The following is a 57,671-nucleotide window of genomic DNA, read 5'->3' on the forward strand; positions in this document are numbered from 1 at the left end:
CTGTATAAACTTTAGAATGCCTAATAGATTTTTCTCTAAATTCCGATACTTTTTCTGTACGCGAATTCAAGCATTCTGAATACCGCTTTGCAAAGAATCTTGTTACTATCTTAGAATATACGCGCCATACAACTTCAGCAATGCCCATTTTTACCAGTTTCTGCATTTTCGTCTGTTGCGGCGGCAGATATAACGGCTTTATATTCTCTCTTTTATAAGAGATTAGTTCACTATCATATCCCAATTCACTAATATACTTATCCAAAGCATAGGCTTGCAATAAGCCACCATAGTTTTTACTATTATAATAAAGTGAAATTATACCTACTTTTTTCATCTGACCTTAATAATCCTCTCACTTACTATCTATGAACAGCATTCAAAAAACCATCATAAAGAGTAACCAATGTTATTTTGCTTGAATCAATGTTATAACCTGCTTCGTTTATTTCATCCAAGTGTGATGTTCTTGTTTTTTCCCAATTTACTTTTTCATTCATCATCCTTTGTGCCCATTCAAGCGGAGTTTCATTTAAAGAATAATACCTGATATTTTCTGTAAGTTTTGTGTCTTCTGGAACTCGATCTGAAGCAAAACAAAATAATCCAGACGTCTGTGCCTCAACCGCAACCATTCCTAATCCCTCCATTTTAGAAGGAAAAAGAAGTATATCCATTGCAGAATACCATTTTTCAACATCACCCACACTTCCCATAAACAGGCATTTATCCGCTATCTCAAGCTCTTTTGCTAACTCTCTAACCGGTTCATCCAGTTCTCCCGCTCCTAGCCATAATAGCCTGGCATCAGGCACTAATTTCTGGAATTCAGCAAATACTCTTACTGAAAAAAACGGATTCTTTAAATAACTCAATCGTCCGACTACTCCAACTACAACAGCATTTGCCAGCCCAAGAGATTCTCGAATTTGATTTCTATTCTCCTTGTTGAACACATATTTTTCGGCATGGATTCCATTGGGGAGGATCTTAAAATTTCCTATTCCAAAGATTTCGTTGCCTGCTGCTGTAGAACAAGCTAAATGTGCATTAGACAATGTTGAACACAAATTATCAAAAACAAAAGATTTGATTTTATTTTTGTAAGTATCTGCCAGCTTCTGAGCATGGCTATGATACACTCTAACCGGAACTTTGTTTTTGTAAGCAGACAATAGAACGGCCGCTCCATTATGATTCGGCACATTTACATGAACAACATCATACCGTTGCCCCATAATTTCATCCAAAAATTTCATCTTCTTTTTGCTAATATAAGAATCTGCTTTTGGTATTAAATACAATTTACTTCCATTTCTAATAGCTTTTTTTTCGTTAGCTGTATCAACATTTTTTAGCACTAAAAAATCAACACACTTTGAACTTTTAATCAGTTCATCGTAATTATTCATGATACTATTCGTTACTCCATTATTTTGAGTAAAACTGCTAACCATAATAAGTATTTTTTTATCTTTCATATTTTCGCACTCTCACATAAATTGATATGGTACTACTCCATAGAATTCTGCTGCCTTAGTTATCGTCAGCCAAACAAAGTAAAAGCCGAACATGAAATATATGAACGCTCTAACAATTGGTACATTGGATTTCAACTTCATTGAGCTGATTGCATAAGGACAAAGAATCAAAATAAAAGGTGTAAAGTATAATGAAAATCTATTCAGAATATTCATGCGGAAAATCAATAAGTTAAATGTCGACGCTATCAAAGCCATATAAAGTAAAAAGCTTTCATTTTTCGCTAGGCAGTACATACTTTCATCATCTTTCAAAAAATGATTTTCTGTTTTCTTTTCCCACACCAAAACATAATAGCCAAGTAAAAATGGTACAAATGCAAGAATAAAATTATAAATCGTCTGGAGATTTATATGTCCAACACCTTCCGAAGCACTTGTCAAATATCGTTCATAATTGTTTCCTGTTCCAAAGAAATTGAGTGCAGCAGTATAGAAATTCATATAAAACAAGTAAAAAACTACCATTACTCCTACACCAATGATTATTTGTTTCTTTGTGAACCTTAGCCGATCAAATAGAATCATCAGTATACACAAAATAGCCGAGCTGTGAAAGGTTGATGCCAGCAAAATCAACAATGCAAATTTTATATAATCTTTTATTCTTCTTTCGCTATTATTCAACAATGTATAGGCAACCAATATGATTGAAATCGCCAATCCCTGCCTCATCATTGTCATAAATCGATAATAAAAACAGCTGAACAGCATAAGTTCCGTACTTAGTATAACATCCGTTGACTCCTTATAGATAAAATATCCAAATGCTGCGCACATTAGAAAAGAAGTCACAAAAATGAAAAACTGTACATCATTTGAAAAAAGATGTAAGAATCTAGTAAAATAGCAATATCCAATTTCGTAGCCAATCGTAGTTGAAAATGTAGGAATCTGCGACCAGCTATAATCTCCAATCATATTAAAACGTTTTGCATAGTGCCCCGCTAAATCCGTTCCAACACTTGGATCTCTTAAACTTGCCACCAAAATCAAAACACCAAATGTAACAATCAGATATATTTTTCTGCGTCTATTTGAACTGTTTGCTCGATACAAGTTTCCGTATATATATATAAATACAGCTAATACAAAATATATTGCCATTGCTATTCTCTCCTCTTTAACCTTTTTCCACCAGCTCTTTCAGCTTCTTTTTTAGTCCAATCGGAATTGATGCTTTTAAAGTCAGCATCACTCTTTTTATTCCAAGACTCTTTTTAAATTCTTCATCGACTGCATCATACCCCTTCGCATGATACAGTTTCATAATTTTCTCTCGTTCCTCGCTATAATGGGATGGTTTTCTCAGTTGTCCATTATTTGCCGAAATTCGTGTATAGTTGGATGCGACTAATTCCAACGAAGCTGTATCTGCTATTAGCTCCATACCTTTCTCTGTATTAGCCAAAACGCAAGAAATGCCATCATATACTCTGTCTTTCCACTTTTTATCTCTAAAAAGTTCCGGATGTTCATGTTCGATGCCCCAATAATCTCCGATAGTAATATCGCTATACCGCATTTCAGACGCATATTTACAGCTATAACAATTCTCGCGATAAGTCTCACCCTGGAGAAAATACTCGTAAAATGAAGAAACTCGACAATGAATATGCCTTGACTTTTTATTTATACCATATTTGATATAAAAATCCTTCCAGCCTTTTTTCTTATCCCTAAATTCAAAAGTCTCTACGCTATCTGAAAGCGTGTGGATGTAATCATTCAATAGTTTCTGACTAGGAACACCATGACAGATTATATCAACCGTAATGAGATTGTCATATTTCTTTTTTAAGTAACCCTTCAGAGCATCCACCTGACATGGTGTACCAGAAAAAAGAACTTTCTTGCCTGATTCAAGGTCCTTTTTAATACATGGCAAAACATCAAAAATATAGCTCTGCACATATTTGGAACCCTGAACTTTTGGAAGTTCCTCAATCGTATCAATTCTTATGTGCCTCAGCGTATAGTTTCCATCTTTCATCTCATAGGCTGCGCCGTATACAACACCGCCATTCTGAAGCATTTCTGTCGCAAATGCGCTGAATGCACCTCCGGAAGATGATTTCATTAACTGATCGTGATTTGTATTTGTTGCAGCATATCCCACAATCGGTTTAAATGCCTCATGGTTCTTTTGATAATTACATACTATCTTGCATAAACCACATTGCACACACTTGTCTCTATCAATCTGGGGATAAATAAATCCGTCTTGATCTTCTGTCATTTTTATTGCGTTTTTCGGGCATATGCTGTAACACGCACCGCATCCGCAGCAATTTCTCTTTTCATGAAAAAGCTCTATGTTATTCATCCGATTCACTTCTCCCCTTTCTGATCCTCATTCAAAAATTCTTCTGGATAAATGTTGTTGCTTTTACTCTTTCTCGTTCAAGCACATCATTGACTTTTGCAAAATCAATTGGTTCGTATTTCTTCTTATTATTCATTACACGATGTTCTGTTCCCGTAAGTTCCAGCACACTCTGCAATCTGGAATTATATTTACCAGGATAAAAAATGAAAAATTCTTTGTTGAAATTTAAAGAGAAGGCTGTACAATGGAACGAATCTGTAATCACATAATCAGCATAGTTGATCAACGACAAAAATTGATTCACTGTCGGTGTGTAGATCATTTTTCCCTGTTCTTTTAAGTGGTTCAGATAATAGCTCATTCTAACAATCCTACAGCCCGTTTTTTCAGAAAGTTCTTTAGCGAACTGTTCCATCTCTGAATTTGGATTTAAACGGTAAATAATAATGTATTTTTCCCGAATCATTCGAGGGGCAATCATGTCACTCCACTCCTCTTTATTCAGCACAAGCGTCGGGTCAAGGATGTGTTCAACATTTTTATATCCAAGTTCTTCCAAAAGTTCTTTAGCTTTATTTTCACGCACCGAAATTGCGCTGTACTTGTGTACATAATTACTCATTTCGGCACGTTCATTTTCCTTAATTGAGTTCATACCAATGCTGACCGCATAACCAACTCGTTTTTTTCCATCAGGAGCAAATTCCAAATAGTATGCTGGAAGTATTCCACCATTGTATTCGCTATTCCAAGTCTGATCGCTTCCAGTGCAATACACATCGGCTACCGGTGGATTCTTTTTTAAATCATCATAGTCCTTATATCTTCTTGTCAGTGATACATTTTGTGCTAAAAAATTCACACAGACCTTATTTCTCTTTATATTTTCTATTTTTTTCAATGCGACATACGCTACTGACTTCAATACATTTTTTCCAAAATGCTTGCTCTCAAGCCCATCTTTGAGCATAGCATCTTCTTCCGCATTCGGTCTAACATAGTCAATAATCTCAACCTTATGCCCCATCAACTCCAGCTTTTTTTGTGTTGCATAGGTCTGGAGCACAGAGCCATAATTTCTAATATAATGTAAAGTTATTACTGCAACCTTTGACATATTTTCTCCTTATTATCCAACTAGCTTTTTCTTCATAACCTTCATATACAGTGCTGGGCTAACAATAAACAGCAACATCTGAACTTTCTTTACTGCATGAAGTTCTGATGTCATAATTTCCCGTATATTACTCTTTAAATCTTTCTTCACGAGCTTCACAGCCTCTGAATCCAGTTTTCCTGCACGAACCATCGCATTTGCAATAGAAAGATCACCATTTACGCATTTATATCCTATAGCCAGATTTTTCATAGAGGCACAATTCTGTGCAGTTTCATCCATAATGGAGGTAATGTTGCTGTTCTGTTCCAAATACCATGCGATGCTGTGATCAGCATGAAATGTTGCCGCACCCTCACGTTGCGCATAATACGCATAGAGCGCATACGGTACATAAACAACCGTTCTGCTTTTAAATAAGGCGCGCATCAAAAATTCCAAATCCTCTGCCATTCTTTTACTGGTATCAAAACGCAGATTCTGGATAAGTTCCCGTTTGAAAAGTTTATTCCACACTGTCACTTGAACTGGTCGGCTAAAATCTGCTATGAGCTCAAATGCTTTCTTATTGTCAAATTTCAGCACATTGAAGTCATCACCCGAAGACCTGTGTACAAGTTGATCAGTCGCACCATCAGTAATTGCAAATTGGCACATAGCCATCTCTGCATCAGCCAAGACTGCTTGCCGATACATATCCTCAAACATCGTAGCAGCAACGTAATCATCACTATCCACAAATCCTACGAATTCACCTGATGCCACTTCAAGTCCACTATTTCTTGCTGCTGATACCCCAGCATTCTTTTTGTGGATTACGATAACTCGCTTATCCTTGGCAGCATACTCATCGCAGATATTTCCGCAATTGTCAGGCGATCCATCATCCACGAGTATAATCTCAATTTCCTTAAGTGTCTGTCCTAGCACAGAATCCAGACATCTAGTGAGGAATTTCTCCACTTTATATACAGGGATGATAATAGAAACTTTAGGTTTCATTGTATCCCCCCCATTAATTCTTCCTTGTGTTTAATAACAGATCCTGCTGGTACATCCTTATAAATCAAACAGTTTGCACCGATCACGCAATTATCACCTATGTGCACTCCTGCAAGAATTGTTACATTACTTGCTATCCAGCAGTTATTTCCTATAGAAACTTCCTTGCTTGTGAATCCCTGTGAATGAATCGAAATTCCAGCATTCTTCTCACTGTACTTATGGTTATGGTCGTATATCTTAACACCCTCGCCAAAAATGCAATCATTTCCAATCTTAATTTTCTTTATTGACGTCGCTGAAAAATAATTATTCACAAAACAATTATCGCCAAATTCAACACGACCTGTAGGTTCAATATACAGTTTAAAATTACCTCTGAATTTAAAATGCTGTCCGTATACAAATCTATCTCTGTATACGAAACGATAATATGCAGTTATCACTATCCGTCTGGCATTTATTAAAACTCTATGAACAAAAAACATGACCCTTACTCCTCACTAAGCATTCGTTCATAGCACTCCATCAGTTTTATAACGTGATGTTCCGAAGAATACTTTTCTCTATTAAAATCTTTTTCAATGTTGGACTGCAGTTTGGTTACAAGCGCATCACTTTCCATACTACAGATAGCCTTATAAAGAGCATTTACTTTTTTCCCTGAATAAATCAGTCCATTATATTCATGCTGAATGTAATCTTTACCGGCTGAGCAATCTGAAACAATACACGGCAGACAATATCCTCCCATTACCTCCGGGATAGTTAACGGAGCACCTTCATACCATACCGATGGGAAAACAAGTGCACGTGCCTGAAGGATATACTCCTTCATTTCCGCCTGTTGTTTCCATCCAACAAACTCTATCATGGGGTATTTTTTTTTCAGATCATCCAGTCTATCTCCAGAGCCAATTACCAGTCCACTCACTCCGGCTTTAGTGATTCCCTCACAGAAAAAATCTATGCCTTTCTCATACGACAAGCGGCCAATATACAAATATTTTTTATTTTTGCTGGCAGGAACAATTGACCGCAGTTCAACATTGATTGGATTCGTAATCACCATCTTTTTATAGCGAAAAGGAATTCGTTTCTCAGAAACATTCTCATTGAATTTTGAGATAAATGCCACATATAAGTCTGTTCCTTTAACCAGCTTGTGCATGCCAATCTGCCGGATAATTCTATACAGTTTATATATGTAACTTCTCTTGTCACAGTTACACGTCACACAATCAACGCTCAGTGCTTCTCTTTCACATATCTCTTTCTTTTGAAAGTCATAGCAACAGCCGTTTGGACATTGTAGAAAGTAGTCATGCATTGTCACAAGAACTTTAAATCCCATCCTCTTAATTGGAATAAAAATGGATGAACTCAGTACCTTTGACCAGCCGTGCATATGGATAACCGTATCTTTAGGATCATACTCTTTTAACAACTTCTCCATCTCCTGCCGTGCAGAACGATTGTAAATTCCTCTGATGATTCCACGCAACCTGTTGCTGTCTTTTATTGCTTCCTCTTGATTCAGGCATATAACATGTACGTTGCTATTTTTTAGCTCATCACATACCGAACCTTTTCCTGTAAACATGACAACATTGCTGTCTGTTTCTGCAAGTGAAACAGCACTTGTAACAGCTACTCTCTCAGCACCACCAGTTATATTTGCAAAATCACAAACAACAATAATATTTTTAACCTTCATGTCTACACTCTTCCCACCTGATTATTCTATCAACAGTTCTTCAAATTTTTTTCTTGCAACATTCCAAGTGAAATTATCCTTAATAAAGTCACTTCCATTTTTTCCAATTAAGCATCTATTGGCTTCATCTGTAAGCAGATCAGTGACCCAATCTGCAAACTCCGAATTATCGTCTGCAACAATCCAATCTTTACCGTTCACAGCATTTATATTTTCGGCTCCAATGCTTGTCGTTACAATGGGTAGTCCCATCGCCATTGCTTCAAGATTTTTGGTTTTTATTCCACTTCCAAATGTCATTGGGCAAACAAAAACCTTACACCGCTCCAGATAATCTCGGACGTCTTCTACACGTCCAGTAAAATACACGTGTTCTGATTCAAGCTTACGCAATTCCTCCGATACACCACCACCAATAACCATGAACACTGTATCCGGAACCTTTTGCAAAACAATTGGTAGGATTTCTGAAATAAAATGTCGGACTGCATTTTCATTGTGTGCTACACTCATTGCTCCCAAAAAGCCGACTATGTTTTTTGTTGCCTTAGGTTCGCGGTAATAGAAATAATCCACATCCACACCTATCGGAACTGCAACCGCTTTGTCTTGTTTTAATTCCTGATTAAATTCATAGGCCTCTTTTTCTGCGACAAATACTGTTTTTTCACATATCTGTCCAATTTCTTTTTCATATTTTTCCAACAAAGCAACCTCATTCTTCATTACTGCCAATTTCAAAGGTTTGACCAGCATTATTGCTCGGAGAACTTTCGGCACAGTATAAAGAAATGCCCCGTATGGATTTATTCCATCAATGTCATTGTCTAACTGTCTTTTGTAGCGCAACGAAATTCTATCATCCAGATCTGCAATTCTAAAAGAATCTATGTCTCTTATGTATTCAGTACTGCGAACCATGTCTCCAATTACGTATTTTGGATGTTCTTTTTCAACAAGTTCATCTACCATCTTTTTTGCTTCAGGACTCCAGTACAATGCTACCTGCATCGGTTTTTCATGCAAGATAATAGAATCTTTTACAATTCCCAATATGCGGCTTTTTGCAGACGCTTTTGGTAGGACGATTAATTTATCAATAAATTCCGGTTTTTGTGTAGGATCATCACTGCTCTCCAAAAATGCAGCGACAACCAATCGATAACCCAATTCTTCTGATAAAATTCTGCAATAATGATATAAAGATGTCTTTCTGCCAGAAGATGCCGGAAATGGAAGTCTTGGCATTATAAATAATATTGTTTTTTCTTTACTCATCCTTAATTTCTCCAAAAAATTCATTCTCTAGCATCAGACACAGACAATGGTAAACAGGAAGATGCAATTCCTGAATCATATATGTCTCAGTCTGTGGAACTTTGATACACACATCACTCATCTGCGCTAACTTACTGTCCTTTGCACCGGTCAGGCCAATCACCTTCATTCCTTTGGCATGAGCAGTCGTCGCTGCATACAAAACATTTTTACTGTTTCCACTTGTCGAAATGCCAAGAAACACATCCCCGGTCTTGCCATAGCCATTTACCTGCTGTGCAAAACACAGAAGCGGTTCGCAATCATTCATGTACGCAGTAGATAACGCCGGATGTCCATCCAGTGCAATAGCAGGAAGCGCACCTTGCAGGTTTTCTACAAGAACAGTTCCAAGCTCCTTATTTTCCTTAACAAGTTTATCTGCGAAATCTGCGTCTGGTTTTCGAGGGAGTTTGAAGCCTTTCATTAATTCGCCAACAATGTGTTCCGCATCTGCAGCTGATCCACCATTGCCAGCAATCAGTAGCTTTCCACCGCAACCATAGCAATCTCTAAGAACTTTATATGCCTTCAAAATATCATCTTTTGCCACTAAAAGTTCAGGATATCTTTTTACAAGTATCTCAATCTCATTCATTCGATTTCTCCTTAATTATTCTGGAAGGATTACCAGCAACAACGACATTTGAAGGAACGTCATGTGTCACTACGGCGTTAGCACCAATAACCGCATTGTCACCGATTGTCACATTGCCTAATACACATGCACCAGCTCCTATCATCACATGATTTCCAATTACAGGTGCACCACCCTCATTAATTCCTCCTGACCACTTGCTACCTAATGTTACATGTTGAAAAATAGTACATTTTTCGCCAATTATGCATTTGGGATGCACAACACAACCAAGTCCTCTATGGTAAAAATAGGTTCCTGCACCTATTGAAGCTTTAGCACTGATTGAATTTGCAAAGAGTATGTGTTCTAGAATATCTAAGAATCTTCCTATCTTCTGTAGCACTCCTCCATCTCGATTAATGAGAGCATGTGCCCACTTCCACAATATGTTCATTTCTCTCCTCACTTCATACCTGAATTTACAAATGAAGATAGCGATTTAACCGTAACCATCTGACCATAGTTTTCATCAACTTCGCTTAAAAGCACAGTCTTGCATCCAGCATTGATGCCAGCTTTAACATCGTTTTCCCCATCGCCAATCATCCACGACTGTGACAAATCAATGTTATAATCTTCTGCTGCTTTCAACAGCATTCCTGGCTTCGGTTTACGACAGTCACATTCAATCTTCAGTTCCGGGCACTCACCTTCATATCCCTTATGAGGGTGATGCGGGCAATAATAAATGGCATCCAAATATGCGCCTTCTTTTCCAAGGAGTGTTTCCATCTTATTGTGGATTTCTTCAAGTTCATCAAAAGACACTTCTCCACGGGCAATAACCGGCTGATTTGTCACAACAATTGCTAGATAACCAGATTCATTAATCTTACGGATTGCCGTCGCAACGCCATCAATCAATTCAAAATCATCTATCTTTCTAAGAAACCCAACATATTTATTGATAGTACCGTCTCGGTCAAGAAATACCGCCTTTTGTTTGTTTTTCAGATTTTTTCCAGAGACTCTGCCCTCTTTATAATCTGCACATACAGAGTAATACCTCTCTGGAGTGCCCATGTCTTTGACATACTCTGGACTGTCATAACAGAACATCTTTCCTGTCCCCGCTAATGGTTTCAATAACTGACGATCCAAATCGACTTTTACCGGTTTACCATTTGCGCCATTTTTACCTATTAAATCTGCATCAATACCGGAAAACTCCAGTACTTTAGGATTAATAACATGTAAACCTGCATTCACACGATTTTTGTAGTACTGTGGCCGTGCATCTTCCTTGGTCAACCACTTTTCGACTGTGCCATTTTTATCCGCGACAATTAGTCCGCTATCATAGGGATGACTATTCGGATGCGTAAAAAGTGTAACCAATCCGCCACGTTTCCGGTGAAAAGCAACAAAGCGGTTAAAATCCACATCAAACATCGCATCTGCATTTAGGAGCAAAAAATCAGATGTCAGCTTATCTTTTATTTTGAACAGCGCACCTGCATTGCCGAGTGGCTCTTTTTCAAAATAGTACTCAATATGTACACCAAACGGCTTTCCTGTTGCCGGAGAGTTTCCAGAACCGTCACCAAAGTAATCCATAATAATATTTCCCAAGTGACTTACCGTCATAATAATGTCATCAAATCCCTGATCTTTCAGACATTTGATTTCTCGTTCCAATACCGGAATGCCTTCAATTTTTATCATCGGCTTAGGAATATCACTCGTTACAGAGGAAATACGAGTGCCTTTCCCGCCTGCCATAATCACTACTTTCATGTCTCTAATCCTTCGGTGTATAGTCTTCCGGTGTATAATGGATTATACGCGTTCCACTATCTTCAAATTTGAACGGAATATAGAGTAGGTCGCGCATCGCCCAACGAACAGCATCCTGTCGTTCCGGCTGTACATAGAATACAAGGAATCCACCACCGCCGGCACCAAGAAGTTTTCCGCCCAAAGCACCAGCAGCCATTCCTTTTGCATAAAGTTCATCAATGCTATTTGTGGACACCGCTGATCCCGTTTGACGTTTCAACTTCCATGTGTGATCCAACAACCTACCGAAATCATCAAGATTCTTTTCCTTATCTGTCAGAACTCTCTCTGCATCGTCAACTAAAGACAGCATTTCTTTTAACTGTCCTGTTTTATCAACCTTACCTGAGGCATTTACTTTCTGAACGTCAGAAGAAAAGCGAGTAAAACCAGTAAAGAACATCATTAAATTTTGATTTAGCTGCTTCTTTCTCTCAGGTGAAATGATCATAGGTAGGACTTCATATCCATCCGCATTAAAGTTGATACGATTAAATCCACCAAATGATGCTGCAATCTGATCCTGCCAGCCACCTGCTTCCTGACACAGATTTCGCTCCAGATAAATTGCTTCATCTGCCAATTTTTTCTTATCAGCATATTTTCCTTTTAGCGCATAAAAGGCATTCAGCATTCCTACTGCAAAAGAACTTGATGTTCCTAACCCGGAACGTGCTGGGAGATCAGCTTCATATGTAAGACGAATTTCGTGCATGTCTAGCATCTTCATCGCATTGCGAATTGCAGGATGTTGAATGTCATCGATATTTGTCACACGCTCAGTTTTTGAATAAGATAACTCAGTAGAGTAATCAAAGAAACGTGGCAGGTGTCTAACGTTCACGTAACAATATTTATCAAATGTGGTAGACAAAACGGCACCGCCATATTCTTTAAAAAAGCTTTCCATATCTGTTCCGCCGCCAAAAAAAGACATACGGAAAGGTGTCTGTGTAATAATCATTTATTTACTCCTCTGGTTCTTCTCGAACCAATCCCTTAAAAGTACCTTCATATCTATGTACACATCTGCTCTTCACAGATAGTATTTCTTTTTCCTTTTGCTGCTCCTAGTCAGCTAAGTTTTCCCTTAAAATTTCATTATATCCAAACCAATATCACATCGATCCTTCACCCTTCAACACAACACCCACTGTCTTGAACAGTATCTTGATGTCGTTTACAAGACTCCATTCATCGATATACTTACGGTCTAATCTTACAACCTCATCGAAATCCGTGATATTACTTCTTCCGCTGACCTGCCAGAGTCCTGTGATACCCGGTTTGATCGCCATACGTCCTCTATGATGGGCGGAATACTTCTCCCATTCGTCCTCTGTTGGCGGTCTGGTTCCGATCAGACTCATATCACCCTTTAACACATTGAAGAACTGCGGGAATTCATCGAGTGACCAGTCACGGATCCGGTTTCCGATGCCCTTCTTGATCGTACCATCCGGCAGCTTCTTGCAGCCAATGATTCGCGGATCATATTCCATCTTGAACATCATGCCATCCTTAACCTGATTCTGCTCCATCAGCTCTGCTTTTCGTGCTTCCGCATCCATATACATGCTTCGGAATTTATAGATCTTGAACTTCTTACCATTCTTACCGATACGGTACTGCGAGAAGAAGATCGGTCCCGGTGATGCAATATAGATACATGGTGCAAGGATGATCGTAAGAATGCCTGTAAAGATACATCCCACAATTCCACCAAGGATATCGATTGCCCGCTTCACAAAAGCCTGATACATCGTTATATATGTAGTGCTGACGGTCAGTACATGATGACCAAGCTGTTTATCGAATACATACTGATAATTAGAAAGCTCTGCCGGAACACGCACCCGCACATGAACCGTGATTCCCATATCTGCAAGCTGTCCCAGAAGATTCTCCGGAATATGCTTCTCAAATGGTATATTCACATAGACCTCATCTACCCAGCCATGCATGATCTGTTCCAGAACTTCGTCTGAATATGTATATATACTAAGCTCCAAATCTGCATATTCTGTATTGTAGCTTTCTGCCTCATCCTCAGTTGCATCTAATAATACAACACCTGCAACCCGATACAGATTATAGTATTCTGTATCCATTTCTGCAAGTAACGCATTCAGATATTCTTTGACTGTCACGATCACAATAGATTTCTTTGCCACACGATGTCTTCGTATATATTCCTTCCAGAGAAGTGTAACCACATAACCCATAACCAGATAAATCATGCCAAACAAAGCCATAACCTTTCTGGAATAGGCCGCACCCATCTTCATCATGAACAGAACAAATACTGCCAGAAGTACAACCAGTACAGACTGCTTCACGGATGCGATTGCTTCACGAAAACGTCCTCGTTGCAATACGCCTTTATATATATGACATACTATGGTAACCAATAATTGAAATAATGTCAGAAGTACGGCTATTGTCCGATATAACTTACTATGATACGGATTCTCTGTTCCCATCCGTATAAAATACGCCATACAATAAGATGCATGCAGTGCTATCAGATTCAGCACTGTAAAATCCAGATGTTTTAACCAGCCCTGCGGTCCTTTTCTATACATTGTATTCCCTCATTTCCCTCATAAATGTGTTCATCATGTATCTTTATCAAGTCAAGCTATATAAATATAGTTGTTAATGGCTTAGAAATCCTTAACGCTTCTTAGCCACTAACAACTATAATTCAATTCTTATTAAAAGTCAATTTTCTACGTTTAAGTTGAGTGTAGAAATTTCCGGAAATAATACTGTTATTTTAGGCAAATTTTCCAAAGTATTCGACGCAGTTCTACAACTTATATCCATTCTTCTTTAACAGCGCTCTCGCTGTCTCCGGTGAATCCACACCTTCTGCATTCTTGATCGGGGCGAATTCATAGTCTCTGACAACCTCGAATGGCAGACAGTCATTCATGAACTGAAGCATATCAAGAGCAAGTGTCTCGAACTTATAGCCGTTCGGCTCCGCAGGCTTTACCAACTCTTTTTTCTCATTCATATATGGAATAACCTTCTTCGCAGCATGAAGCGGCATATTCTCGTTTAAGAGCACCTTCAACTGATCAACCGGGAAGATATAATTTAAGATCACCCCATAGTTATAGGCATAGTCACCGTTTGCATTTTTCTCAAACCGCATATCATCTGTTAATTCATAATATTCTACGATATGTGGCTTTCCATCCAGATTACAAAGGACGCCTACCCGTTCATATGGATCTGCTTTCTTTACGACTTTTGCTGCCGACTGGTAATCCTCCATCATCATTGCTCCAAGGAATACCGGGTCTGCGATCTTCTGTAAGACATTGTCTACAGCGAATACATTGATATACCGGATGCCTTCTTTATCAAGCTGTTCTACCAGTCCTGCCCGTTTCATGGATGAGAACCAGCCACCATTTCCATTTGGTGACAGGCAGATCTTTGATGGTGCTTCCATCAATATCTTTCCATTAAAATCAACGGATGGTACCAGCTCCTGTTTGAAGAAATGCAGATACTCCTCCTTATATTCAAAATTCTTATGCTCTGCAAAGAAGGATGTCGTTGCTTCGTAGTTCTTATCACTGGTCATGATATAGAGATGGATCCATCGTCCAAGTGTCCTCACAACAGTCAGGATCGTCTTCACCTGACATTCGAAGATATAGAGATCTCTCGTCAGTCCGATATTGTATGTGCCCTTCGGCCCATCAAATCCAAGTCTGGTTCCCTGACCTCCGGCAAGCATAACAAGAGCGAGCTGTCCTTTCTGGATCGCCGTCTCGCCAAGTACCTTGTAAGCGAATTCGTATTCTTTGATCGTATCAAGCGTTAATGCCGCTGTCGGTGTGATCGAGCCGGTCTTTCCGGCTGTGCCTTTTTCTTTTAACACATCAAACATCGAGAAGTCTATCTCGCCGATCTGTAACAGCAGGCTCTGCTTCTCTTCATCGTTTAGTTCATCATAATAGGCGAGCACATGCTCCTGCCCGTACTTTTTCAAAATTTCCAAAGCGTTTTCATATGTCATATATTTTCCCTCACATTTCTATGTCGCCACTATGTATGAGGTTAACTATACTATTATTCCGCAAAACGCTTCCGCTCTATCTTCGACGTAGCGGTACATAAGGCTGCAAAGGACGCAGCCTAAGTACCGACGCTCAGATAGGTTTGCTTCATAATATATAGCAAAACCTCATACTCGTGGCATTTACGTTATCTTGTTTTACACTGTCAGTTAATAACTATAGATACATTGTATGCAACAAACCGCGCTTTGCGGAATACAATATCTGCTTTACATAGCCAGTTAATGACTGCGGATATATTGTATGTAGCAAACCTCTCTTTGCGTCGGTACTTAGGCTGCGTATTTTGCAGCCTTATGTACCGCTACGTCAAAGATAGAGCGGAAGCGTTTTGCGGAATACAATATATCCGCAGTCATTAACGTCCGTTATTCAATGCATAACACGTTTTCTCACTTCTAACGTCTCTTTAAAGACCTTTGCTACATCCTTTAATCCAATCCTTCTTCCGCCCCTGCTGTCATCCCGGCTGTAGTTCAGCTCAATCGGAGCTTCGCAGATCTTTCTGCCATCTTTTGCTGCCATGGCAAGGATCTCAATATCAAATGCATATCCTTCTGCCTGCATCTGGCTGACGATTGGTTTGATCACTTCTTTTTTGAATAACTTGATACCGGTCTGTGTATCGTGGGTGTTCAGATGGAACATCATCTTTAACATCAGATAATATCCATAGCTCATAATCTTACGCAGCATCGGATAATGGAGCTTCGATTCCGGATGCAACTTGGAACCGATCACGATATCGGCGTTCTGCTCCTTCATATCTTTTAAGAATCGTTTCAGCAGGATCGGTGGCAGTTCCAGATCGGAATCCAGAAATGCGATGTATCGTCCCTCTGCTGCTGCGATCCCTGTCCGGATGGCATGTCCTTTTCCACCATTCGGCTGATACGAGATCCCCCTGATATGGGTATCCTGCATTTCAGCCCGGTGGATACACTCTGCGGTATTATCTGCACTTCCGTCATCAACTGCTATGATCTCATACCGTTTGACGAAACCGGACAACACCCTGCTGGTTTCAAGCAGATTATCTGCTATATGTGTTCCTTCATTATAGGCGGGCATGACGACAGATAGGGTCATATCCCCTTCCTTATTTGTTTCCATGGTCAATGTTCTCCTGTCTGACAGTCTTATTCTTCTATGTTCGCCTGTTTTACGATACCGTAGACTGCCTCTCTGACGATTTCCGACATGGATACACCTTTTTGCTTTGCATACTTTGAAAGCAGTTCATGTGTATCTGTGTCGATTCTTAGTCTCAGAATTGTGTCTTTCCGTTTATCGGTCGGTCTTCCCGGACCTCTCTTGATTTCCTCTGCCATCTCCCTGCTCCGTTTCTTTTTATTTAAAGAAAATACTTCTTTACTCCATGTATCGCATATCCTGCAAAATATCCAAGTGACTTCACTGTTCCAAATCCCATCTTCCGGTATACCTGATACGTCATCTTTGCAGAATGTAATTTGGAACCTGATTTACTGTTCTTCACCATCCGGTAAAGCAGTAACGGTTCATTGATGCCTGCTGCCTCCCCGTATTTCTTAAGGATCTGCAGCCAGCAGATATAATCCTCGTGAGCATCATCATCCCCCATCGGGAACTCTGCTGCCACCTCACGCTTCATCACTACGGATGAGCAGTTGATCACATTTCCATATAACATACCTTTATAAGTGATCTTCTCCGGTACCGGCAAGATCCGCCCGGTATGGGTTCCGTCCTCTTCCATCAGTTCTCTGGCAGTTGAGGATAATACCACTCCGGTCTTCTTCATAACAGCAAGCTGCTTTGAGAGCTTTCCCGGCCGCCAGATATCATCGGAATCTAAGAATGCTACATATTCGCCCTCTGCAAGCTGCACACCTTTATTTCTCGTTGCTGCTACGCCAAGATTGGTTTCATTCTTATATAGTCTAACCTGTGGATTGCTTTTATATTCTGCCAAGCACTCCGTCGGATCCTCCGGTGAACAGTCGTCGATCACGATGATCTCTGATATCACATCCTGACAAAGTGCGGAATCGATTGCCTGTTTAATTGTTCTACTGCAATTATATGCCGGAATGATCACGGATACTTCTGGTTTCATTTACTTCTTTTCCTCTACACTATAGAAGGCATCCTCGGCTTCATCATGCGGATGCTTGATGCCTGTTTTCTTTGTCTTGTCTTCACGGATCGCTGTCGTCTGATTTGCATCGATTCCTTCCGTGTTCTCCTTCTGGAATAAGATCTTGAAGGTCAGCAGGATCAGCTTCAGATCCAGCCATAAGGAATACTGCTCATAATATGTCAGATCAAGCTTCACCTTATCTCTCGGTGTGGTGTTATATTTACCGTAGACCTGCGCATATCCGGTAAGTCCGGCTTTCATCTTCAGACGATAATCGAATTCCGGGAAGGTCTCCCTGTACTGCGCTGCGATCTCCGGACGCTCCGGTCTAGGACCTACGACTGACATATCACCCTTTAAGATATTAAAGAGCTGTGGCAGCTCGTCTAAGTGTGTGGCACGGATCACACGGCCAACCGGTGTGATTCTGTCATCATGCTTTCTTGCAAGCTGTGCGCCATGTTCCTCGGAGTCCATCCGCATACTTCTGAATTTCATGATCTTGAATACCCTGCCATTTAGGGTCAGACGATCCTGTTTATAGAATACAGGGCCTCTGTCATAGAGCTTGATCGCAAGTGCGATCAGGATCATAAACGGTGAAAAGATAATGATCATGATCAGAGATACGATAATATCCATCAGACGCTTGAAGATCATATCTTCTCCTGTCAGTCCCTGGTTTCTGGATAATAATAACGGTGTATCAAACAAATGGATCGGTTCTGCTCCTAAGATAATGATATCCGATAACTTCGGTACCACATACGAACGGATTGAATGCTCGAAGCAGTATTTTACCAGTTCGTTTCTGATATATGCCTTTGTCTCACAAAGGATAACGCCATCGTACTGTAAGATTTTTTCTTTTAATGCTTTCTCACCTTCACTGACATGAATACGGTCAGCAATGATATATTTATCTTTTCTGGCATTGATCTTATCAATGAATTCGGTCGGTGTCTTATATCCGTAGACAAGCAGTAAATGTCTCGGTGGATAGAACTTGCGGTACATCATCCTGCAGACAAATACCCATATAAATATAACTATGATCTCTAAGAATGTAAGCTCGATCATGTTCAGTGCCGGCAGATAATTACGGGCAATGATACACAGCTCGATATAACCTACGATATTTGCACAGACCAATGATAATATTTGTGAAAAGAGAACATCCATCACCCGGAGGAAGCCTACTTTATAACCACCATACAGCTTCGTAAACAGATAAATGATAATCGCATACATACCGATTACCGCCCAGTTACCTTTGTTCCAGAACGGAATCTGGATAGCCTGAGTATTATCTGCATATTCGGTATACCACATTCTCGCAAACAGCAGTACTTCCGCAGCTAACAGAAGCACGCCTTCCGAAAATGTAATAATACGTTTGTAAATGTCTCTCTTTCTCACATGTCTGGTTTCTTCCATATCAATCTCCATCCCACCATGAGAGGTGGTCATCAGGTGGATATGCCACCTGCTTTCTCTTCATTTTTTTCTATTGGTATCGATTATTTTAACAGCTCACGGAGCATCTGGTTTACGGATGCCGGATCTGCCTTGCCCTTCATTGCTTTCATGGTCTGTCCGACCAATGCGCCAAGTGCTTTTTCTTTTCCGCCACGGAAGTCTTCGATCGCCTTTGGATTATTGGCAATTACTTCTTCTACAACCTTACGGAGTGCACCCTCATCATTTACGGTGGCAAGTCCATGTTCTTTTACATAGCTTTCCGGTTCGATATCATCTGTAAATATCTTCTCGAATACTTCCTTTGCGACATTGCTGTTGATGGCTTTCGCATCTACCATCTGTATCAGCTTTGCAAGGTGCTCTGCGCTGAATGACAACTCATCTGCATCGATGGAATGTTCTTTCATCAAACGCATGGTCTCTCCCATCAGCCAGTTGGATACCTTCTTCGGATTTGCTCCGAGAGCGATCGTCTCCTCGAAAAGGTCTGCCATCTTCTTTGTATTTGTAATGATATCTATATCATAGTCTGGGATATCATACTCTTCTTTATACCGGATCTTCTTCTCATCCCGGAATTCCGGCTGACGGCTTCGGATCTCCTCCATCCACTCGTCACTGATCTGTACCGGTACAAGATCCGGATCAGGGAAATAACGATAATCCTGTGCATCCTCTTTGGAACGCATTGGATATGAATATTCCTTGGTATCATCCCATCTTCTGGTCTCCTGTACAACCTTTTCACCTGCCTCGATCAGGTCGATCTGACGTTCTCTCTCGTTCTCGATCGCATGGGCGATAGCCTTGAATGAGTTCAGGTTCTTTGTCTCTGTTCTTGTTCCGAATTCTTCTGCTCCGACTTCACGAACAGACAGGTTGACATCGGCACGCATCGAGCCTTCATTTAACTTACAGTCTGATGCTCCGAGATACTGGATGATCAGACGTAATTTCTCAAGATAAGCAATTACTTCTTCCGCAGAACGCATATCCGGCTCAGATACGATCTCGATCAGAGGCACACCGGAACGATTGAAATCCACCAGTGAACTGTCTGTATATGGATCATGTACCAGTTTACCTGCATCCTCTTCCATGTGGATCTCATGGATCCTTACGAATTTCTTCTTGCCCTCTACTTCGATCTCTACCTTTCCGTTTCTGCAGATTGGGTAGTACAGCTGAGAGATCTGATAGTTCTGTGGATTATCCGGATAGAAATAATTCTTACGGTCAAATTTACAGTTCTGTGTGATCGTACAGTTGGTTGCAAGACCGACAGCAACTGCTTTTTCTACTACCCCTTTATTCAGTACCGGAAGGGAACCCGGCATACCGGTACATACCGGACATGTATGCGTATTCGGTGCACCACCAAATGCGGTACTGCAGCCGCAGAATATCTTCGTCTTTGTCGCAAGCTCTACATGAACCTCCAGACCGATCACGGTTTCGTATACTTTACTCATCTTACAGACCCCTTTCTGCTACAGCGGCAGGCTGCTTGTACTCTCTTGTCTGCTCAAATGCATATGCCGCCTGAATGATTGCTTTCTCGTTAAATGCATCTCCTACCATCTGGACACCGATCGGCATGCCGTCTTTGTCGTATCCGCATGGAAGGGAAATACCCGGAAGTCCTGCAAGGTTGACCGGAACGGTGTATACATCGCCCAGATACATCTTGATCGGATCGGATAAGGATTCACCCATGGTCAGTGCAGTTGTAGGTGCAACCGGACCGAGGATGATATCGTATTTTGCAAATGCTTTATCATAAGCCTGTTTGATCAGGGCTTTTACCTTAAGTGCTTTTACATAGTATGCATCATAGTAACCGGATGACAGGGTAAAGGAACCTAACATGATACGTCTCTTTACTTCTGCGCCAAAGCCTTCGGAACGTGTCTTCTTATACATGTTGTGAAGGTCTGTGTACTCTGCTGTACGATAGCCGTATTTTACGCCGTCGAAACGTTCCAGATTCGAGCTTGCCTCTGCGGATGCAATGATATAATATGCAGGAATTGCATATTCTACCATACCAAGGTCAAATTCTTCCACGATCGCACCTTTTTCTTTTAATACTTCAGCTACATGGTACACAGCATCCTTGATCTCAGGATCCAGTCCTTCTGTGAAATAGTCCTTTGGAAGTCCGATGCGCATACCTTTTACATCGTCCTTTAATGCGCTTGTAAAATCATTATCCGTACGTTCTACAGATGTAGAATCTTTCTTATCATACCGGGAAATGATCTCTAATATCGTTGCACAGTCTGTTACATCCTTTGCAAGTGGTCCGATCTGGTCAAGAGATGAACCATATGCAACCAGACCGTATCTGGATACTCTGCCGTAAGTTGGCTTGATTCCTGTTACACCACAGAATGCTGCCGGCTGACGGATCGATCCACCGGTATCGGAACCGAGTGCACACGGTACTTCTTCTGCTGCAACAGCGGCTGCTGATCCACCGGAAGAACCACCCGGAACTTTATTTGTATCCCATGGATTCTTTGTCTCGCCATAATAAGAAGTCTCGGTTGTACTTCCCATTGCGAACTCATCCATATTTGTCTTGCCTACGATCACGGCTCCTGCTTCCATTAATTTCACAACAGCATCTGATGTATAGGTCGGTACGAAGTTTGATAAGATCTTGGATGCGCAGGTGGTAAGTACACCGTTCTGACACATATTATCCTTGATCGCGATCGGTACACCTGCCAACGGGCTTGTCAGCTCGCCGCTGTTGATCTTCTTCTGTATTTCTTCTGCCTGTTTGAATGCACCTTCTTCATCTACGGTGATAAAACAGTTATATTCTTTGTCGTATGTCTTTATATTCTCGATGCAGGCTTTGGTTGCTTCCATAACGGAGATCTCTCCGGCCTTGATCTTCTTTCCAAGCTCTACTGCTGTCATACTCATCATATCCAATGTCCGTTACCTCCTAATCAAATGTTCTTGGCACCTTATAGCAGCCATCTTTCTGCTCCGGTGCATTTGACAGCATATTCTCTCTGTCGTCGCCATTTGTTACTTCATCTTCACGGAATACATTATTATAAGAAAATGTATGGCTCATTGCTTCTACATTCTCAGTGTCCAGTTCGTTTAACTTACTTACATAGTCAAGCATATCTGACATATCTTTCTTTGCCTGCTCCTTCTCCTCATCGGAAAGCTCAAGCTTCGCCAGAATACCTACATAATCGATTGTTTCGTCTGTAATAACCATGGTATGTCTCCTTGTCTGGTTTTTATTAGGCAATTGCCTACTATTATTTATAGTACCACAAAATTAGTTAGAGTGTACCACATAACTCCGTTGTTTGCAAGTCTATGTCCAAATGAAGTCGTCCTGCTGTTCAGCAACAATTGTCCATTCAAAATATTTCATTTATGACAAAAAATGGAAGAATGAATTACTATTATGAAGCAAGCCTGTCCACTCTGTGTAACTTCGAACTAATCTCGACAAAACCTCGATAAGATCTCAGTTATTCATGTCGGTACTTAGTGAACTGCTGAATGCAGTGAACTTAGAACCGCTACATGAAGATAGAGCGAAAGCGTCTTGCGTAATAATATGTAATCATTCTTCCATTTTTATGTCATCATTTATTAAATGGACAATTGTTGCGTCCTTTTATAACATGCCCTCTAAGGTCTCACGAATTGCCTTGATGAAGTTCTCGCTGTTTAATACAGTTGGATTCTCAAGGGTTGTGATAAGTGCAAGATCCTTTGTCATCTTTCCGGATTCGATCGTTGCGATCGTTGCTTTCTCAAGCTTGTTTGCGAAATCAACCAGAGCGTCGATGCCATCCAGTTCACCACGTTTTCTAAGTGCGCCTGTCCATGCAAAGATTGTTGCAACAGAGTTTGTGGATGTTTCTTCACCCTTTAAGTGCTTGTAGTAGTGTCTCTGAACTGTTCCGTGTGCAGCTTCGTACTCATACTTTCCATCTGGGGAAACCAGTACAGATGTCATCATGGCCAGTGAACCAAATGCAGATGAGATCATATCACTCATTACGTCACCATCGTAGTTCTTGCATGCCCAGATGAATCCACCCTCGGATTTCATAACTCTTGCTACAGCATCGTCGATCAGTGTATAGAAATATTCAATACCTGCTGCATCGAATTTCTCTTTGTATTCTTTATCAAAGATCTCCTGGAAGATATCTTTGAATGTATGGTCGTATTTCTTTGAGATCGTATCCTTGGTTGCAAACCAGATTGTCTGCTTGATATCCAGCGCATAGTTGAAGCAGCATCTTGCAAAGCTTTCGATTGACTTGTTGATGTTGTGCTGTCCCTGGATCACACCCGGTCCGTCGAATTCATGGATCGTCTCTTTGATCACTGTGCCATCTGCACCTGTGAATACCAACTCAGCCTTACCGGCACCCGGAACCTTGATCTCTACGTTCTTATATACATCACCATATGCATGTCTTGCGATTGTGATAGGAGCCTTCCAGTTCTTTACACATGGCTCAATGCCCTTTACGATGATCGGCGTACGGAATACTGTTCCGTCGAGGATCGCACGGATCGTTCCATTTGGGCTCTTCCACATTTCCTTCAGATCATACTCTGTCATACGTGCAGCATTTGGTGTGATCGTTGCACATTTAACAGCAACGCCATACTTCTGTGTTGCATATGCGGAATCAAATGTTACCTGATCATTTGTCTCATTTCTATATTCAAGTCCCAGATCGTAATACTCGGATTTCAGATCGATAAATGGATAGATCAGTTCATCCTTGATCATTTTCCAGAGAATTCTGGTCATCTCGTCTCCATCCATCTCTACTAAAGGGGTAGTCATTTGAATTTTTTCCATCTTGCTCGTTCCTCCATGTTCTTTTATTATAGTTCTAATTACTTACCTGTTTTTATACACGCCTAGAATTATACATGAAAAATGCTGCTATTTCCAGTTTTTTGAAAGTTTTTTACACATATCCGTAAATTCCGCGCACGGACACTTCCCCAGATATAATGATCGACTCCTGTCCATCTTTATCCTTCACACGAAGTCCTCCATTTGGTGCAAGTCCGAGGGCTGTGTATTCTGTCCGGTTATATCCTTCGATCACATAGACCTGTTCATCCTTGTTCACAAGGATGGAATTATATTCATCCAGCATGAACTGAAGATCCTGGCATTTGACAAATGCGTCATACAACTCTTCAAAATGATTTGCCACACTAGCGACCAGTTTGCTTCTGTCACAGCCGGTTCCGTTTTCCAGCTTGATCGACGTCGCCTTGTCTGCCAGTTCTTCCGGAAATTCCATCATGGATACATTGATGCCGATACCTACAACTGCATATTTGATATCCATACCTTCCGAACTCATCTCTGTAAGAATGCCACAGATCTTCTTGCCGCCGACTACAACATCATTCGGCCATTTGATCTGTGCCTGCAAGCCCGCTGTATCTGCAAGAGCACGCGCCGTTGCGAGTGCCGACAGGATCGTAAGTCTGGATACATTCTCGATCGGCACATCCGGACGGAGCAGAAATGTCATGGCTATGCTGGTTCCCTTCGGAGTGCTCCATGCCCTTCCTCTTCTTCCTCGTCCTGCATTCTGTTCATTTGCAACAAACAACGCTCCGTGTGTTCCATCTGTCTCTCCTGCAAGCTTTGCCCGTATATTTGTGGAATCCGTCTCATCATAATAATACAGTTCTCTTCCGATCACCGATGTCGTGAGTGCTGCCTCTATCTTCTCTTTCGTAACGACATCCGGCTCTCCGACCAGACGATAGCCTTTATTATTTACTGCATCTATAATGTAGCCTTCTGCCTTTAAGGCATTGATATTTTTCCAGACAGCGGTTCTCGAGACACCTAATTTCTCACAGATTGCCTGACCGGATATATAATCACTGCTCGTTCGAAGCAGCGCAAGGATTTTTTCTTTCATGATTTACCTTCTTTCTGTCTCACTTTCCTGATAAATTCCCATCTTCTTTAACAAATGATAATAGATTGCATCGCACTTCTCACGTTTACCGCTGAACGGCAGTACGAATTGCTCTTTTCCTATATCTATCTTTAATATGTAATATGGCATATGTGGATCAGGGATGACCAGATTCACATTTGTAATCTTATCGTATGGTGTATGATAGGATTTCCTTCCCTTTTCTATTACCAGTTCATCGTCTTCAAAACGATAGGTCAGATCAAATGCCGATTTGCGAAATGAAGATTTCACAAGCATCAATCCATATGCCGCAAGTGCAAGTCCAAATGCCAGCTTGAATATCCGTCCGCCGGCACTGCCATGTGTTTTGATCATTAACAGAATAAATGCTGCTCCGATAGCAACAAAAAAGACACCCACCATCCGGTATGCAATTCTGGTTGCTCTGTTTTTCTTTACGGTATGCTGCATGTGTTTTCCTCGTTCTTTCTGTATATTTTCTGTTCTCTATTATATTTTCTACAGTCATAAAAAGCAAGCCAGAGTAAACATGACATTTTGCACTAAAACCCCCGACAAAAAACATGATTTTTACCAGATTGATTTTTCTTATAAAAAGAAGTAATATCCAGTATGCATTTAGAATATGGAAGTCGTTGCGGGCAGTTTATTTAATAGAATCATACAACTTGCCAATACAGGGACATTTGAGTCCGCCGGTACTCACATTTTGCACTTAGTGAGTGCTCGCACGAACTTAGAGCAAAAGCGCACCCTTGTGGTGCGATGGCGCATAAGCGGCATCTTAGTACCGCTGCAGGACTCAACGAGCGGAAGCGTTTCCTGTTGGCAATGTCAGTATGATTCGTAAATAAACTGTTCGCAACGACTAAACTAACACAAGGAGGTAAAATCATTGAAAAACTTACTGAAAAAAATTAACGGTTCCAAGGATCTGACTGAAGGCAATCCTATGAAACTGATCTTGAACTTTGGACTGCCATTATTATTTGGGCTTTTATTCCAGCAATTTTATAACATGGTCGATACGATCATCGTTGGTAAATTTCTGGGTGTCGATGCACTTGCAGCCGTCGGCTCAACCGGATCGATCAACTTTATGATACTCGGTTTCTGCATCGGTATCTGCAATGGTTTTGCCATCCCGGTTGCTCAGGCCTTTGGAGCAAAGGACACTGATAATATGAAGAAGTACATTACAAACTGTGTCTGGGCTTCGATCTTCTTCGCTGCCGTTATGACAGTTGCAGTCGGAATTCTTACCAGAAATATTCTGATCTGGATGAAGACACCGGACAGCATCCTGGATCAGGCATTTATCTACATATTTATTATATTTATGGGAATACCTGCAACCTTCCTTTATAATATGGTTTCCGGTATCCTGCGTTCTCTCGGCGACAGTGTAACCCCTGTTGTCTGTCTGATCGCATCCTCCCTGTTAAATATCGTACTGGATATCCTGTTAGTTCGTCCGATGGGTGTCGCCGGTGCTGCTGTTGCAACCGTTGTTGCACAGGCAATCTCCGGTGTCGGCTGTCTGATCTATATGTGTAAGAAGCTCGGATATCTTCATTTTACAAAACAGGACTGGGCATTTAGTATGCGCCACTGTCTGACCTTATGCGGTATGGGTGTTCCGATGGGGCTTCAGTATTCGATCACAGCGATCGGCAGTGTTATTCTTCAGGCTGCAGTTAATTCGATGGGTGAATCCGTTATCGCTGCCGTATCCGCCGGAACAAAGATTTCCATGTTCCTCTGCTGTCCGTTTGATGCCATGGGATCGACAATGGCAACCTACGGCGGACAAAATGTCGGTGCTAAGAAAATGGATCGTGTGGATGCCGGCTTAAAGGCATGTATCAAACTCGGTATTGTCTATGCGATTCTTGCATTTGTATTTATCCTGTTATTCGGCAAGAATCTGGCACTGCTTTTCCTGGATGCAGAAGAAACAGAGATCATCAAGCTTGTATATTATTTCCTGCTTGGCAACTCAGGAGCTTACATCCTGCTTGCCCTTGTAAATATCGTCCGGTTTATGATTCAGGGACTCGGCTACTCCGCATTTGCCGTTATCGCAGGTATCTGTGAAATGGTTGCCCGTACGATCGCAGGCTTTATCCTGGTACCAAAATTCGGTTATGTCTTTGTAGCACTCGGCAGTCCGCTCGCATGGATATTTGCAGATATCTTCCTGATTCCTGCCTATATCTATGTTGTAAAACGTCTTCGCCGCAAGTTCGGTCAGGAGACCCCGGCGATGCTGAAGCGTTGTCAAAAGAACCTTGCATAATATATTCTAATACAGCTTTTTCCATATAATCAAAAAACCATACCGGCAGCATATATATTTTTTATGTGATTTACCTATCCACCCAAATATATATGCTGTCAGTATGGTTTTTCTTTTTATTTCTTATTTATTTCTGTAGATAATGTCGGTTCTCTTTGGTCCGTTTGAAACCATAGTGATCGGATATCCGATATGTTTCTCAATGAACTCAATGTAGTTTCTGCAGTTCTCCGGAAGATCTTCGTAGTTCTTGATACCACGGATATCTGTCTTCCATCCCGGCAGAACCTCATATACAGGCTTTGCTTTCTTTAACTTAGCTGTTGTAGGGAAGTCTGTTGTTACTTCACCATCGATATCGTATCCGACACATACAGGAATCTCATCCAGATAACCCAGTACATCAAGTACGGTAAATGCTACATCTGTTGTTCCCTGCATACGGCAGCCATACCTGGAAGCTACACAATCGAACCATCCCATACGTCTTGGACGTCCGGTTGTTGCACCGTACTCACCGCCGTCACCACCACGACGTCTTAACTCATCTGCTTCATCTCCGAAGATCTCGCTGACGAATTCACCGGCGCCTACAGCACTTGAATATGCCTTTACTACTGTTACGATCTGCTTGATCTCATATGGAGGGATACCGGCACCGATCGCACCATAAGCAGCCAGTGTGGACGATGATGTAACCATAGGATAAATACCATGATCCGGGTCCTTTAATGTTCCAAGCTGACCTTCTAACAAAATTGTCTTGCCAGCTTTGATCGCCTCATGAAGATATGCGGATACATCACATACATATGGCTCTACGATAGCCTTGTACTCCATCAATGTTTCATATACTTCATCTACTGTAAGAAGCGGCTTCTTATACAGATACTCAAGCAGAACATTCTTGGATGCGATAACTCTGCTGATCTTATCCTTCAATTCTTCCTCTGTGTCAAACAGTTCGCTTACCTGGAAACCGATCTTTGCATATTTGTCTGAATAGAATGGTGCGATACCTGACTTTGTAGATCCGAATGACTTACCGGCCAGTCTCTCCTCCTCGTACTCATCAAACAGAATGTGATATGGCATAACCATCTGTGCTCTGTCTGAGATCAGGATCTTTGGCATTGGGACTCCCTTTTCTACGATGCTGTTCAGCTCTTTGAACAGAACCGGGATATTTAATGCTACACCATTTCCGATAACACTTGTTGTATGATCATAGAAACAACCGGACGGAAGTGTATGCAATGCAAATTTACCATAGTCATTTACAATTGTGTGACCTGCATTTGCACCACCCTGAAATCTGACAATAATATCAGATGTTTCCGCCAGCATATCTGTTATTTTACCTTTTCCTTCGTCGCCCCAGTTGGCTCCGACAACCGCTCTTACCATATTTTTATCCTCGCTTTCATGGCATTTTCCCGGAAATATCTTCCGAAATTGAACTCAATTACTTTTACATTATAGCATGTATGTATTATAAGTAAAATCGATATTAATTATATATAACATAAGTTGTACTTATATTTATTCTTTACAAATACACAGGTTCGGTTTACACTTTATATACAACAATTAGCATAACTGCATTTCTATATTTGATATCGTGTATACATCATTTGATATACATGTACCCGATATATGCATATGCATGACCTTAATAACGTTTTTACAATTATCTGTAATAAAATTAACCGGGAGTTTCGACTATGAATATTAATTATGAATATTATAAGATTTTCTATTATGTGGCAAAGACAGCAAGCATCTCTGCTGCTGCTAAAGAACTGTGCGTATCCCAGCCCGCTGTCAGTCAGGCGGTCAAATCTTTAGAACAGGCAATCGGTATCAACCTGTTCATCCGGACGAAAAAAGGTGTATCCCTGACAGGTGCAGGCGAACTTCTCTACAAACATGTAGCCGAAGGATACGAGGCAATCTCCATGGGCGAACAGCAGCTTGCCAGATTGATGCACTTGGAAACCGGCGAGATCCGGATCGGAGCCAGTGATATGACACTCCAGTTCTATCTGCTTCCGCATCTCGAACGCTTCCACCAGCTCTATCCCGGCATCAAGGTACATGTAACAAATGCTCCGACCCCAAGTACGATCGACCACTTATTTGCAAATAACATTGACTTCGGTATCGTTACAACTCCTCTCCCACAGAATCCGAACATGGAGATTCGAAACGCACGGGAGATCGAAGATATCTTTATAGCCGGTCCAAGATTTAACGACCTGAAAGGTAAAGTTCTCGACTATCCGGATCTGCAAAAGCTTCCGATCATCTGTCTGGAAAATGACACCAGCACAAGAGCCTATGTAGATCAGTTTCTTGCAAATGAAGGCGTCACGCTGACCCCTGAATTCGAGCTTGCAACCAGTGATATGATCGCACAGTTTGCAAAGAGAAACCTTGGGATCGGATCGATCGTGGCTGACTTTGCCGGTGACTATATTGACCGTGATGAGATCTTTCGGTTAAATTTCAAGAAGCACATCCCCAAGCGGAACATGTGCATCATCAGTGACCGCAGGCGTGGCATGAGCATCGCCGCTATGAAGTTGATGGAATTGCTGTAGCTTTCCTGTCATCCGATAATTGGTCCTTCACCTGTTTCTCCGGCATCCCTCTATGATAACGTGTTGCGGTTTCTGTTTGATGCACATACCTGATTCGTACATACTCCTGTGTAAACTCGCCCTTCGGGCTCAGACATACACTCGTATGTACTGGTAATGTGCATCGCACGACGAAATCCTCACAATGTCATCATAGAGGGATGCCGGAGAAACAGGTGAAGGACCAATTATCGGATGACAGATAGGCTACCTTTACAGTAAACCTTTAACTGTTAATGAACTTCTGAGCTATATTGATTATAACGCTATAACAAAATATCACATGAATTAAACAGGGATGCATATCCCCTTGTAATGACATTGTGAGGATTTCGTTATGAAGTGCACATTACCAGTAAATGCGAGTGCTTGTTTGAGCCAAAAGCGAATTAGCACAAGAGCATTTACGAATCAGGTATGTGCACTGAATAGAAACCACAACGCGTCATTACAGTGGGATATGCATCCCTAATTGATTCATGTGATATTTAACTTTTATACGTTGATCTCAGCGGTCATGCCAAGTATGTCTTTATTTGCATCAAGTACCGGCTTTACAACCTCTGTGATGAATTCCTCGGTCTGCTCCGGTGCGCGTCCGACAAAGTTCTTTGGCTCAAGGATGGCTTCGATCTCTTCCTTGGTCATGCCAAATGCAGGATCTGCTGCAATCAGATCAACAAGGTTATTTTCCTTGCCCTCTTTCTTTACAGTTGCGCCTGCCTGCATGGAGTATTCACGGATAAGCTCATGCAGCTCCTGACGATTGCCGCCACGTTTTACAGCATCCATCATGATATTCTCAGTTGCCATAAACGGAATCTCCTTCATGAATCTCTGATAGATAACCTTATCATATACAACCAGACCATCTACAACATTCAGGTACAGGTCTAAGATACCGTCAATTGCAAGGAATGCTTCCGGAACAGATACACGCTTGTTTGCGGAATCATCCAGCGTTCTCTCAAACCACTGTGTTGCTGCTGTAAATGCAGGATTTAATGCATCAGCCATAACGTAGTTTGATAAAGATGCAATTCTCTCACTTCTCATCGGATTTCTCTTATATGCCATTGCTGATGAACCGATCTGGTTCTTTTCAAATGGCTCCTCGATCTCTTTTAAGTGCTGTAACAGACGGATATCATTTGAGAACTTATGTGCACTCTGTGCAATACCGGAAAGTACATTTAAGACTCTGGAATCTACCTTACGGGAATAAGTCTGTCCTGATACAGGATAGCATGCTTCAAATCCCATCTTCTCTGCGATCTTCTTATCGATCTGGCGAACCTTCTCATGATCTCCGTTAAAGAGCTCTAAGAAGCTTGCCTGCGTTCCTGTTGTTCCCTTACATCCAAGGAGCTTCTGCTGACCGATCATGTAATCCAGATCAGACAGATCTAACATCAGTTCCTGAAGCCATAAGGTTGCACGCTTACCAACAGTTGTTGGCTGTGCAGGCTGGAAATGGGTAAATGCCAGTGTCGGCAGATCTTTATATTCCATAGCAAACTTGGACAGTTCGTTGATTACATTTAATAATTTCTTTCTGACAAGCTTCATAGCCTCTGTCATAACGATAACATCTGTGTTATCACCAACATAGCAGCTTGTTGCTCCCAGATGGATGATGCCGGCAGCCTTTGGGCACTGAACGCCGTATGCATATACATGGCTCATAACATCATGACGAACCATCTTCTCACGCTCTTTTGCTACATCATAATTGATGTCCTCTGCATGTGCCTTTAACTCATCGATCTGCTCCTGTGAGATAACCGGCTTGCCGTTTTCAGAAAGGCCGAGTTCATACTCCGTTTCTGCAAGGGCGATCCATAATTTTCTCCATGTCTTAAACTTCTTATCCGGAGAGAAAATATACTGCATTTCTTTACTTGCATATCTCTCGCAGAATGGGCTTGTGTATCTGTCTGTACTCATTTTTACCTCTCCTGTATTTCTTTATTTTACTTTTGAATCTTCACCGCGTTTGAAATTCTCATGTTCTCCGCGGATATCTTCCTTTGGTGGCTCCATCGGATATTCCCCTGTAAAGCAGCCGTGGCAGTACTGTCTTCCACCGGAGATCTCTACCAGCCGCTCCTTGCGAAGATAAGCAAGGGAATCGGCGCCGATGATCTTGCAGATCTCATCAACCGAACGGTTATATGCTATCAACTGCTCTCTGTCCGGGATATCCGTTCCAAAATAACAAGGATATAAGAACGGAGGCGAACTGATCCTTACATGAACTTCCTTTGCGCCAGCCTCGCGAAGCATTCCTACGATACGGTCTGAGGTTGTACCTCTGACAATGGAATCATCGATCATGATGATACGCTTGCCCTTTACCGCTTCTTTTAATACATTTAACTTCACGCGGACACTGGACTCTCTCTGGCTCTGCTGTGGCTTAATGAATGTTCTGCCGACATAGCCATTCTTGACAAATGCCGTTCCGTATGGAATGCCGGATTCCAGTGAATATCCCTGAGCTGCTGCATTTCCCGATTCCGGAACACCTACAACCATATCTGCATCTACCGGACTGTCCTTTGCAAGACATCTTCCCGCGATCAGTCGGGATTCATAGATTCCCATTCCGTCAAATACGGAATCCGGACGAGCAAAATAGATATATTCAAAGATACATCTTGCATGCTTCTCCTGACACATATCCTTATAGGACTGAATACCATACTCAGGCGAGATCGTTACGACCTCTCCGGGCTCTACATCACGGATAAATTCTGCACCGATCGTATCAAGGGCGCAGCTTTCCGATGCAAGGATATAGGCATTATCACGTTTTCCGATACAGAGCGGGCGGAATCCAAACGGATCTCTGGCTCCGATCAGCTTTCTTGGACTCATTACTACAAGTGAATAAGATCCCTTCACTTTTCTGAGTGCTTTCATAACTGCTTCCTCGGCACTTGCACTGTTCACACGTTCTCTTGCGATATGATAAGCAATAACCTCGGAGTCAATCGTCGTCTGGAAGATCGCACCTGTAAGTGCCAGTTCCTTACGAAGCTCCGGCGCATTGATCAGATTACCATTGTGTGCAAGACCAAGTGTACCTTTTACATAGTTTAAGACTAATGGCTGAGCATTTTCTATCGTACTCGCGCCGGCAGTTGAATATCTGACATGTCCGACACCGATATTTCCTTTTAATTTCTCAAAGGATTCCGGTGTGTACACCTCATTTACCAGACCCATGCCCTTCATGGAGCTTACCTTCCCCTTGGGACCTTCCGTGTCTGATACTGCAATACCACAGCTCTCCTGTCCTCGATGCTGCAATGCAAACAATCCATAATAAATGGAGGTTGCAACATCATTGTTGTCAAAATCATACATTCCGAAAACACCACATTCTTCATGCATCTTGTCATCATTCTCAAAATAATGGGATCTTATATTCTCGTTCATGTTTTGCCTCTCGTATTTTATTTTTTAACACACTAAGACTTTATACGTTTTCTGTTTTTCTGTCAATGTTGGAATGTGAAAAATTATTCCGGAAATTAACAGCCATTTTCTCTATATTGCATAACCTTTCTCTTTGATCAGATCTACCATCTGATATACATATTTGTTGCAGAGTTCATCACTCTCTGCTTCTACCATAACACGGATAAGCGGTTCTGTTCCGCTCTGGCGAAGAAGAAGTCTTCCGTCAGAACCAAGCTCCTCTGCGATCTTCTGATTTAATGCCTGCACATCCGGATCATTCATAACCGCATCCTTACTGGATACCTTTACATTTACCAGAAGCTGCGGGAAGATTGTCAGGCTCTTGAAGCACTCTGATAATTTACATTTGCGTTCCAGAATAACTTCCATGATCTTCAAAGACGTCAATACACCATCTCCGGTCGTTGCATATTTGGAGAAGATGATATGTCCTGACTGTTCGCCGCCGATAGAATATCCATGCTCCATCATGGATTCAAATACATATTTGTCACCGACTGCTGTCTTATCATAGGAGATTCCCTTCTTATCCAATGCTTTATATAAGCCAAGGTTTGACATGATCGTTGTTACGATCGTATTCTTATTCAGTTCTCCGCGTTCCTTCATATAACGTCCGCAGACATACAGGATCTTATCTCCGTCTACTAACTCGCCCTTATCATCAACGCACAGACAACGATCTGCATCACCGTCATAAGCAAATCCTACGTCCAGTCCTTTTTCTACTACAAACTTCTGCAGTCCCTCAATGTGGGTAGATCCACAATTTGTATTGATATTGGTTCCGTCCGGATCATTATTGATCACATAGGTCTTTGCTCCGAGTGCATCAAATACTGCCTTTGCAACCTGATAGGCTGCACCGTTTGCGCAGTCCAGTCCAACTCTCATATTCTTAAAGGATCGGGTAGGGATCGTCATCAGGTATCCCATGTAACGATTTCTTCCCATGGAGTAATCAACCGTGCATCCGATATTTTCTTTTGTAGCCAGCGGAATCTCCGGAATCTCACCATCGATATAACGCTCAATCTCTTCTTCAACCGCAGCCTCTAATTTGTAACCCATGCCATTGATGATCTTGATACCATTATCATAGTATGGATTATGACTTGCCGAGATCATGATTCCACAGTCAAAACCATCGGTTCTGACAATATAGGAAACACTCGGTGTCGGTGTTACATGCATCAGATATACATCTGCACCACTTGCCGTTAAGCCTGCGACCAGCGCATATTCAAACATATAACTTGAACGTCTGGTATCCTTACCGATAACCACCTTTGCCTTGCCTTCCGGATTCTTCTTGCCATAATAATAGCCAAGATAACGTCCGACCTTGAAGCTGTGCTGTACAGTAAGATCCTTATTTGCTTCACCTCTGAATCCATCTGTTCCAAAATATTTACCCATAACTGTAAACCTCTTTCTTTCAACTCAGTTTGAACTACTTAACTTCTTCTTTTTCTTCTTCCGGTGATACCAGTAGAGCGATTGCCCGTCTGTGAACCGATATCTCTGATCTGGTATATTCTCCACCATATTCACCATCCAGGGTCCATGCGATCGGCTCTTCGCTCTCGATCACAACACGATTCGTACGGAATGCCACCATATTCGTCTCATTTGTATTTCCAAGGAGCAGCGAATTGATGATTCTCTGGAGATCTGCAAAATTCTGGATCTTACGGATCAGAACTCCTTCGAACAAGCCATCGTCGAATTCAACTCCATGGCTGGTCAGACTCTTATATCCACCAACCGATACTGAATTCGATATCATACCGAACATGAACTCACCGGTATATGTCTGGTTATTAAATTCAATCTTCAGATTATATGTCGGAACATTTACAAGACTCTTCATACCCTGTAATACATATGCAGCATGTCCTAAAATATTCTTCATATTCTGAGGGGTTGCATAAGATGTATCCGAAAAAATGCCAAACGCCGCAACATAGACAAAATAATTCTTATTCAGTTCTCCGACATCTACCGAAAAAGGTGCGGCCGCGACAAGCTGTTCCGCTGCCTCGATTGCTTCCTTCGGAATCTCAAGGCTTCTGGCATAATCATTTGTCGAGCCACATGGGATATACCCCAACGGCCGATTCAGTCCACATTCCATAAATCCCGTAACCGTATTACCAAGAGTTCCGTCACCTCCGGCACATACGATCACATCGTAGTTCTCTCCTTCTTCTTTTACGACACGGGCAGCATCACCGACTCCCTGTGTCAGATAAATTCTGACTTCATAGTCTTTCTTGCAAAAGATATCTATGACATCTATAAGACAATTCTTCAAAGTTGTTCGTCCCGCTTTGGGATTTACAATAAACAGCATTTTTTTCATAATCATACCTCATTACTGTTTACAGGAACGCATTTATCCGATTGCTCTGTTCCCGTCCGGTTTATGCTTTATGCATTGTGATTCTTTTTATATTCCATGTAGAGATCATATCCCTTTTTTCTGAGCTTACAGGATGGACAGTGACCGCATCCTTCGCCCGGAATACCATTATAACAGGTAAGGGTCATATCTCTGATAACATCGAGTCCGTCGAGTTCATCTGCCAGCTTCCAGGTCTCCATCTTATCGATCCACATCAATGGTGTGATGATATCGAATTCATAGTCCATCGCAAGATTCAGTGTTGTATTCAATGATTTGATGAAAATATCTCTGCAGTCAGGATAGCCGGAGAAATCACTCTGGCTGACACCGGTTATAATGTCGCTGACGCCCTTCTGCTTCGCATAGATCGCTACAAATGTCAGAAATACCATATTTCTTCCATCTACAAATGTATTCGGTGTACCGACCTCCGGTGCATTCTCGTCTACCTTCATCTCACTTCTTGTCAATGAATTTGGTGCAAGCTGATTCAACAGACTCATATCCAGAATATGATGCTCTACTCCAAATTTTTCAGCAATCTTCTTTGCACATTCTAATTCTTTTATATGCTTTTGTCCATAGTCAAATGATACTGCGTATACTTTTTTATACTTCTTAAGCGCCCATAACAAACAGGTCGTACTGTCCTGTCCACCACTGAATACAACAACTGCTTCATCTCTGTTCTTCAAATTCTGCATCTTTCATATCCTCCTATCGGTTCATCATCAATACTTTATTCTGTAAATTCACATCATTCTCAAATGCACCACGGAACGTCGTTGTATAGGTCTTCGTTCCCGGCTTCTTAATGCCCCTTGCTGTCATGCAGCTATGATTGGCCTCGATCAGTACGGCTACATCCGGTGAGCCTGCTGCCTTTCCAACCACATATGCGATATCGGATCCGATCCGCTCCTGAAGCTGCAACCGCTTCGCTACCATGTCTGCAATCCGTGCGATCTTGCTGAGTCCTAAGACCCTGCCATGTGGGATGTATGCCACTGACACCTTCATATCATACATCAATGCCATATGATGTTCGCAGTAGCTAAACACCTCGATATCCTTTACGAATACCATATCACTTGTATGTGCTGCATCTTCCTCTTTGAATGTCTTGCCAAACATCTCAGCAATCTCATCGTTGGTATAATTCATTCCCTCAAATACTTCTTCATACATTCGCGCAACACGGTCCGGTGTCTCTTTTAAGCCTTCCCGGTCAGGGTCATCACCAAGCGCTACAAGGATTCCACGAATATGCTCCTTTATTGCTTCTTTATCAATTGCCATTTCTACTCCATTCTCTTATTACTCTTAATCTATTATCCAAATAATATGTTAATATCGATATCTGCGGTTTCATCCGTTTTACACTCCGCGCATCTCCGGATCCCAGATATACTTATGAAGCTGTAACTGTAATTTTACACCATTCATTTCATTCTCGATCATAAAATCAACGATATCCTCCGGATTGATCTTACCGTATACCGGACTGATATAGACGTTTGATTTGATATCCAATGCCCATTCATGAATAATGTCTCTTGCTGTTTCCAGATCCTTGATCGAGCCGGATACGAACTTTACCGCATCCTTCTTATCAATGTAGTTATAATTTGAAAAGCACATATTACTTTCCATTCCGCTTCCCGGAAGCTTATAATCAAGTGTAAATGCTACCCGGTCTGTCAGTGCTTTAAACTCTGCGATATCAACACTTCCGTTTGTCTCTACTTCTACCTGAAGCTCCTCATCCATCGCCAGCATCAGGAGCAGCTTATCGATATCCTTCTGGATCAATGGTTCTCCACCGGTTAATGTCACGTTTCTGACTCCGGTTCGTTTGATATAGTCATAGATTTCTTCATCCGTCAGTTCTTCGTATGGGGCATCTGCTTCATTTGCCCATTTGGTATCACAGTAACTGCAATTCAGGTTGCAGCCTGTAAAACGAATAAATACTGCCAATTCTCCGGCTTTTACGGATTCACCGTTGATGCTGACAAATCGTTCCGCTACTTTAAATTTTGCCATTTCTATTTCCTTCTTACTTTTTGTATATGATATCCTTCGATGTCATTTATCTATTATGACATCCTTGATCTTGCCTGTTATTTATTCTAAGTCTTTTTTGTCTTATATTATTTTACACTATATAGTTTTTCTTCTGCTATTATGCCATATACGTTGCTGCATTGGTCGGGGTCTCATAAACTGTGGTACGAATCACCTGATATCCCTTATCTGCCATATATTCATAAAAATACTTTGCCAGATTCTCTGCTGTCGGACGCATCGGAAGCTCGATGATACGGAACTGTTCTTCTGCCAGTGCTTCCATCGTCTTTTCCTTCAATGTACCTTTCTCCATGATCAGGCAATGATCCATCTCTTCTGTTTTCTCTCTGAGATCCTTTTTCAGATCTCCAAAATCTACAACCATGCCTCTGGTCTGTCCGTCCTGCATCAGCTTCTCGCCGCCGACTTCAACTTCAACCGTCCAGCGGTGTCCGTGCAGATTTCTGCATTTACCCTCATAGCCCGCAAGGAAATGCGCGCTGTCAAAACTTGAATTTGTCTTTAAACTGTACATATCTTCCTCTTTCTTTTATTTTCGAATGTTATATTGCACAGCTGTCAGCTTGTACGATGTAATCGCCCGACTTGTTTCGTTTCTATTCGACCTGCACGCCTATTTGTCAGCAGTCGCCCAAACTCACCCATACGGGTTCAAACATGGGCTTGGTGCTGACAGCTAGTGCAGGTCTCATAACGAAACTACACAAATGTCGATGCTTATTACATCGTACAAGCTGACAGCTGTGCAATATAACATTCCTATGTAAAAAACGCGCATATAGGAAAATGCCCTTCATGCGCGTGTTTTCCTAGTTTTGTTTAGTGACAGGATGGTATTAATGAACTGTCAGTTATTCTGTTTCTGCATTGTCTGTCATATCTGACCGGCATCTGTTTTTAGATGTTTAAGAACTTCTTTACGACGCTCTCCATTTCTTCTTTGTCACATACTGTGTCGTGAAGAACAGGAGCTGTACGGATGTCCTCAATCGCCTGTGGAACCTTTACACCGGATAACTTGCAGAGCTCATCAACTAATTCAAAGTCACTCTTTGCTGCATAAGCTTCGTCGATAGATTCCATAACACTTCTTGTAAACTTGTATGGGCTTGCTGTAGAAGCGATAACCGTAGGAGTCTTATCTCCTGTTTCTTTTACATACTTGTCATATACGGTTGCTGCTACTGCTGTATGTGTATCCATGATATAAGAATCCGACTCATATACTTTCTTGATCGTTGCCGAGGTTTCTGCTTCTGTTGCATAACCGCCCGCAAATTCAGCAAGCTTTGCTTTCATCTCATCTGTGATCGTATATACACCTTCTGTGCTTAACTGCTTCATCAGTGCTGCATTCTTCTCTGCATCATTTCCTGCGATCTTGTAGATCAGTCTCTCTAAGTTGCTTGAGATCAGGATATCCATAGATGGTGATGTTGTTAAGATAAATTCACGATTTCTGTCATAAGTACCTGTTGTAAAGAAATCATATAATACCTTGTTGTCATTTGATGCACATACGAACTTCGCGATCGGAAGTCCCATTTCTTTTGCATAATATGCTGCAAGGATATTTCCAAAGTTACCGGTTGGTACAACAACATTGATCTTGTCGCCAGCCTTGATCGTTCCGTCCTTAACCAGTCTTGTATATGCATATACATAATAAACCATCTGCGGAACCAGACGTCCGATATTGATTGAATTAGCTGATGAGAACTGATATCCTTTCTCGTCCATGTATGAAGCAAGCTTCTCATCTGAGAACATCTTCTTAACACCTGTCTGTGCGTCATCGAAGTTGCCTGTAATTCCTACGACAAATGTATTTTCACCCTTCTGGGTTACCATCTGCTTCTCCTGGATCGGGCTTACACCATGCTTTGGATAGAATACGATGATCTTTGTTCCCGATACATCTGCAAATCCTGCAAGTGCTGCCTTTCCTGTATCACCGGAAGTAGCTGTCAGAATAACGATCTCGTTCTTTACATGATTCTTCTTTGCGGATGTTGTAAGCAGATAAGGAAGAATGGATAATGCCATATCCTTAAATGCAATCGTTGAACCGTGGAATAATTCCAGATAATATGCACCTGCTTTATGTACGAGTGGTGCGATCTCCGGTGTATCAAACTTCTTGTCATATGCTGAATTGATACAATGCTTTAACTCTTCTTCTGTAAAATCTGTAAACATCAGCTTCATTACTTCATAAGCAACCTGCTGATAGTTCATCTGCGCCAAATCTGTAAGGCTGACATCAAGAGCAGGAATACTGTCAGGAACAAATAATCCTCCTTCATTTGCAAGACCCTTTAAGATTGCTTCTGATGCGGTCGCTGTTTCATTTGCATTTCTTGTACTTCTGTATATCAATTCCATATGGCACTCTCCTTCTGTTTTATTTACTCTTTTGACTTATGCAGGCTTTCTTTTTCCGATGCTTTTATCCAGACATACTGAAATCAACCTGCAAGCGTCCACATTATAGCATACCCGTTTTCAAAACACAAGACGGCGGAAGCATCTATCAAATCTGTTTTTTATATTTTACAGGATCTGATCATTCTTCCGCCATCGTATTGTCTGTTTCCACCTGTTACAAATGGAAAAGATTATTTTACTTTAAGGGTAATGGTTGCTTTCTTACCGCTTCCGTCCTTTGCTTTTGCCGTGATCTTAACCGTTCCCTTCTTCTTTCCGGTTACCTTACCCTTGGCTGTTACCTTTGCAATCTTCGGATTACCGGAGGTCCAGGTCACCTCTTTACTGATTCCCTTTGTCGGAGTCAGATTTGCTTTTAAGGTTACGGACTGTTTCTTCTTGATCGTTACTTTCTTCACAGTCTTTTTCTTTGATGTGATCGTAACCTTCTTAACTGCCTTTTTCATGACTTTAACAGTATAAGTTGCTTTCACCTTACTGTTACCGACTGCTGTTGCGGTTACCTTGATCGTCTTACCCTTGGCAGCTTTCTTAACTGTCAGAACACCCTTGCTGTTGATAGAAGCATACTTCTTATCCGATTTACGGATCGTCCATTTTACTTTCTTATTTGTTGCTTTCTTAGGTGTAACCGTTGCCTTTAAGGTCAGTTTCTTGCCCGGAGCGATCTTTTTGGTTGCTGCCTGGATCTTGACCTTTGCCGGTTTGACCGTCTTCTTTGGTTCTTCGGTTGTTGGTTTCTCGGTCGTCGGCTTTTCGATCGTAGGTTTCTCGGTCGTCGGCTTTTCCGGATTCGGTGTTGGTGTCGGTGTTACAGTTTCTTTCTTCTTTACCGTAACGGTGCAGGAGCCTGTAACACCACTTCCGTCCTTCGCTGTTACCATAATAACTGCAGTTCCGGCACTTACTCCCTTCACTTCACCGGTCTGTGATACACTTGCCACTTTCTCGTTGCTGCTCTTCCAGTCAAATGTCTTCAGTGTTGCATTTGCCGGTATAACGACCGCTACTGCGATCCGTTCTGTATCACCAATATTTAATACCACGCTGGTCTTGTTTAACGTGATTTTCTCGATCAGGATCGTATCCGGGATCTCATCTCCATTTTCATCCTTTGGTTTCGACGAAAAGATATCCTTTGAACCTGAAGAGGATGCTACTGTATTGTCTCCAACCAGAATAATATTGTCTGATTTGATCGGTGGATTCTTCGTATCCTGATTCGCTCCGACCGTTACCTTGGAATCCTCGATCCGTACAGTATCTGCTTTGATCGCCGTTCCTGTCTCATCTGTACCTGCGACAAGCTCTGTATCCCGGATCAGAACTGTGCCGCCTGCTAAGACTCCTCCATCAACCGATACCTTTCCGCCTTTGATCGTTATGTCACCGGTCGCAGATATCTTACCGGAAACCATAAGCGTTCCGTCACCATTGATCACAAGTCCGCCGTCTGTCTCGACATTACCTGCGATCGTTATCGTTCCTTTTCTCACGATCTCGGTCTTACCACCAGCATTTTCGGTGATCTCAATAGCTCCGACCTCCGCCTGATCCAATGTGATCTTTGTTGCTCCACCTGCCTTAATAACAAGCTCCCTATTCTTTCCTGTGATCACATAGTCTTTGCCATCCTCTGTAAGTCTAAGAACCGGTTCTGTATAATCGACAGTTGTTCTTCCATCCTCTGTCCGTAATGCATCCTGATATTCTTTGTCCGCAATCTTTGCTATATCGATCGTATACGGATCCTGAACAAGTGTATATACCGTAAGCAATTCCACTGCTTTTCCTGCATATGCAGTTGCAGTTTCTGCATATCTGCCTGAAACCGTATACTTTGTAAAGCTTCGCAAACCTGTAAATTCAATTGTTTCGCCATTTGAAGCTGCCTGCTTCCACGTTGTTCCATCCACTGAATACCGGACGCCAGCCTGACCGGAGATCCGGATCGTATCCTTTGTTCTTGCAAGAAGTGCCACACTATCCGGAACCGCTGTCTGTTCTGCCTTCTGTACCTTTACAGAAACCATTTTCTTATATACAGCATCCTCATCTGTATCCTCGATCTGATACTGCTTCTTGCTTGCATCACTCCATGTAAATACAACTTCATACTGATTGGTTCCATTTGCTACTTCCTGTTCACCCATCTTCACATCCGGGGTGCTCCACGCAAATGTTCCGTACTCTTCAGAACCACCTGTCAGCACAGAATCTGAAAGTGTCTGTCCATATACCAGATCAGAAGCCTCCGGGAACGTGATAGCCGGAAGTCCTGCTCTGCTGACTATTACGGTCACATTCTGTGTGATCGTGCCTGCTGCCGCATCATACCCTGTAATCCGGTCAAATGCATAATTCTTCTTCACATCGGAACGAAGGGTCAACACCACCTGTCCCTGATACGTTCCTCGTTCCGGTTTCGTTGCTGCATCTGCCCATGCAAATGTTCCATAGGTCTCATCTCCACCAGATAACTTCGACTCAGAAAGTGTCTGACCGGTTACGATCATTCCTGCTGTCGGGAATGTAATACCCGTTACCGGACATTTCTCAACCGTTGCAGATACCGGGATCTGAAAGGACTGTCCATTATCTGCCTCTATCAACAGATTGTCACTGTAAGAACCTGCATCCTTACCTGTCTTTAATGCGATACCCACTGTTGTCTTATCTGACGCTGCAACCTTTATCGATGTATCGCCGGATATTTCAAATGGGCTGTCTGTGCCTTTTTCTAACGCTATCGTTACAAATCCTGTATCATTTCCCTCATTCTCTAATACAAATGATGCTGTCGATCCTGCTTCATATCCATAAATAACAGGATCACAGGTTAAAGCTGTCTGATCTGTAACAAATTCTGCCTTTGGTGCTGCCTTTACTGTCACCCTGCAGCTTGCTGTGAGATTTGTTCCATCTGTCGTTGTAGCTGTCACAGTTGTCTCACCTGCTCCGACCGCAGTTACTTTTCCTGTTTCCGAAACGGTCGCTACCTTCTCGTTTTCAGATTTCCATATCACCTTCTGTTCCGCAGTCTTCGGAGTAACCGTTGCGCGGATCGTAATGTCGAGTCCTTCTGTTAATTCAACGATCAGGCTATCCAGTTTGATGGCTGTTGCCTTTACTTCTTCCTCTGTATCACCACCGGAATTGGTTCCGTAATAAGTCTTCACGCCTACAGCACCAAGCTCTGTAGCAGATGCTGTCTTTGTACTGTAATTCGTTGTATTCTTCTTAGCATAGGATAAATATACAGTCTCATCATTCTTATGTACCAGATAAAGTCCGGCTGCCGCACCAACCAGTCCGGCATTATAATCAAGTGCTACTTCATTACAGAAATAATCTCCCTGATCATCCTTATAAGTTCCATCCGCCCCGGGTCCGCCTACCAATGCTCCAAGCAACGTATAATGATCACTGTTTATGATCTTTGAATCTGTCGATCTGGATGCCGCTCTGTGATGCGGATATTTACTGGAGTTCTCATTATAGCCTACGATATAGCATCGTTTATTCGGGTTATCGCCTAACATATAGTTCATCTGACTGGTTGCCCATTTGGCGTAAGTCGTTGTTCCTGTCAGCTTATCATACACAAGACCGGTAAACTGTTCTGCTGCACTGTATCTGCAGGAGCCCCAGTCACTGACACAGTTAAATACTCCATCGATCTTACTCTTGTTCGTGCAGACCTCTGTAATGCTTTTGAGCTTTGCGGTATCCTTCTGAAGCATACACGCCAGTGCTCCGGTATTTCCCCAGTCCAATACCCAATACTGATTCACGCCATTATCAGAATTATCTTTATAATCGTTATAAATAGAATTATAAGAAGTATCACCTGTAGCAGCTGCAAGTGTACTTGCAGCAAATGCATAATCATCACCATATGATCTTGATGCATAAAATGTTGATGCCCCATCAGTTGCACATGCTTTATTATTATTCTTTACAAATGTAAAGAGATCCTTTGCTGTCTTTAAATCCTCATCATTTCCAAAGTTAATATAGTTCAATGCCAGTGCTGCGATCGCAACACTCACTTCATCGGTAGCCGGATTGCTCGCATCTGCAAAGAATGCCGGACGATTTAAAGTCTGAGTTTCCGGTGCTGTCCATACACCATGATCTGTATTGCCGTCACCTACCTGATAACAGAATGCGATAACCTGATCTCCCTCGTACACTGTACACCGCTTAAAGTAATCGCAGAAATAATCCGTGATCTTCTTCAGATGTTCCTTCTGACCAAGCTCGTCAAATGCATCCTTGAACTGATAATAGCTCATTCCAAGCATGGATGCTGCATATCCCTGTGGAAGTCCGAATTTCACATGATCGCCTGCATCATGGAAGCCGCCGGAAGCATCTACATTGTAGGTCTTTCCGTTCTTTGTATATGTTACATTTTTATCGTAAGTATGGCAGTTGCCACGCCAGGAAAGTGCGCAGGTTCCTTCCAGATTGCCACACATATTTGCATCATAGAAATACAGGCTTTCCTGCAATGCCTTTGCATAGTTGAATTCTACATCCAGATCTTTATTCGTTGTGGTATCACCGGACGAGGTTCCACCGGAACCACCGGAGCCGCCTGTATTATCATCATTTGTCTCGCCCTTGGAATAATCCACAGAAGAAGAGGTTCCTTTGTTATAATAAACGGCTTTTACCTGAATACTGGATGCATCAATATATTTTGACGAGAAACCGCCACCCGGTATGTCCTTCTTCATCGTTCCTGCCGCAAGGACTGCATTTGCACCACTCTTCATCGGATACATATAGATCGTATCACCATCTGCCACAAAGGTTGCATTCCAACACTTAAATGCCGAAGCCGTACCGGATGGTACCTGCAGCACTACGATCCAGTCGCAGATTGATACCCCTGTATTGTTATTGATCGTCATTTCAAAGCCTGACCAGTCAGTACTTGGTGATCCCTGATTCGCCACAGTTGCTGTTACGCCTGATGAGTAATCTCTCTCTGTTCCAAAATCAGAAGAACCGGAATCACCACCTGATTCACTTCCTGAACTGCTGCCGGATTTTACCAGTACAGCCTCTGTGATCTTGTATGTGATACTTGTTACGTTCTCAAACTGAAAACCAAAATTATATAACTGACCGGATTTGCTATAGAACTGTGTCAGATCCAGTTCTACGGTCTGAGTGCCGGAGCCTGCATTCACATTGACCCATTCACCCTTCCATGTTCCTTTCGCGTTTACAAACGCCTGTCCGCCAACATTTCCTGTTCCGCTGGCTGATGATACCTCGAAGCTGACACGAAGCTTGGTAAGCCCCGCACTCTTAAGCTCCGACAGATCGCTGTATCCGCCATTTCCAAGATCAAGGCTGACCTGATTATCCACATTTCCACTTGCCGTCACCTGACCCGTACTGTAAGACAGAGCAATCGTCTCCTCCGCTGCCTCTGTCCTGTCCGAAGGAATCACCACAAGGCTTACTGTCATCGCAAATGACAGCATCCATGCTATGACCCTTGTAACCCATTTGTCCCTTTGTCTGCTCATACCTTCTCCTTCCTTTTTCTCAAAAGCCGTTCCGGTAATCCCACCCCTCATGTCATGAGCTCACCGAAACAATCCTTCTTATTCGCAGTTAAATCAATTATACCAATAACTTCCGGATCCCACAATGAAAATCCACTATCCATCCTTACAAATATTACCAGGTATTTTGTTCATATTAATCTGATCTTGTTATATATAACAGACACAAGTCTGACTGCCGAACTACTCATATAATAAGCAATGACATTCATGCAGTTTCGTAATGAGATACACTCTAGCTGTCAGCACTAAGCCCTTGTCTGAACCCGCAGGGTGAGTTAGGGCGACTGCTGACAAACAAGCGAGTGTATCGAATAGAAACGAAATGAGTCATGTGTTTTATATGAGTAGTTCGGCAGTCAGGCCTTATGTCGTCATATAGGAACTTATTCATGATATATATAACAGATAAAACCCATGTGTGGCAACAATCTTCTATGATCGGGAATGACATTCATGTAGTTTCGTAATGAGATACACTCTAGCTGTCAGCATCAAGCCCTTGTCTGAACCCACAGGGTGAGTTAGGGCGACTGCTGACAAATAGGCGAGTGTGTCGAATAGAAACGAAATGAGTCATTCCCGATCATAGAAGGCTGTTACTACACATGGGCTTTATCGTTGCCACACAGTGAGCAGGGCATGGTCTACTCGCTACGCAAAAAGGACAGAACCCAAAGGGTTCTGTCCCACTCTGTCTATACTGAATTATTTGACATATACGTCAACAGTTCTTCTTCCGTAGTTTAAAGCTGCCTGATGGCTTGAGAAGAAAATATCGATTCTGTTACCACGAATTGCACCACCTCTGTCCTCTACGACATATGTGTGACCATCAATGATAAGTTCTGTACCAAACGCAAAATTACTTGGTGCCGCAATTGTTCTTCCTTCTGTAGCATATGTACCGCTGGCTGTAATTCCATCGGACTTACCACAACAGTATGAACATCCGCAGTAAGCTGTTGTTGTGAATGTACCAAGATAAGTTCCCGGCTGATAGCTGTCATCTTCTACATAGATTGCACCAGCTGTAGCTTCTTCCGTAGCTTCTGTAGCTTCGATACCACGCTGCTGCTTCTCATCGCCTACGCTCTCTGTTGTCTTCTTTGCTTTCTTGCTCTTCTTTGCGAGTGCCATCTCTTCTGATGAAGATGCCGGCTCCTCTGTAGTCGTTTCTGTCGTTGTTGCCTCAGCGGTTGTTGCCTCAGTTGTAACTTCTGTTGGTTCCTCAGCAGTTGCTTCTGTTCTGTCTTCAACTGTAAGAAGATCAACTTTATCTTCCTTTGCTGCAAGAGCAACGGCTTCTGTCTCTTTACTTGTCTTCTCAACCTTTGCCAACATATCGGCATCATTGATGGACTTCTGTAAATCTGTGTATTCTATCTTAGAATATTCAACCTTCGTATCTTCGATTGCTGTAGATTCAAGCTGTGAAACAGCTACCAGCTTTGCTTTTGAATGAACTCGTGATTCATCCGAAGCCAGAGTGACAAATGATGCAACTCCGAGGGAAGTGGATACTACAACAATACCTGCTCTCATCAGATATTTCTTAATATTTTCTGAAAACATCTGGCTGGAGCTTGAAAATTTCTTCATAATTTTCTCTCCTTGATTTCTTTTCAGTTTCGAAATTGTTACAAAAAGATTAACTCTTGTTTGTATCGTTATTATAATGCCTGACAATCAAAAGGTCAAGCAAACCAGCCATTTTTATTAATTATGTCGTAGCTACAAAATATTTTACCAAAATAATATGGTATTTTTATATAATTTTAATAATTGTGTATTGTGCATTTTGCATATTTTAACATCTTAACATTTATGCAACAACTTGGCACATTGGACACTTCCACAAAGATAAATTCTTAATTTTTAGCATCAAAACTGCATTTTTTCTTAAAAAAAATAGAAATAATTTTGAATCGCACACGCATCCAGCTGCATATATTTCAAAATCATCTCTATTTGTTTCTAATGTCTGACACACCAAGTCTGTATCTGAATTCGCAGGTGTGTTTTTGGGGGGCTGGCTGGTTCTATATGTAACCAAGGACGTTCATATAGTTTCGTTATGAGATACACCCTAACAGTCAGCACCAAGCCCATGTTTGAGCCTATCAGGGCGAGTTTGGGCGACTGCTGACAAATAAGTTGAGTGTATCGAATAGAAACGAAATGAGTCATTTGTTTACATATAGAACCAATCAGCCCCCAAAAACACACCTGCGGATTCATACATGACTTAAAGCAGCATTCCATCCGTCCATGCATCAAGCAGCTCCACCATCTCATCATAGCTCTCTACCTGATTGATCAGATTCCGGAGTCTGGAAGAATCATACATACCTGCCGAATACCAGGCAACATGCTTCCGCATCTCATGAATCCCTGTAAACTCTCCTTTAAAATCGATCATCAGCCTGGCATGACGGAGCATTGTTTCCTTCACCTGCTGCTTATCCGGTCTTGGCGGAATCTCTCCTGTCTCAAAGTATGTCTTTAATTCATGGAAGATCCATGGATTGCCTCGTGCACCTCTTCCTATCATAAAAGCATCACAGTTCGTCTGTTCTTTCATCCGAATCACATCCTCGGGTGTCAGGATATCCCCATTTCCGATCACAGGGATATTCACTGCCGCTTTCACGTCTGCGATCACTCCCCAGTCCGCATGGCCATGATAATATTGCTCTCTGGTCCTGCCATGTACAGCCACGGCAGCCACACCGCTTTCCTCCGCTATATGTGCAACCTCGGGTGCATTGATATGCTCACTGTCAAAGCCGCTTCGGATCTTAATGGTAACCGGAAGCTTACATGCTTTTGTCATTGCCGACACGATCTTTCCTATTAACAGCGGATTCTTCATCAGCGCAGATCCCTCGCCGTTATTCACAATCTTCGGAACCGGACAACCCATATTCACATCGACAAATGCAAATCCACGATCTTCGATCTTCTTCGCCATCTCTGCAAGCAGCTCCGGGTCTGACCCAAATAACTGCACACCGATCGGATCTTCTTCCGGCGAAACCGCAAGCAGCGGAACTGTGTTCTTATTATCATAGTACAAGCCCTTTGCACTGATCATTTCCGTATATAAAATATCGCAGCCCTGTTCCTTTGCCAACAAACGAAATGGCTGGTCACATACCCCAGCCATTGGCGCCAAAACAAGTTTATTCGTAAAATCCATAAATACTCCTATGCCTGTTTTTGTTTATCCATAATAATTCGTAATCCATATAAGGTCAGATCCGGATCATAAGTATCGATGCAATCGGTATTCTCATAGATCATCTTACCGAGTCCACCGGTCGCAACAACCTTCATATTATCAAAACCGGATTCCTTCCGCATACGTTTTACAATGTATTCGGTCTGTCCGATATACCCAAGGCATACACCTGCCTGCATACTGGAGATCGTATCCTTACAGAGTATCGTATCCGGCACTTTGATCTCGATTTCCGGCAGCTTCGCAGTTCCGCTCCATAATGCATTTGCACCCAGACGGATACCCGGCGATGTTACTCCTGCTATAAATGAACCATCTCCATTTACCAGATCATATGTGGTTGCTGTTCCAAAATCGATCACCAACACAGGCCCGCCATACATATGATACGCGGCTACCGCATCTACAATACGGTCTGCCCCGAGCTGCCTTGGATTTGGAATTGCAATATTAATACCTGTCTTTACTCCCGGCTCTACGATCAGAGGATCAAGTTTGAAATATTTCCTTATTCCGTTTGTCAAGGAATGCATCACATTCGGCACTACAGATGCAATGATAACTTCATCGATCACATCTAACGGAAGATTTCTCATTCTGAGCAACTCTCCCAAAAACACACCAAATTCGTCTGAAGTTCTCGATATTCCTGTCGTCATACGGAATGTCTTCTCTAACTTTTTCCCGTCAAACAATCCCATCGTGATATTCGTATTTCCTACATCAATTGCAAATAGCATCTCTCACCTCTAATAGTCTTCCAGATAAAACACCTTATAAAACAATTCCAGACTGGAAAACAGCTGCTGCTTGTCCTTCTGTAACTGCTTGATCTTCAATTCGCATCCGATCTCATCATATAACAGATCTTCATCAAATGCCTCTGTTACAAGATTCAGGCTTCCTTCCTGGTCAAATTCAAGCCTCAGTATACCACCTACATCCTCTGTAAACAATACACACATGATTTTTAATTCTTTTTTTATTTCTTCCGGAAGTCCTTTAAACTCCTCATTCAGATAAAATTTCTGTTCGTACTTCGAACTAGCACATAATACAACCTTTTCTGGTTTCATTGTTTCTCCTATCCTATCACATCTGCCATATCATACATGCCTGCCGGTTTTCCTGCCAGGAATTTTGCGGCTTCTACCGCACCCTTTGCAAATACTGACTTGGAATATGCAGTATGCTTGAATTCGATCACTTCGTCAATTCCTGCAAAGATGACCTCATGTTCACCAACGATCGTTCCGCCACGAACGGCTGAGATACCAATCTCTTTCTTATCTCTCTTTTTTCTGACCTGACTTCTGTCGTAGACATATTCATATTCTCCGCCTCTTGCTTCATTAATAGAATCCGCAAGTGCTATCGCTGTTCCGGATGGTGCATCTACCTTCTGGTTATGATGCTTCTCAACGATCTCGATATCATAGCCTGCCGGTGCAAATACATTTGCAGCATCCTTTAACAGCTTCATAAGAGTATTGATTCCAAGCGACATATTGGCTGACTTTAAGATCGCAACCTTCTTACTGCTCTCTTTTACCCTTGCAAGCTGTTCATCACTTAAACCGGTTGTACAGAGAACTACCGGGATCTGTTTCTCCACGCTGTAATCAAGAAGTGCGTCCACTGCCGCTGCTGCTGCAAAATCAACGATTACATCTGCTGCCACATCACACTTCTTAATATCTGTAAATACCGGATATCCGTTATCTCTGTTATCTGCTATATCAATACCTGCAACGATCTGTGCATTTGGATCATCTGCTACAAGTCCTGTGATCACCTGTCCCATCTTACCGTTACATCCATGCATTATGATTCGAACCATGTTCTTTTCCTCCATTTATCCTGTGTTTTACTCATTCATCCGCGGCAGCCGCCAGATTCTCATGCGGCATGAACTTTGGCTTACGTAACCGCGTAAACAAAAATCCCGCAGAGCCTGCGGGATTTTATATACTGCAGACAGATTCCTGTATCCCTTCTGTCCATCTTTGTCTATATCATACAGAATGGCTCTTTATCAGATCATCTGTAGTTTCTTTTTTAAAGTAAGCCGTATGCTGTCATTGCAGCCTTTAACTTCTCTACATGTGCCGGCTCCATCTCTGTTAATGGCATTCTCATCGTTCCGCCGCATAAGCCCATAAGCTCAACTGCCTTCTTAACAGGGATCGGATTTACTTCACAGAACAGTGACTCACACAGATCGATCATCTTTAACTGAATATCAAGACTTTCCTTTACATCGCCATCCATGAACTTCTTAACCATATCATGTACATCTCTCGGAGCGATATTTGCTGTTACTGAGATAACACCTTTTCCGCCTAATGACAGAAGCGGTACTACCTGATCATCGTTACCGGAATAAATATCAATACAGCCGTCTGCCAGCTTTGCCAGCTTAACAACCTGTGCGATATTACCGGATGCTTCCTTGATACCTACGATATTCGGCACAGTCTTTGCAAGTGTAACCGCTGTCTCCGGCTGAATGTTACATCCTGTACGGGATGGTACATTATATAAGATGATCGGAACCTTTACAGAATTTGCAATAGCTGTAAAGTGCGCGATCAGACCGTTCTGAGTTGCCTTGTTGTAATATGGTGTTACTAACAACAATCCATCTACGCCATAGCTTTCTGCTTCTGTAGAAAGATAAATGGCTGTTCCTGTACAATTAGAACCTGCGCCTGCGATAACAGGGATTCTGTGATCTACATATTCTACACATGCTTTTATACATGCAAGGTGTTCTTCATGTGATAATGTGGATGCTTCACCTGTTGTTCCACATACTATAATGGCATCTGTACCATTTGCAATATGGAATTCAACGAGTTCTTTCATCTTATCGAAATCAACCTCACCATTCTCCTTAAACGGTGTTACTAAAGCTACACCTGATCCTTCAAAAATTGACATGAAATTTTCCTCCTTAAAATCTAATACATAAAATCGTCGCGGAACTCTCTTTACTGTATCCATACAGCACTAAAGGTCGGCATACGAGCGCCGACCTTTAGAAATAATATACTTCTTTAAAAAGTAGCCCTCCATCTGTGACGATGACAGTCATACAGTTATTCGCTGCACAACCAGGTTACAGCTCTATGGATAACTGCTTCCTTCGGCGGTATCCCCTTTCAACACATATCATCTACCTCCATATATATCCATATATTTACTGATAAATACCGCGCCTCTACTGAATTTTTCTTTTTTCCATTAGATAAAATTACTATATCATTCCTGTCTGTTTCTGTCAATATGTAACGACTTCTTTTCCCTGTCTGTTCATTGCTTTACTGTCCCTTTACCGGTCTACTCCAGGCATTCCATTTTGCTGACAGATACCTCATAAGCAGTCTTGCTGATGATCTGATCATTCCCGATTCGTTTCTGGTATTCCCGGCTCTGGATCCTGCCCCATACAGCGACATGCTCGCCCACCTTCAGTTTTCCCGCAAATCTTGCGTTTCTGCCCCAGCAGATGCAAGGAATATAGTCGCTCTTGCCATATGCCCGGTTGACTGCCAGCAGAATATCTGCGATCTCCCGTCCCAGTGGTGTCATACGGTACACCGGTTCTTTGCATATATAACCGTCCAGATAGATCTGATTCGGCTTATTCTCTGCTTCCTCATCATCTTCATCCAGTACCGATATCTCCCTGACAAATACCGATAAGATCAGACGGTTTCTCGTCTCTTCATGCTTGTTATAAGACCGAAACTGTCCTCTCGCCATCACCTTTTCCCCGATATGGGAATTCTCTACATCAAATAACCGATCAGACACCATAAGTGGTATTACGTCATAGGTATCACTCAGTCTGGCAACGACAAGATCCACCATATAAAATCCTTCTCCGAAGATCTCATGACTGAATGTAAAGTCTGATGCAATCTCCCCCGCTACGATCACCTGGTTATTGTTTAATGTTTTTTCCATGTTTTTTCTCCCTTCTGGTATATCCCTTCGAATGTATACCATAAAATATATTCTTTTATACCGGAAGATATGCTGCTTTTTTTTGTCTTGTTTTGTCTTATATCGGGAGTTAGGGCAAATTAATTGAATAAATAGAATAAAGCCGGACTATATAAGCCCGGCTCCTTTTTAATATCACATATTTCTAATCATCTGCGTTGTCTGTATGCTTCATACGCAAGAAGGGTTGCCGATATTGCAGCATTTAATGATTCCACCTGTCCTGCCATCGGAATACGGAGCAGACGATCAGCCTTTGATGATAACTCATCGGTCAGTCCGTTTCCTTCATTTCCGATCAGAAACGCATTGTTTCTTTTAAGCTTCCCTGCATACAGGTCACATCCATCCAAATGCGCCCCATAGACAACGATCCCATGTTCTTTCAACCGGTCAACCGCCTTCGCCGGATCATCCACATAGACAAACGGCACACGGAAGATCGTTCCCATTGTGGATCGTACCACTTTCGGATTGTATATATCACAGGAATCTCCTCCAATAATAATACCTGTAACATCGGCAGCCTCTGCCGTCCGCACGATCGTACCGAGATTACCCGGATCCTGTATAGATTCCAGAACTAAGAAAGTATTTCCGTTCTCGCGTTTATCCATCACAGAAATCAAATCTTCCATTGTATAATGATATCTCTCAACGACAGCAAGAAGTCCCTGCGGTGTCTTCGTCTGCGACATCGATCGGAATACGCTGTCTGATACGACAACCAGTCGTCTGTCCTGTTCCGTGATTCCTTTTTCCGGAAGCTCGGTTCCATATCTCTGATATGCCGTTTCCGATACAAATACCTGCTTAACACGATCAACCGGAAGTTCCCGGAACATACGGATTCCTTCTACTATAAACACCTGTTCTTCTTTGCGAAATGACGCATTTTTATTTAGCTTGTTTATATTCTTTATCTTGGGATTTGAATTTGCAGTAATGATCTCCATATCTGCATCCTCCTGTCATTTATCTATTCTAAATATCATTCACAGCCACCATATATACACGCCGGAACTCTGCTATTTCTTCTTGTTCGGGCGAACCGTCACACGGCTGACACCATATTCCAGCTTCAACCGGTCAACAATACCGGAAGCGCCATCAACCATAAAACCTCTGCCCATATTCTTATACTGTTTTTCCTGTTTTATGAATATGTATACCGGACAGTTTCCTTTATATTCTTCAAGAATCGACAGGAAATCCTTCTCCAGTTCATCATATTCTTTTCTATCGTCAAAACATACCCAGACCTGAAGATCACCTTCTGTAAATTCCGGTTTTCCTGCATTTTCTCTGCGTGGCTTCATTCTGCCGCTGTTATTATAACGGCTGAAATCATTTCCGGCCACAACCTCATCAAAGGTCAGGATCTCCTCAGCGATCAGCTTCGCATCCTCCTCGGATACCGTTGCACGTCCCTTTACGAAGATCTTATTATCTGCCGTCAGCTTCTCACGATAATCTTCATATTTCTTAGGGAATACGATGATCTCCGTTTGTCCGACCATATCCTCCAGTGTTACAAACGCCATATTCTGATTATTCTTCGTCATTTTTACCGTAACATCTGCTACCATACCGCCAAGAATACAGATACTCTGATCCTGAACTCTTGCACGTCCTTCTTCCTCATCGATCATGAAATCCACCGATGAAAATGCCGTTTTCTCACTCATCAGTTTCTCATAATCAAGAAGCGGGTGGCCGGATATATAGATACCCAGTACGGATTTCTCAAGTGCCAGCTTCTCCTGCTCGTCATATTCCTCTACATCCGGAAATTTCGTCTTTGCAGCTTCTGCAAACTCACCGCCAAAGAATTCTGCAAATGACATCTGTCCTGCAGATAAATTCTTCCGCTCTTTATAGACTTCATCGATCATCATCGGATATGCCATCATCATCTGACGTCTCTTCACGCCAAAGCTGTCAAATGCACCTCCAAGGATCAACGCCTCAACAGTCTTCTTATTTGTCTCCTTCGGTGTCATACGAACCAGGAAGTCCTTCATGTCTTTATATGGCCCATTTGCCTCCCGTTCTTCTACGATCCGGTCTACTACTGCACTTCCGACACTCTTGATTCCTGACATGCCATATCGTATCGCACCCTTGGCTGCTGAGAATCCGCTGTAGCCTTCATTGATATCCGGCGGCAGGATCCGGATTCCCATCTGGCGGCAGGACTGGATATAGCCTGCGACCTTGGAACTGTTATCCTTTACCGATGACATCAGCGCCGCCATGAATTCAACCGGATAATAGCATTTTAAAAATGCCGTCTGATAGGCAACAACCGCGTACGCTGCTGCATGGGATTTGTTAAATGCATATTTTGCAAAATCCGTCATATCATCGAAAATCTTATTTGCAGTTGCCTCCGGGATACCTCGGGCGATACAGCCCGGCACTCCTAATTCTTCATTTCCATATACGAAATACTGTCGTTCCTTCGCCATGACATCCGCTTTTTTCTTAGACATAGCACGGCGTACCAGATCGCTTCGTCCAAGTGTATATCCTGCAAGCTTCATAACGATCTGCATAACCTGTTCCTGATATACGATACAGCCATAGGTCGGTTCCAGGATTTCCTGAAGTTCCGGCACATCATAGGTGATCTTCTCAGGATGTTCCTTACCATTGATATAGTTCGGAATAAAATCCATAGGACCCGGACGATACAGAGAGATTCCTGCTATGACATCTTCCAGACTCTGAGGCTTTAGCTCCTTCATAAAGCTCTTCATACCGGAACTTTCAAGCTGGAAGATACCTTCTGTCTTTCCTGAAGTAATTAACTCAAATACTTTCTTATCGTCATAATCGATATGGTCGATATCAATATCAACTCCGGTCTCCTGCTTTATGAACTTCACCGCATCCTGAATAACGGTCAGAGTACGAAGTCCGAGGAAGTCCATTTTCAGAAGTCCTAACCGTTCGATCGTAGTCATTGTAAACTGTGTGATGATCGAATCATCACCGCCTCTTGCAAGCGGTACATATTCATCGATAGAATCTCTGCCGATTACGACACCAGCCGCATGCATACCGGTATTTCTCGGAAGTCCCTCTAACTTCCTTGCCATATCAATCAACTGCTTGACATCTGCATTTCCCTCATACATCTCCTTCAGCTCCTTGCTGACCTTCAGAGCTGTATCAATATTCATACCGATCTCCATCGGAATTGTCTTCGCTACCGAATCACAGAGTGCATACGGAAGATCCAACGCACGACCGACATCGCGGATAACATTTCGTGCTGCCATCGTCTGGAAGGTTACAATCTGTACTACCTTTTCTTTTCCATATTTACGGACAACATAATCGATAACCTCCTGTCTTCTCTCATAACAGAAATCCACATCGATATCAGGCATAGATACTCGCTCCGGATTCAGAAATCGTTCAAACAGAAGATTGTAACGGATCGGATCAATATTCGTAATCTCCAGACAATAGGCCACGATACTGCCCGCTGCAGATCCACGGCCGGGACCAACCGCAATCCCATGATCCTTGGCATATCTTATAAAGTCTGATACAATCAGGAAATAATCCACATATCCCATTTTCTTGATCGTATTGATCTCATAGGTCAGGCGCTCCATCAACTCCGGTGTTACCGGATTATAACGCTTCCTGATACCCTCCATACAGAGTTTTTCCAGATACTCCTCGGCTGTCAGCCCATCCGGCACATCAAATTCCGGCACCTTCTGCTCACCAAATACGATCTCTACATTACAACGGTCTGCAATCTTCTGTGTATTTGCAAGCGCTTCCTTCGCATAAGGGAAAAGCTTATACATTTCTTCTTTGGATTTCAGGTAATACTGTCCGCCTGTATAGCGCATACGATCTTCATCATGTACCTTACGGTTCGTCTGGATACACAGAAGAACATCGTGTGCCTCCCAGTCCTCCGCAAGGATATAGTGAGAATCATTAGTTACGACCATAGGAATACCCAACTCTTTGGACAACCGCATAACACCCGCATTTACCGTCGCCTGCTCTGCCAGTCCATGATCCTGCATCTCGAGGAAATAATTATTTTCTCCAAATATCTTCAAATGACGGAGCGCTGCCTCTTTGGCTTCCTCATAGTTGTTCTTTCTTAAGTTGACCGCAACCTCGCCTGCCAGACAGGCTGAAAGCGCAATAATACCCTCGTGATATTGTTCCAGCACTTCCATGTCTACTCTCGGCTTATAATAAAATCCCTCGGTAAATCCTCTGGATACAATCTTTGACAGGTTCTTATATCCCTGATTGTTCTCTGCCAGCAGCACCAGATG

General features: G+C 42.1%; 46 protein-coding genes and 1 pseudogene (2 of these 47 only partly in view). 2 read left to right on the forward strand and 45 right to left on the reverse strand.

From position 1 onward, the window contains the following. The 25 genes and pseudogenes from LK416_06805 to LK416_06925 form a co-directional block, all read right to left on the reverse strand. Positions 1-337, reverse strand: the 5' end (the start) of a protein-coding gene (locus LK416_06805) for a polysaccharide pyruvyl transferase family protein (GenBank protein UEA73428.1). It extends 848 nt beyond the left edge of the window; 337 of the gene's 1,185 nt are visible here — the first part of the coding sequence; it begins with the start codon at positions 335-337; its stop codon lies beyond the left edge, outside the window. 25 nt (positions 338-362) lie between these two features. Next, positions 363-1,481 carry a glycosyltransferase family 1 protein gene (locus tag LK416_06810; protein UEA73429.1) on the reverse strand — a complete coding sequence of 373 codons (1,119 nt, stop codon included), beginning with the start codon at positions 1,479-1,481 and terminating at the stop codon, positions 363-365. A 12-nt stretch (positions 1,482-1,493) separates the two neighbouring features. After that, positions 1,494-2,648 carry an EpsG family protein gene (locus tag LK416_06815; protein ID UEA73430.1) on the reverse strand — a complete coding sequence of 385 codons (1,155 nt, stop codon included), beginning with the start codon at positions 2,646-2,648 and terminating at the stop codon, positions 1,494-1,496. A gap of 16 nt (positions 2,649-2,664) precedes the next feature. Next, on the reverse strand, positions 2,665-3,867 hold the full coding sequence (locus LK416_06820) for a Coenzyme F420 hydrogenase/dehydrogenase, beta subunit C-terminal domain (GenBank protein UEA73431.1): 1,203 nt from the start codon (positions 3,865-3,867) through the stop codon (positions 2,665-2,667). A 31-nt stretch (positions 3,868-3,898) separates the two neighbouring features. After that, positions 3,899-4,987, reverse strand: a complete 1,089-nt coding sequence (locus tag LK416_06825) for a polysaccharide pyruvyl transferase family protein (protein UEA73432.1) — start codon at positions 4,985-4,987, stop codon at positions 3,899-3,901. Between the two features lie 12 nt (positions 4,988-4,999). Then, positions 5,000-5,989, reverse strand: coding sequence for a glycosyltransferase (locus LK416_06830; protein ID UEA73433.1), 990 nt, complete (start codon positions 5,987-5,989; stop codon positions 5,000-5,002). Continuing rightward, a complete protein-coding gene (locus tag LK416_06835; protein ID UEA73434.1) occupies positions 5,986-6,477 on the reverse strand; it encodes an acyltransferase in 492 nt (163 codons plus the stop codon). Before LK416_06835 ends, LK416_06830 begins: the two co-directional genes overlap by 4 nt. Before the next feature lie 5 nt (positions 6,478-6,482). After that, positions 6,483-7,706: a glycosyltransferase family 4 protein gene (locus LK416_06840; protein UEA73435.1), complete on the reverse strand. Its 1,224-nt coding sequence runs from the start codon at positions 7,704-7,706 to the stop codon at positions 6,483-6,485. A 21-nt stretch (positions 7,707-7,727) separates the two neighbouring features. Beyond that, positions 7,728-8,984, reverse strand: a complete 1,257-nt coding sequence (locus LK416_06845; GenBank protein UEA73436.1) for a glycosyltransferase family 4 protein — start codon at positions 8,982-8,984, stop codon at positions 7,728-7,730. After that, positions 8,977-9,621, reverse strand: coding sequence for an SIS domain-containing protein (locus LK416_06850; GenBank protein UEA73437.1), 645 nt, complete (start codon positions 9,619-9,621; stop codon positions 8,977-8,979). Before LK416_06850 ends, LK416_06845 begins: the two co-directional genes overlap by 8 nt. Beyond that, a pseudogene (locus LK416_06855) lies at positions 9,614-9,799 on the reverse strand (serine acetyltransferase). Before LK416_06855 ends, LK416_06850 begins: the two are co-directional and overlap by 8 nt. A gap of 266 nt (positions 9,800-10,065) precedes the next feature. After that, on the reverse strand, positions 10,066-11,400 hold the full coding sequence (gene gmhB, locus LK416_06860; protein ID UEA73438.1) for a D-glycero-beta-D-manno-heptose 1,7-bisphosphate 7-phosphatase: 1,335 nt from the start codon (positions 11,398-11,400) through the stop codon (positions 10,066-10,068). A 4-nt stretch (positions 11,401-11,404) separates the two neighbouring features. Beyond that, the gene (locus LK416_06865; GenBank protein UEA73439.1) at positions 11,405-12,406 is read right to left on the reverse strand and encodes a kinase; all 1,002 of its coding nucleotides are present in this window, start codon (positions 12,404-12,406) and stop codon (positions 11,405-11,407) included. Between the two features lie 154 nt (positions 12,407-12,560). Continuing rightward, positions 12,561-14,027 (reverse strand): sugar transferase, encoded by a 1,467-nt coding sequence (locus LK416_06870; GenBank protein UEA73440.1) that lies wholly within the window; start codon positions 14,025-14,027, stop codon positions 12,561-12,563. 227 nt (positions 14,028-14,254) lie between these two features. After that, positions 14,255-15,481: a UDPGP type 1 family protein gene (locus LK416_06875; protein ID UEA73441.1), complete on the reverse strand. Its 1,227-nt coding sequence runs from the start codon at positions 15,479-15,481 to the stop codon at positions 14,255-14,257. A gap of 433 nt (positions 15,482-15,914) precedes the next feature. Further along, positions 15,915-16,655 (reverse strand): glycosyltransferase family 2 protein, encoded by a 741-nt coding sequence (locus LK416_06880; GenBank protein UEA73442.1) that lies wholly within the window; start codon positions 16,653-16,655, stop codon positions 15,915-15,917. Positions 16,656-16,681: 26 nt separating this feature from the next. Continuing rightward, positions 16,682-16,873: a ribbon-helix-helix protein, CopG family gene (locus LK416_06885; protein UEA73443.1), complete on the reverse strand. Its 192-nt coding sequence runs from the start codon at positions 16,871-16,873 to the stop codon at positions 16,682-16,684. Between the two features lie 23 nt (positions 16,874-16,896). Beyond that, a complete protein-coding gene (locus tag LK416_06890; GenBank protein UEA73444.1) occupies positions 16,897-17,640 on the reverse strand; it encodes a glycosyltransferase family 2 protein in 744 nt (247 codons plus the stop codon). Then, on the reverse strand, positions 17,641-19,101 hold the full coding sequence (locus LK416_06895; GenBank protein UEA73445.1) for an exopolysaccharide biosynthesis polyprenyl glycosylphosphotransferase: 1,461 nt from the start codon (positions 19,099-19,101) through the stop codon (positions 17,641-17,643). Between the two features lie 83 nt (positions 19,102-19,184). Then, entirely contained in the window at positions 19,185-20,618 is a 1,434-nt protein-coding gene (gene gatB, locus LK416_06900; protein UEA73446.1) for an Asp-tRNA(Asn)/Glu-tRNA(Gln) amidotransferase subunit GatB, read from the reverse strand. A 1-nt stretch (position 20,619) separates the two neighbouring features. Continuing rightward, positions 20,620-22,083 carry an Asp-tRNA(Asn)/Glu-tRNA(Gln) amidotransferase subunit GatA gene (gatA, locus tag LK416_06905; GenBank protein UEA75878.1) on the reverse strand — a complete coding sequence of 488 codons (1,464 nt, stop codon included), beginning with the start codon at positions 22,081-22,083 and terminating at the stop codon, positions 20,620-20,622. 22 nt (positions 22,084-22,105) lie between these two features. Further along, entirely contained in the window at positions 22,106-22,393 is a 288-nt protein-coding gene (gatC, locus tag LK416_06910; protein ID UEA73447.1) for an Asp-tRNA(Asn)/Glu-tRNA(Gln) amidotransferase subunit GatC, read from the reverse strand. A 411-nt stretch (positions 22,394-22,804) separates the two neighbouring features. Next, positions 22,805-24,013, reverse strand: a complete 1,209-nt coding sequence (locus LK416_06915; protein ID UEA73448.1) for an NADP-dependent isocitrate dehydrogenase — start codon at positions 24,011-24,013, stop codon at positions 22,805-22,807. A gap of 112 nt (positions 24,014-24,125) precedes the next feature. Further along, the gene (locus tag LK416_06920; GenBank protein ID UEA73449.1) at positions 24,126-25,106 is read right to left on the reverse strand and encodes a biotin--[acetyl-CoA-carboxylase] ligase; all 981 of its coding nucleotides are present in this window, start codon (positions 25,104-25,106) and stop codon (positions 24,126-24,128) included. Positions 25,107-25,109: 3 nt separating this feature from the next. Continuing rightward, positions 25,110-25,580 carry a hypothetical protein gene (locus LK416_06925; GenBank protein UEA73450.1) on the reverse strand — a complete coding sequence of 157 codons (471 nt, stop codon included), beginning with the start codon at positions 25,578-25,580 and terminating at the stop codon, positions 25,110-25,112. A 502-nt stretch (positions 25,581-26,082) separates the two neighbouring features. Here LK416_06925 and LK416_06930 point away from each other — a divergent pair. Next, positions 26,083-27,429 carry an MATE family efflux transporter gene (locus tag LK416_06930; GenBank protein ID UEA75879.1) on the forward strand — a complete coding sequence of 449 codons (1,347 nt, stop codon included), beginning with the start codon at positions 26,083-26,085 and terminating at the stop codon, positions 27,427-27,429. Positions 27,430-27,552: 123 nt separating this feature from the next. On the opposite strand, the gene LK416_06935 is transcribed toward LK416_06930, so the two are convergent. Next, positions 27,553-28,836 (reverse strand): adenylosuccinate synthase, encoded by a 1,284-nt coding sequence (locus LK416_06935; GenBank protein ID UEA73451.1) that lies wholly within the window; start codon positions 28,834-28,836, stop codon positions 27,553-27,555. 317 nt (positions 28,837-29,153) lie between these two features. On the opposite strand from LK416_06935, the gene LK416_06940 reads away from it, so the two are divergent. After that, on the forward strand, positions 29,154-30,032 hold the full coding sequence (locus LK416_06940; protein UEA73452.1) for a LysR family transcriptional regulator: 879 nt from the start codon (positions 29,154-29,156) through the stop codon (positions 30,030-30,032). Between the two features lie 534 nt (positions 30,033-30,566). On the opposite strand, the gene purB is transcribed toward LK416_06940, so the two are convergent. From purB to LK416_07035, 19 genes are all read right to left on the reverse strand, one after another. Further along, entirely contained in the window at positions 30,567-32,018 is a 1,452-nt protein-coding gene (gene purB, locus LK416_06945) for an adenylosuccinate lyase (GenBank protein UEA73453.1), read from the reverse strand. Between the two features lie 21 nt (positions 32,019-32,039). Beyond that, entirely contained in the window at positions 32,040-33,515 is a 1,476-nt protein-coding gene (purF, locus tag LK416_06950; protein ID UEA73454.1) for an amidophosphoribosyltransferase, read from the reverse strand. A gap of 111 nt (positions 33,516-33,626) precedes the next feature. Next, positions 33,627-34,979 (reverse strand): phosphoglucosamine mutase, encoded by a 1,353-nt coding sequence (gene glmM, locus LK416_06955; protein ID UEA73455.1) that lies wholly within the window; start codon positions 34,977-34,979, stop codon positions 33,627-33,629. Between the two features lie 34 nt (positions 34,980-35,013). After that, positions 35,014-35,925 carry a diacylglycerol kinase family lipid kinase gene (locus tag LK416_06960; protein UEA73456.1) on the reverse strand — a complete coding sequence of 304 codons (912 nt, stop codon included), beginning with the start codon at positions 35,923-35,925 and terminating at the stop codon, positions 35,014-35,016. Positions 35,926-35,993: 68 nt separating this feature from the next. Beyond that, the gene (gene queC / locus LK416_06965; GenBank protein UEA73457.1) at positions 35,994-36,674 is read right to left on the reverse strand and encodes a 7-cyano-7-deazaguanine synthase QueC; all 681 of its coding nucleotides are present in this window, start codon (positions 36,672-36,674) and stop codon (positions 35,994-35,996) included. 13 nt (positions 36,675-36,687) lie between these two features. Then, positions 36,688-37,269, reverse strand: a complete 582-nt coding sequence (gene folE / locus LK416_06970; GenBank protein UEA73458.1) for a GTP cyclohydrolase I FolE — start codon at positions 37,267-37,269, stop codon at positions 36,688-36,690. A gap of 78 nt (positions 37,270-37,347) precedes the next feature. Next, positions 37,348-38,016, reverse strand: coding sequence for a putative 7-carboxy-7-deazaguanine synthase QueE (gene queE / locus LK416_06975; GenBank protein ID UEA73459.1), 669 nt, complete (start codon positions 38,014-38,016; stop codon positions 37,348-37,350). 139 nt (positions 38,017-38,155) lie between these two features. Then, positions 38,156-38,575, reverse strand: a complete 420-nt coding sequence (gene queD, locus LK416_06980; protein UEA73460.1) for a 6-carboxytetrahydropterin synthase QueD — start codon at positions 38,573-38,575, stop codon at positions 38,156-38,158. Between the two features lie 383 nt (positions 38,576-38,958). Then, positions 38,959-40,446, reverse strand: a complete 1,488-nt coding sequence (gene thrC / locus LK416_06985; GenBank protein UEA73461.1) for a threonine synthase — start codon at positions 40,444-40,446, stop codon at positions 38,959-38,961. Positions 40,447-40,679: 233 nt separating this feature from the next. Beyond that, a complete protein-coding gene (locus LK416_06990) occupies positions 40,680-46,058 on the reverse strand; it encodes a glycoside hydrolase family 9 protein (protein UEA73462.1) in 5,379 nt (1,792 codons plus the stop codon). Positions 46,059-46,805: 747 nt separating this feature from the next. Continuing rightward, entirely contained in the window at positions 46,806-47,699 is an 894-nt protein-coding gene (locus tag LK416_06995; GenBank protein ID UEA73463.1) for a 3D domain-containing protein, read from the reverse strand. Positions 47,700-48,345: 646 nt separating this feature from the next. Beyond that, complete coding sequence (dusB, locus tag LK416_07000; protein ID UEA73464.1) at positions 48,346-49,299, reverse strand: tRNA dihydrouridine synthase DusB; 954 nt, start codon at positions 49,297-49,299, stop codon at positions 48,346-48,348. Positions 49,300-49,307: 8 nt separating this feature from the next. Then, positions 49,308-50,081: a type III pantothenate kinase gene (locus LK416_07005; protein UEA73465.1), complete on the reverse strand. Its 774-nt coding sequence runs from the start codon at positions 50,079-50,081 to the stop codon at positions 49,308-49,310. A 9-nt stretch (positions 50,082-50,090) separates the two neighbouring features. Continuing rightward, positions 50,091-50,417: a DUF6145 family protein gene (locus tag LK416_07010; protein UEA73466.1), complete on the reverse strand. Its 327-nt coding sequence runs from the start codon at positions 50,415-50,417 to the stop codon at positions 50,091-50,093. An 8-nt stretch (positions 50,418-50,425) separates the two neighbouring features. Then, positions 50,426-51,181 carry a 4-hydroxy-tetrahydrodipicolinate reductase gene (dapB, locus tag LK416_07015; protein ID UEA73467.1) on the reverse strand — a complete coding sequence of 252 codons (756 nt, stop codon included), beginning with the start codon at positions 51,179-51,181 and terminating at the stop codon, positions 50,426-50,428. Positions 51,182-51,399: 218 nt separating this feature from the next. Continuing rightward, positions 51,400-52,284: a 4-hydroxy-tetrahydrodipicolinate synthase gene (gene dapA / locus LK416_07020; GenBank protein UEA73468.1), complete on the reverse strand. Its 885-nt coding sequence runs from the start codon at positions 52,282-52,284 to the stop codon at positions 51,400-51,402. A 399-nt stretch (positions 52,285-52,683) separates the two neighbouring features. Beyond that, entirely contained in the window at positions 52,684-53,313 is a 630-nt protein-coding gene (locus LK416_07025) for a single-stranded DNA-binding protein (protein UEA73469.1), read from the reverse strand. Positions 53,314-53,501: 188 nt separating this feature from the next. Beyond that, on the reverse strand, positions 53,502-54,302 hold the full coding sequence (locus LK416_07030) for an RNA methyltransferase (protein UEA75880.1): 801 nt from the start codon (positions 54,300-54,302) through the stop codon (positions 53,502-53,504). A gap of 78 nt (positions 54,303-54,380) precedes the next feature. After that, positions 54,381-57,671, reverse strand: partial view of a DNA polymerase III subunit alpha gene (locus LK416_07035; protein UEA73470.1) — the 3' portion only. It continues 261 nt past the right edge of the window; the window shows 3,291 of its 3,552 coding nt (coding positions 262-3,552); its start codon lies beyond the right edge, outside the window; its stop codon occupies positions 54,381-54,383.

This window comes from Lachnospiraceae bacterium GAM79, from assembly GCA_020735665.1.
Taxonomy (GTDB): domain Bacteria; phylum Bacillota; class Clostridia; order Lachnospirales; family Lachnospiraceae; genus Coprococcus.

Excerpts from the sequence above, each read along its gene's own strand:
- dapA (UEA73468.1), bottom strand. The coding sequence starts at position 52,284 with ATGTCAATTTTTGAAGGATCAGGTGTAGCTTTAGTAACACCGTTTAAG.
- LK416_06840 (UEA73435.1), bottom strand. The coding sequence starts at position 7,706 with ATGAAGGTTAAAAATATTATTGTTGTTTGTGATTTTGCAAATATAACT.
- queD (UEA73460.1), bottom strand. The coding sequence starts at position 38,575 with ATGTACAGTTTAAAGACAAATTCAAGTTTTGACAGCGCGCATTTCCTT.
- LK416_06930 (UEA75879.1), top strand. The coding sequence starts at position 26,083 with ATGAAACTGATCTTGAACTTTGGACTGCCATTATTATTTGGGCTTTTA.
- LK416_07010 (UEA73466.1), bottom strand. The coding sequence starts at position 50,417 with ATGAAACCAGAAAAGGTTGTATTATGTGCTAGTTCGAAGTACGAACAG.
- LK416_06920 (UEA73449.1), bottom strand. The coding sequence starts at position 25,106 with ATGAAAGAAAAAATCCTTGCGCTGCTTCGAACGAGCAGTGATTATATA.
- LK416_06815 (UEA73430.1), bottom strand. The coding sequence starts at position 2,648 with ATGGCAATATATTTTGTATTAGCTGTATTTATATATATATACGGAAAC.
- LK416_06890 (UEA73444.1), bottom strand. The coding sequence starts at position 17,640 with ATGAAACCAGAAGTATCCGTGATCATTCCGGCATATAATTGCAGTAGA.
- LK416_06810 (UEA73429.1), bottom strand. The coding sequence starts at position 1,481 with ATGAAAGATAAAAAAATACTTATTATGGTTAGCAGTTTTACTCAAAAT.
- LK416_06870 (UEA73440.1), bottom strand. The coding sequence starts at position 14,027 with ATGTATAGAAAAGGACCGCAGGGCTGGTTAAAACATCTGGATTTTACA.
- dusB (UEA73464.1), bottom strand. The coding sequence starts at position 49,299 with ATGGATTTTACGAATAAACTTGTTTTGGCGCCAATGGCTGGGGTATGT.
- dapB (UEA73467.1), bottom strand. The coding sequence starts at position 51,181 with ATGGTTCGAATCATAATGCATGGATGTAACGGTAAGATGGGACAGGTG.
- LK416_06935 (UEA73451.1), bottom strand. The coding sequence starts at position 28,836 with ATGGTAAGAGCGGTTGTCGGAGCCAACTGGGGCGACGAAGGAAAAGGT.
- LK416_06880 (UEA73442.1), bottom strand. The coding sequence starts at position 16,655 with ATGGAAACAAATAAGGAAGGGGATATGACCCTATCTGTCGTCATGCCC.
- purB (UEA73453.1), bottom strand. The coding sequence starts at position 32,018 with ATGAGTACAGACAGATACACAAGCCCATTCTGCGAGAGATATGCAAGT.
- gatB (UEA73446.1), bottom strand. The coding sequence starts at position 20,618 with ATGAGTAAAGTATACGAAACCGTGATCGGTCTGGAGGTTCATGTAGAG.
- LK416_06995 (UEA73463.1), bottom strand. The coding sequence starts at position 47,699 with ATGAAGAAATTTTCAAGCTCCAGCCAGATGTTTTCAGAAAATATTAAG.
- LK416_06825 (UEA73432.1), bottom strand. The coding sequence starts at position 4,987 with ATGTCAAAGGTTGCAGTAATAACTTTACATTATATTAGAAATTATGGC.
- queC (UEA73457.1), bottom strand. The coding sequence starts at position 36,674 with ATGCAGAATTTGAAGAACAGAGATGAAGCAGTTGTTGTATTCAGTGGT.
- LK416_06925 (UEA73450.1), bottom strand. The coding sequence starts at position 25,580 with ATGCAGCATACCGTAAAGAAAAACAGAGCAACCAGAATTGCATACCGG.
- LK416_06830 (UEA73433.1), bottom strand. The coding sequence starts at position 5,989 with ATGAAACCTAAAGTTTCTATTATCATCCCTGTATATAAAGTGGAGAAA.
- LK416_06835 (UEA73434.1), bottom strand. The coding sequence starts at position 6,477 with ATGTTTTTTGTTCATAGAGTTTTAATAAATGCCAGACGGATAGTGATA.
- LK416_06990 (UEA73462.1), bottom strand. The coding sequence starts at position 46,058 with ATGAGCAGACAAAGGGACAAATGGGTTACAAGGGTCATAGCATGGATG.
- LK416_06895 (UEA73445.1), bottom strand. The coding sequence starts at position 19,101 with ATGGAAGAAACCAGACATGTGAGAAAGAGAGACATTTACAAACGTATT.
- LK416_06865 (UEA73439.1), bottom strand. The coding sequence starts at position 12,406 with ATGATTATTACACAGACACCTTTCCGTATGTCTTTTTTTGGCGGCGGA.
- folE (UEA73458.1), bottom strand. The coding sequence starts at position 37,269 with ATGGCAATTGATAAAGAAGCAATAAAGGAGCATATTCGTGGAATCCTT.
- queE (UEA73459.1), bottom strand. The coding sequence starts at position 38,016 with ATGGCAAAATTTAAAGTAGCGGAACGATTTGTCAGCATCAACGGTGAA.
- LK416_06885 (UEA73443.1), bottom strand. The coding sequence starts at position 16,873 with ATGGCAGAGGAAATCAAGAGAGGTCCGGGAAGACCGACCGATAAACGG.
- LK416_06850 (UEA73437.1), bottom strand. The coding sequence starts at position 9,621 with ATGAATGAGATTGAGATACTTGTAAAAAGATATCCTGAACTTTTAGTG.
- LK416_06845 (UEA73436.1), bottom strand. The coding sequence starts at position 8,984 with ATGAGTAAAGAAAAAACAATATTATTTATAATGCCAAGACTTCCATTT.
- purF (UEA73454.1), bottom strand. The coding sequence starts at position 33,515 with ATGAACGAGAATATAAGATCCCATTATTTTGAGAATGATGACAAGATG.
- glmM (UEA73455.1), bottom strand. The coding sequence starts at position 34,979 with ATGGGTAAATATTTTGGAACAGATGGATTCAGAGGTGAAGCAAATAAG.
- LK416_06960 (UEA73456.1), bottom strand. The coding sequence starts at position 35,925 with ATGAAAAAAATGCTGTTTATTGTAAATCCCAAAGCGGGACGAACAACT.
- LK416_06940 (UEA73452.1), top strand. The coding sequence starts at position 29,154 with ATGAATATTAATTATGAATATTATAAGATTTTCTATTATGTGGCAAAG.
- LK416_06875 (UEA73441.1), bottom strand. The coding sequence starts at position 15,481 with ATGACATATGAAAACGCTTTGGAAATTTTGAAAAAGTACGGGCAGGAG.
- gatA (UEA75878.1), bottom strand. The coding sequence starts at position 22,083 with ATGAGTATGACAGCAGTAGAGCTTGGAAAGAAGATCAAGGCCGGAGAG.
- thrC (UEA73461.1), bottom strand. The coding sequence starts at position 40,446 with ATGGAATTGATATACAGAAGTACAAGAAATGCAAATGAAACAGCGACC.
- gatC (UEA73447.1), bottom strand. The coding sequence starts at position 22,393 with ATGGTTATTACAGACGAAACAATCGATTATGTAGGTATTCTGGCGAAG.
- LK416_07005 (UEA73465.1), bottom strand. The coding sequence starts at position 50,081 with ATGCTATTTGCAATTGATGTAGGAAATACGAATATCACGATGGGATTG.
- LK416_07025 (UEA73469.1), bottom strand. The coding sequence starts at position 53,313 with ATGGAAAAAACATTAAACAATAACCAGGTGATCGTAGCGGGGGAGATT.
- gmhB (UEA73438.1), bottom strand. The coding sequence starts at position 11,400 with ATGAAAGTAGTGATTATGGCAGGCGGGAAAGGCACTCGTATTTCCTCT.
- LK416_06820 (UEA73431.1), bottom strand. The coding sequence starts at position 3,867 with ATGAATAACATAGAGCTTTTTCATGAAAAGAGAAATTGCTGCGGATGC.
- LK416_06915 (UEA73448.1), bottom strand. The coding sequence starts at position 24,013 with ATGGAAAAAATTCAAATGACTACCCCTTTAGTAGAGATGGATGGAGAC.